Below are 51,585 nucleotides of genomic sequence, written 5' to 3' on the forward strand. Positions count from 1 at the left end.
CACGAACCAAATGGCTTCGCGGATCGGTTTTACGATGTAAAACCTACTCACTCGTTGTTCAGTTTTCAAAGATCAAATTCTTGATTCACCGCTGATTCATCATCTTTCAGCAACTCTTATAATATATCACGTTTAATCATCAATTGCAACACTTTTTTTTGAAATTTTCTGAGTTACCCGTGTATATCAAGTTACGCACTATTTTAGCGGCAAGAATTAATATATCACATTACGCTACAAGAAAGCAAGCTTCAAGAAATAATTTCTTCAATGTAAAGGTTGGTAAGCTGTACAAGGTTTATAATCTCTCCATCAATATTGACCATAGGGCGAGTGGGATGATCCCTGTCTGCAAATACAATTTCTCCTGACCGTTGATCATTCAGCCGAATTTTTGTCCCTATTCCAAGCTGAGTGGCTTTGCTAATGAAGGTTTGCACGATAGCCGGATCCAGCTTGCCGAATGCCTCGCTTTTGATCTCTTCCAGCACCAAATAGGGGGACTGCGCCTTACGATATGCCTTTTGCAATGTCATCGCATGGAAAATATCGGCCACGCTCACAATTCTGGCGTAAATATGCGTTTCCTGCCCCCTGATCTTCATCGGATAGCCGGACCCGTCTACTTTTTCGTGATGCTGAAGAGCAGCCAGACGCACACCTTCATTGATCCCTTTAACCTTTGTGAGCAATTCATACCCGTAAGTGGTATGCTTTCTCATTTCAGCAGCTTCCTCTGTTGTAAGAGCGGAAGGCTTGTGAAGTATATTGTGATCCACCCTTGCATTTCCAATGTCATGAAGCAGGCCTGCAAATGCTGCCGGTATCCAGTCTTTTTGCGGAAGCCCTGCCCATCGTGCAAGCAAATAGGAGGTGAGCGAGCACATGACCGCATTGTGGTACATATAATCCTCATCAGACATGGATCGTGGAGTGAACGTGATCACATTATATTTGTGTATGTAGTTAAACATCTCCTTTAAGCGAGTACGCAGCTCCAATACCGGCAGCTCTGCAACGAGAATTAGATGGAAGGCCTGCTTAACAAGCAGCAAAGTCTTATCGTATGCCTCATGAAATTTCCCCCATTCATTCTCTTCAGCCATAAAAGCAAATGGTGCAACGGTTATGTTCTTGACCTGCTGCTTCGCTGTTTGCATAATACTTTCCAGCGATTTATAGCCTTGGGCAATCTGGTCCACTTCAATTTCTATTTCTTTGATCAAAAATGCATGCAAAATCTCCAAATCGCGAGGAAGCAGAATCTGCCCCTTAGGAAGCAGAACACTCCCAAGCTCCGTATGAACATCACTTTTCAGTTTAAATCCGGGGACCACATCTTTAATGGATAGCATTGTCATTGTTGTCCAGAACCTCTCTATCGACTTTTAACGTGAACACCACTATTTAACAGCTTGAGTCAATTATATTACTTTTATCATAGCTCTGCACATCACTTCGTCTTTTTCTCATGGCTTAAGACCTATGGAATGATATGCTAAATCAAAAAAGGGATTCCCTTACGGAACCCCTTCCACTATCCACTTCTATTGCTGCTCTTCTGCTGAATCGTCACTGCTACTTTCAATCGGATCCTGAGCATCTGCTTCATTCTCCAATAGTTCATCCATCAGCTCTTCCGATTCTTCGCTCTTGTTGACGCGGCATACCGTTGCAACGGCATCCTCTTCACGAATATTGATCAGCTTAACACCCTGTGTATTCCGTCCCATGGTGGATATGCCCTCCATACTGGTACGGATGAGCGTGCCGCTGGCCGTGATGATCATAAGGTCTTCTTCCGTCTTAACAACCTTGAGTCCCACAACCGGTCCATTTTTCTCCGTGATGTTAATCGTTTTAATCCCTTTGCCGCCACGACTTTGAACACGGTATTCCGCAGCAGGTGTCCGCTTACCGTAGCCTCTAGTCGTTACGATCAGGATATCCAGCTTTTGATCCACGATATCCATACCAATGACCGTATCTTCTTCATCAAGGGTAATCCCCTTGACACCTGTAGCACTTCTTCCCATAGAACGAACATCGCTTTCCGGGAAGCGGATGGACATGCCGTTGGCGGTACCGATAACCATTTCCTGTTCTCCATCCGTCAGCTTCACTTCAATCAGCGTATCATCTTCACGAAGGTTGATTGCAATAAGCCCGCCTTTGCGAATATTTACATAATCAACAAGCGGCGTCTTCTTGATGAGACCTTGGCGTGTCGCGAAGAAGAGATACTTTCCATCCTCAAACTCCTCGACCGGAATGACCGCATTAACCGATTCACCCTGTTCAATCTGGATCAGATTGATGATCGGTGTTCCGCGTGCCGTCCGGCTCAGATCCGGAATCTCGTAAGCCTTAATCCGGTAAACCTTGCCTTTATCGGTAAAGAACATCAAATGATGGTGGGAGTTCGTTACAAACAGATGCTCTACAAAATCCTCCGTTTTGGTATCCATCCCCACAACGCCCCGACCGCCGCGTTTCTGGTTGCGATATGTCGTAACCGGCAGTCGCTTGATATAACCGGTGTGAGTAATGGTGATGACCACATCTTCACGCGGGATCAGATCCTCATCGAGGATGCTCTCTTCACCGACTGTAATCTCGGTACGGCGTTTATCAACGAAGCGTTCCTTTAGTTCATTCAGTTCTTCACTAATAATATTCAGGACAAGATGCTCATTTGCCAGAATTTCACGGTATTCCTGGATTTTCTGCAGCAGCTCGTTATACTCATTCTCGATCTTCTCGCGTTCCAAGCCTGTAAGGCGCTGCAGACGCATATCCAGAATCGCCTGTGCTTGCTCCTGACTGAGTGAGAAACGCTCAATCAATCCTTCACGCGCCGCATCGGTCGTTGGAGAGGAACGGATAAGGGCGATGACTTCATCCAGATTATCAAGTGCAATCCGTAGTCCTTCCAGGATATGGGCTCTGGCTTCTGCTTTTTTCAGATCAAATTCCGTCCGGCGACGAATCACTTCGATCTGATGCTGCAAATAATGATAAAGAACATCCCGCAAAGTCAGAATCTTCGGCTCATTGTTGACAATAGCCAGCATATTGATGCCGAACGTCGACTGCATCGCGGTGTGCTTGAACAGGTTATTCAATACCACATTAGGATTGACATCCCGGCGCAGCTCGATGACAACCCGCATACCGTTACGGTCGGACTCGTCGCGAAGATCTGTAATTCCTTCAATCCGCTTATCACGGACAAGCTCAGCAATTTTCTCGACCAAGCGTGCCTTATTTACCTGAAAAGGTAGTTCGTCCACAATAATCCGCGCTTTGCTGCCGATCTCCTCAATGGTGGTCTTCGCACGCATCGTAACAGAACCTCTGCCTGTCTGATAGGCCTGCCGGATCCCCGAACGTCCCAGGATATAACCTGCTGTCGGGAAATCGGGTCCTTGGATATAATCCATCAATTCCATGGATGTGATATCCGGGTTCTTGATCATGGCCTGAACCCCGTCAACGACTTCTCCCAGATTGTGCGGAGGAATATTCGTAGCCATACCAACCGCAATCCCGCCTACACCATTCACCAGCAGGTTGGGGAATCTGGCCGGCAATACAACCGGTTCACTCTCTTCGCCATCATAGTTAGGCATGAAATCGACCGTTTCTTTATTCAGGTCGCGCAGCATTTCCATTGCGATTTTGGAAAGGCGGGCTTCCGTATAACGCATCGCTGCCGCCATATCGCCGTCAATGGAGCCAAAGTTACCGTGCCCCTCAACCAGCATGTAGCGAAGGGAGAAGTCCTGTGCCATACGCACCATAGTCTCATATACCGGCGAGTCACCATGGGGATGATACTTACCGATCACTTCACCGACAATTCTTGCTGACTTTTTAAAAGGTTTATCCGGAGACATACCAAGCTCGGACATCGCATACAGGATACGACGGTGAACCGGCTTTAATCCGTCCCGCACATCCGGCAGGGCACGGCTGACAATAATACTCATCGCGTAATCCATAAACGATTCACGCATTTCAGTACCGATGTCCCTGTTCACGATCTGCGGGTTATTTTTTTCCGCCATGCTGGACCTCCTCTTTCTTATACCACTCTGCACTAATCTATTGTGAAAAGCCTGCAAGGCTCAAAACGCCGTCCAAACGCTATACTACATCCTTATAATTATAATATTTTCACAATCAGATCACAATTAAACGTATGTTAAAAACTCAACCTTCGCAGCATGAAGTCGGCAAACAAACCAGATATAACTGGGTGAAAATACCTCACAAAACAATTCATACTAATATTAAAGTTGATTTTTTACTCTGCGAAAGTTGAGTTAAAAAGCGACCGCACAGGAAATTAAGAAAAACGTCTGGGGATTCGCCCTGCCTTTTCCCCCTACTCAACATACAAATAATATATACGGCTCATTCGCCCGCCATTTTCACAATTCCATCTGGAAATACCGGAGATTATCAGGGTATGAACACATGAAAAAAAACAGAAGTTGTTTTATTATGCAATAAACACAAAAAAACGCCGTATTTCTTTATTATATCACTGTTTTACTGGCTTGTCCTTTAGTTTGCCTGTTTTTGGAAATCCAATCTTTGTTGTCTGTTTTATGCTTCTGTAGTTTACATGAAAGGATGATGATCCTTGTCCATCCAACGGGTCTCCAGTAAATGGGCGAAAACAATCGCCATGCTGCGCAATCCCAAACTAATCCCTTATATTCCTGATACCAGATTATACAGCCGTGAGAGCCTGGAGGAAATGCTGAAAGCTTATAAGGTTGTTTATGTTAAGCCTGACTCAGGTACTTACGGATTGGGCGTGATGAGAGCTGAGGTTCCTCTGGAAATCGTCTTTCCCCCGGGAAATCTTTCTTCCATTCCTGACGGTCCTTACAGTCTCCGCTTTGGAACCAGCCGCAGCATTTACCAAACGCTGGGGGATCTGCATGAAGCGATCATGTCACAAATCGCCCGCCGCACGTATATTATTCAGCGTGGAATCCAATTGCTGAACTATCAGGGCCGGCCATTTGATCTACGCATCCTGACTCAAAAAAATTTGCAGGACCAATGGGAAACTACCGGCTTTATAGGGCGCGTGGCGGCCGCAGGAAAGGTGATTACAAATTATCATAGCGGCGGCAGCATAGCCGAGTTCCAAACGCTGCTGTCCGGCCACTCTGAACGTCAGGAGACCGCACGGCTGGAACGAAAGCTTGCATGGCTGGGAGAGAGGGCCGGCCGGCAGTTGGAAAGAAGCTTCCCCCGCCTAAAGGAGATCGGTTTGGATATCGCTGTAGACGAAAAGTTGCGGCCCTGGATTCTGGAAATCAACACCCTTCCTTCTCTTTACGTATTCGGCAAGCTTTCCGACAAAAATATTTACAAGCGGATACGAAAGTATGCCATTGCCTACGGCCGTATTCCCTCAAGCGCAGCCTCTGTCCCCACGAAAAAGTCCTCAACCCGAACAAAGAACAGACCTGCAACAATTTTTAAGAAAAAATCCTCGTCATAGCTCTGTGAAAAAGGCGCCCGAAGGCGCCTTTTTCACAGCCAGGTACTCAACCCGGCGATTTTTTAAAATTAAATATCCAAATTTCTAACGTATTTGGCGTGCTCCTGAATAAAGTTACGGCGTGGTTCAACATTGTCGCCCATTAGCGTATCAAAGAGCGAATCTGCCAGCATAGCGTCTCCAATGGACACCTGAAGCATCGTCCGGCTTTCCGGATCCATCGTAGTCTCCCACAGCTGGGTCGCATTCATCTCGCCGAGACCCTTATAACGTTGTACGTTAAGCTTTACATTCTCGCCGAATTCACGAATAATCTCATCACGCTCAGCCTCGGAGTTGGCGTAACGCACCACTTTGTTCCGTTCAATTTTAAACAGTGGCGGCTGAGCGATATATACATAACCCGCATCAATGATCTGGCGCATATACCGGTAAAAGAACGTGAGCAGCAGTGTACGGATATGGGCTCCGTCGACATCGGCATCCGTCATGATAATAACCTTGTGATAACGCGCCTTGGAAATATCGAAATCTTCTCCAATTCCTGTTCCCATTGCTGTCACCATGGCGCGAATCTCTTCACTGGACAAAATCCGGTCAAGACGCGCCTTCTCCACGTTCAGGATTTTACCGCGAATCGGCAAAATCGCCTGGAAGTGCCGGTCACGGCCCTGTTTGGCCGATCCGCCGGCTGAGTCCCCTTCGACGATGTACAATTCGCTGATGGAAGCGTCCTTGGAGGAGCAATCGGCCAGCTTACCCGGCAGGGAGCTGATCTCCAGCGCGCTTTTGCGGCGGGTCAATTCACGGGCCTTGCGGGCGGCTTCCCGCGCACGGGCGGCCTGCATCGCTTTATCCACAATGCGGCGGGACACGGAAGGATTTTCATCCAGAAACTCCTGCAGCTTCTCTGCAAAGAGGGATTCCACAATCCCGCGCACCTCGCTGTTGCCGAGCTTCGTTTTCGTCTGCCCTTCAAATTGCGGCTCCGGAATTTTGACGGAAATGATCGCCGTCAGACCTTCACGCACATCGTCACCGGTCAGGTTCGCATTGTTGTCTTTAATCATCCCCGCCTTGCGGGCATAGTCGTTGATAATCCGCGTCAAGGCGCTCTTGAAGCCGGATTCATGCGTCCCGCCCTCATGTGTGTTGATATTGTTGGCAAACGAATAGATATTCTCTGTATAGCTGTCATTGTACTGCAGCGCCACTTCCACCTGAATAGCGTCCCGTGATCCTTCTACATAGATCGGGTTTTCATGCAGCGCTTCCCTCTTTTCATTGAGGAACTCAACATATTGGCTGATTCCGCCCTCGTAATGAAAAGAAGCGCTATCTCCGGTTCTTTCATCCTTCAGGCTAATAGAAATTCCCTTGTTCAGGAAAGCCAGCTCGCGAATCCGGGTAAGCAGCGTATCATAGTCATAAACCGTGGTTTCTGTGAAAATTTCGTGGTCCGGGAAAAAACGGGTTTCGGTCCCGGTTTCCTCCGTCTCACCGATCACTCTTACATCATACTGAGGCGCGCCCCGGTGGTACTCCTGCTGATAAATATGTCCGTCCCGTTTAACGGTGACGAGCACCTTGCTGGAAAGGGCGTTAACAACGGATACACCTACCCCGTGCAGACCGCCTGATACTTTATAGCCCCCGCCCCCGAATTTGCCTCCGGCGTGCAGGACGGTCATTACAACCTCCAGGGCGGATTTTTTCATTTTGGCATGTTCACTGACTGGAATGCCCCGCCCGTTATCGATGACGGTAACGCTGTTATCTTCATGAACGATCACCTGAATAGTATCGCAGTATCCGGCCAAAGCTTCATCGATGCTATTGTCCACTACTTCCCACACCAGATGATGGAGCCCTTTAACGCTGGTCGAACCGATATACATGCCGGGCCGTTTGCGTACAGCCTCCAGCCCTTCAAGTACCTGAATCTCGCCCGCATCATAAGTTGGTTGATTCATAGACATGCCTTTCACCTACTTCTATAGATTCAATAGCTAACAATTGCGTTAAATGCAAGTTACGGAAATATATATGCTCAAGCAAGGTCGATAAATACATTTGCCCTTTTTTTCAGCGTGTTGGAAGAAATCGGGGAATAATAGACCGTGCTTTTGGTGACAACAATGGATTTGGCTTCTTCCTCGCTGATCATTTCAATATGCTTCTGCTTCTGGGCATGATTAACGTATTGTTTGGAGATTTTGGAGGATTTCTCAATAGAAATGTCAAAAATGGCAACAAGCTCGGAGGACCGTATAATTTTATCTCCGCCAAGATGAATATACATATACCGTTGTTCACTCCTTAAAATTCCACATGTCCGGCATGAACATGATAGATGCTGGCTTCCTTCAGCCGTCCGGTATTCAGACTTTCAATCCCGGTTGCGGTTATAAAAGTCTGGACTTTGCTCTGGAAGGTTTCTATGAGCTGTGTCTGCCTGTATGGATCCAGTTCGGAGAGAACGTCATCGAGCAGCAGTACAGGGTACTCGCCAATCTCCTCATGAATCAGTTCAATTTCGGCCAGCTTTAGAGATAGAGCCGTCGTTCGCTGTTGCCCCTGTGAACCGTAAGTATGCACTTCTTTCCCGTTAATGGCAAACGCCAAATCATCACGGTGAGGACCGGCAAGCGTCATGCCACGCCTGATTTCCTGATCTCTCATTTGTGATAACTTTAACATAAATCGGTCTAATAAAACAGCTTCATCTTCTTCCTCCGGCTCGCCGAAGGAAGAAACATAGCCTAATTTGAGCCCTTCACCGCCTCCGGTAATGCCCTGGTGGATCGCTTCAGCCCATTTTTGCAATTTCTTTATGAATTGTTTCCTTTTTTTCACAATCTTAACACCATGCTCAACCAGCTGCTCATTCCAGATATCCAGCATGACCTGAATCGATACAGGATCCTTGCCCCAAGCCTGCTTAAGCAGGTTGTTGCGCTGAAGCAGCACTTTTTGATACTGCTGCAAATGATAAAGATAACCAGGCGCTACCTGACCGATCTCCATGTCAAGAAACCGGCGGCGGACCCCCGGCGTTCCTTTTACGATTTCAAGATCCTCCGGCGCAAACATGACAACATTCAACGAACCTACAAAATCGCTGAGCTTCCGCTGCTCCAGACCGTTGATTTTTGCTCTTTTGCCCTGCGGGGATATGGCCAGTTCAAGCCTGACATCTCCATACTTCTTGCTGACAGAGGACGATAAATAGGCAGAGGAGCCGTCAAAAGAGATCAGCTCCTTGTCCTTTGCCGTACGATGGCTTTTGGTGAGTGCCAGTACGTAGATCGCTTCAACCAGATTGGTCTTGCCCTGCGCGTTCTGTCCAATCAGCAGATTCACTGGTCCGAACGAATTCAGTTCCAGCTGTGAGTAATTGCGGTAATGCTGCAAGTGGATGTTGTTCACAAACACGCTTGGTCCCCCTCATTCTATGACCTGGCGGAGGATTCTGCAGCCCTGCGGAGGCCGTCAGGAGCCGGCTGTCACCTCAAAGCTGCCTTCTCCATCTACCTCAACGGTATCCCCCGGATACAGCTTGCGGCCGCGGCGTTCTTCGCTCTCACCGTTGACGCGGACGGCTCCCTCCTGCAGCAGGGCTTTGGCCATGCCGCCTGTCGGTACACAATCGGCCAATTTCAGAAATTGATCGAGTTTAATAAATTCACTTTGGATGGATATCCGTTTCACGGTATATCGTTCCTTTCTTTTTTGACAGGCAAATTATCCACATGTGAATAATTTGCCCGTGATGTCAGCTCAGCCCGCTGCTGTTGATAATTTTAACCTATTGTCGGTTAAGGATATATGGGATTAGTTGGTGGTGCGGTAAGGCAGAATGATGTACAGCGCATTGCTGTCGTCTACCGGCTTCAAAATAATAGGACTCATAATGCCGGTAAAAGCAATCATGAGCTGCTCGCTATCCACGATTTTGAGCACATCCAGCATGTATTTGGAGTTGAAGGAAATTTTGAGCGGCTCGCCTTCAAATTTGGATACACCCAGCTCCTCGCGTACTTTCCCGAGCTCCGATGAGCTGGAGGAAATTTCAAGCCCCCCGTTTTCCATAGACTGCATTTTTACAATATTTGTTTTCTCCTCACGGGAGAGAAGATATGCCCGGTCAATGGACTCGCTCAAACTTTTTGTATCCACCACCAGTTCTGTTTTGTAAGAGGTCGGAATAATTCTAGAAGTATCAGGATATGTTCCGTCCAAAATGCGCGAGTAGAACAGGACGCGATCGATTTTGAACAGCACCTGGTTATCCGCTACCACGATATCAACCAGCGTATTCTGGTCAGGTATGATTTTGCTGAGTTCATTCAGCGTTTTACCCGCAATGACGACGTTGCTGAAGCGAAGCCCTTCGGCTGTTTCCAGATGTGCGCTGCGTGTAGCCAGCCGGTGGCGGTCCGTAGCGACAAACTTCAGCTCATTATCCGCAAGATTCCACAGCACGCCTGTAAGAATCGGAGTGGTCTCGTGGGTGGAAATGGAGAATACCGTCTGTTTGATCATATTTTTGAGCAGATCGCCAGGGATGGACAGCACCTGGTTCTCCTCAATGCTCGGCAAAACCGGAAACTCTTCCGGGTCCAGGCCGACCATCTGAATTTCAGTGGCTCCGGAGGAGATGAATGTCTGGAACTGGTCGCGTACCTCCATCTGCACCTCTTGCGAAGGGAGCTTTTTAATAATTTCCACAAAAAACTTGGCCGGCAGCACAACACTTCCCGGTTGATCCACCTGCACGATGGTTCGCTCCCCATCTTCGATCGGGATAAAGGATTGAATGGAGATGTCGGTATCGCTGGCGGTCAGCGTCAGTCCCTGATAGTTAACGTCCAGTTTGATGCCGCTCAGGATCGGGATCGTTGTCCGGCTGGAGATCGCTTTGGATACATGTTGAATGGCTTCGTTCAAAAATTGCTTTAAAATACTGATTTTCATAAGGTCCTCCTACAAGGGAATTGGCAAAAAGAAGGCTGCCTGCTGCGTGATCCGTGGTTGTTCTTTTATTCGGCGAAGCCGGTTCTTTTATGATGTATTCTTAATAAAAAATAGTAGTAATAGTAATAGGCGGCCTGAATATGTGGATAAGTAGGTATAAAGGCAACAAATGAAGCCTATCCACATGTGTATAGATTGTGCATAGGCTTTGAACTTGTTCACGATGTATTTTTGATTTTCTCTGTAATATTGTTAATAACTTTATACAGCTCCTGGTCGGCTTGAATCGATTTGGAGATTTTCTCATGCGCATGAATCACGGTCGTATGGTCGCGTCCGCCAAAAGCTTCTCCGATCTTGGGCAGCGAGTAGTCCGTCAGCTCACGTGACAGATACATAGCGATTTGCCGCGGAAAAGCGACCGCTTTGGTGCGCTTGCGTGCTTTAAAGTCTTCGAGCCGCAAATTATAATACTCGCCGACATGCTGCTGAATATCCTGGATCGTAATCATTTTCGGACGGCTGGAAGGAATAATGTCCTTGAGCGCTTCCGCAGCCAGATGGGTCGTTACATCCTGATTCGTAAGGGAAGAGTAAGCAACGACGCGGATCAACGCACCCTCGAGCTCGCGGATATTCGTGTCGATCTGGTTGGCGATATAAACCATCGCTTCATTCGGGATGTCCAGCTTCTCGGCCTTCGCCTTTTTACGCAAAATGGCAATCCGGGTTTCCAAATCCGGCGGTTGAATGTCCGTGATCAAGCCCCACTCGAAGCGGGAACGCAGACGCTCCTCCAGTGTCGGAATTTCCTTGGGAGGACGGTCGCTTGAAATAATGATCTGCTTGCGTTCTTCATGCAGCGCATTGAAGGTATGGAAAAATTCCTCTTGTGTTGATTCCTTGCCAGCCAGGAACTGAATATCGTCAATGAGCAAAATATCAATGTTCCGGTATTTGTTGCGGAAGCTTTCACCACGGTTATCCCGGATGGCATTGATAAATTCATTAGTAAATTTCTCGGAGGACAAGTACACGACCTTGCTGGCCGGGCTATGTTCCAGAATGTAATGGCCGATGGCATGCATCAGATGCGTCTTGCCCAGACCTACGCCGCCGTACAGGAACAGCGGATTATAGGCTTTGGCCGGCGCTTCGGCGACGGCCAGGGAAGCCGCATGGGCAAATCGGTTGCCGGATCCGATGACAAAGGTATCAAACGTATATTTCGGATTCAGCATATGAGAGACTGCTTCTTCCCGGACGACAGGCTGCTGCTGCGGGAGATGTTGGGGATCAGGTTCGGCAGGCTTGTTCTCCTCAATCACAAACTTGACGTCCACCTGATTCCCGAGCAGTTCATAGACGGTGGAGGCGACCAGCTTTGTATAGCGGCTCTCCAGCCATTCAACGGCAAAGGTTGTCGGTGCGGAAATCACAATGGAGTGATCATTCAGCTTCATGACCTTGGTCGCCTTAAACCAGGTATCAAAGCTTGGTTTGCTCAGTTTGGCTTGTATAATGGATAAAATTTGCTGCCATAATTCGGAAGTATGGCTCTCCACAGACTGTCACTCCTTTTAAATCCTCCAAATGTGGCTTAAGCCATAAGCACATAAAAAGCCCATCCGCTTCGGCGACAAAAACGGCACAAAACGAGGGGAAACGCAGCACAAATCATCCCGAAATCAGCACAAGTCGGAAGTTTTGCCTGTCCAGTGCAGGCATGACGGGCTTGGTGTTCGGGAGATGATTGAGCGATCCGATCCGTTCCTCTTCATTTTGCAGACCGGGTAAGGGATTTTAAATGTCGAAATGAAATGAAAATTGTAGAATATATCCCCAGAATCCAGAATGCACACAATCATATAAATATGGATAACTCAAAATTGTTCACAATTTTATCCACAGGCTGTTGATAAGATGGAGGGATAAATCACATATTCACAATCAAAAGTAATATAATCATAGCAAAAGAATCCCTCTATTTCAATGTATCCTTCGATTTTATCCACAAATTCAAGCTGTTGTGTATAATTTTTATTCACAACACAAGATATTGTTTATAAATTGTTCAGTTTTCGACATCAACCCTGTTTTTGACCAACCACTTATTCACAGGTTATGACGAAGCGACTCGCATTGAAAATGTTTATAAACATATGTGTATAACTATGACTGTCTGTCAAAGCTGTGGAAAACTTTTTTCTGTTAAAACGACTTTATTCCCAAAAGCATCTATTTGAGGATTGCTAAAAGTGAAAATTTCACATTGTTCGTTAAAGGAGGAGCAGGACGATAGCCTGAAAGAAGGTTGACATTCCATACTGTACATGATTAAATGTATAAAGGTGTTTTTTGTGGAGCTATGATGTTATTCCATATAAAACGTATTCCTTGTAAGGAGGTGCAATACATTGAGACCGACTTTCAAACCGAACGTCAGCAAACGTAAAAAAGTCCACGGCTTCCGCAAAAGAATGAGCACGAAGAACGGACGTAAAGTGCTGGCAGCGCGCCGTCAAAAAGGCAGAAAAGTATTGAGTGCATAATACGGGTGCATGGAGACCACTGCGGTGGTCTTTTTTTCATACATGTGTCTTTTTCATGAAGCTTGCACATGTCTGAAACTAGTTACTATATATATGAAGCTTTTTTTCAAAAAGGTTATATCCTGCATTCAGGGATATACTGAGAAGTATGGGTTTTGCGTCCGGGAAAGGTCAAAAAAGTGAGGAGCAAGGAGAAGCGCCGTGCAGAGAAAATTGCGTCTTCGTAACCGGGCGGACTTTTCGCGCGTATACCGCCATGGGAAATCTTTCGCCAATCATCAGCTTGTGGTGTATTGGTCCCGCCGAAAAGATGTGGATCAGTTCCGCGCAGGCATATCTGTCAGCAAGAAGATCGGTAATGCCGTTGTGCGCAACAGGATGCGCAGATTGCTTAAAGAAATCATCAGGCATCATGAACATGAAATTATGGAGCATGTCGACCTTATTTTTATTGTCCGTAAAGGCGCGGTAACGATGTCTTACAAAGAATTGGAGAAAAGCGTTCTGCATGTGATTCGCAAAGCGTCGCTGCTAAAGCCTGGGCATAGATAATAAGTTTCTTTGTATGGGCGGATATGATATCATTTATTTTGGAATGTAATGGTTAAGAGAGGGGTTATGAAGTGTCGCGTTTGAAGACAAAACAGGGTAGATGGCTTCTCCTGATAGCAGTAATTGGACTAGTTCTCCTGCTGGCCGGATGTGGTGCGGCCAATAATTCGTACACCACGGCCGATTTGGCCAACAGTAACTCATTCTGGCAGCGGAATGTGGTTTATTGGTTTTCTTATGCGCTGGACACGTTTGCCAAATGGTTCAACGGTGAATACGGCCTGGGCGTTCTCGTCCTGGTGATTATCGTTCGAACATTAATTTTGCCTTTGACACTCAAGCAGGTCAAGAGCTCGAAGGCGATGCAGGCCATTCAGCCTAAGCTTCAGGAAATACAGAAAAAATACAAAGATACACCGGAAAAAGTTCAGCAGGAAACGATGAAGCTATTCCAGGAGAACAAGGTCAATCCGATGGCCGGTTGTCTTCCACTTGTGGTGCAAATGCCAATCTTTATCGCGCTTTATAATGCTATTTATTATAATTCCGAGCTGCGGGAGCACACATTCCTGTGGCTGCAGCTGGGTGAACCCGACCGCTTCTGGATTCTTCCGATTTTGGCGGCGATCACAACGTTTGTACAGACCTGGATGATGATGAAACTGAATCCGACGCCGCAGCAGGGACCGATGCAGTTCCTCCTGTGGGTATATCCGGTTCTGATCTTCATCATGTCTTACCAGTTCCCGTCGGCACTGCCGCTGTACTGGTTTTACAGCAACATTTACACGATCGTTCAGAACTACTTCTTATACCGAAACAATGGTAAAATCGCGGCCATGGCTAATGTAAAGGCTGCCGAAGTTGCCAAATCGAGTTCCAAGGGCAATAAAAAAAGCGGAAAGAAGGGAGCCAAAAAATCGAGATGACGAAGGTCATAGCAACAGGAAAAACCATTGAAGATGCTGTAGAACAAGGGCTGTCCCAATTGGGGACAAGCCGGAAACATGTTCACGTTACCGTTTTGGAGCAGCCGTCAAAAGGATTCCTGGGCTTCATTGGGGCCAGGAAAGCGAAGGTAGAATTGACGATCCTTCCCGAGCCGGCTGTTGATGAGGCTAAAGTGGCAGCGTCATTTCATTTGCAGGATTCCCCGGTACAGCCCGCAGAAAAAGAGCATCTTGTAAAACAGTCTTCCGCTACGGTAGCAGAAGAGCCTGCAAGCAAAATTGATCCTTATGAAGAAGCAGTGCGGTTTGTACGCGAGACGGCTGCGGGAATGGGACTTGAGGTAGAGGTTGAGCTGCGCCGCGGCAAGGATGAGAGCATGATGGACATTTCCGGATCGGATCTGGGCATGCTCATCGGGCGCCGCGGCCAAACTCTTGACGCGCTTCAATACTTAACGAATATTGTGGCCAACCGTCATGCAGACGGCTACGTTAAGATCATTCTGGATGCTGAAAATTTCCGGCTGCGCCGTCAAAAGACACTTGAAAATCTGGCGGAACGACTGGCTGCCCAGGTGACCCGCACGGGCAAGGAAGTGATCTTGGAGCCCATGCCTCCCAATGAGCGCAAGACCATTCATGCGGCATTGCAGCGTCACTCCGAAGTAAGAACCTTCAGTAAGGGAGACGAGCCTAACCGGCGCGTCATTATTGCCAAGAAGTAAAGGATTGCAATGGCTTTCTGCATCACGCAGAGGCCATTGCTTTTTTTCAAGATATGTATGACGTGAATTTCCTAATGATTTTCTCTGAGAAAGAGGTGAAAGCTGTATGCTTGGCGATACAATTGCAGCCATTTCCACGGCTGTAGGAGAGAGCGGCATTGCTGTGATTCGTGTCAGCGGTCCGGACGCTGTAGTGGAAGTGGAACGTATATTCAAAAGTAAAACCCCGTTGAGAGAAGTGACGTCGCACACGGTGCATTACGGCCATATTCTGAATCCGGAGAATGACGAGAAGGTGGAAGAGGTACTTGTGACCGTCATGCTTGCACCGCGCTCCTTCACGATGGAGGATGTAGTGGAGATCAGCTCCCACGGGGGCATTGTTGCGGTTAAACGGGTGATGGATCTGCTGCTGCTGCAGAACATTCGGCTTGCCGAGCCAGGAGAATTCACAAAACGTGCTTTTCTGAACGGGCGAATTGATCTCAGCCAGGCGGAAGGGGTTATTGACCTGATCCGGTCCAAATCGGATAAGGCGTTCTCGATTGCATTGAAGCAGGTAGACGGCATGCTGTCTTCTAAAATCCGCAAGCTCCGTCATACGCTGGTAGAGACGCTGGCGCATATCGAGGTGAATATTGATTACCCCGAGCACGATGTAGAATCGATGACCTCCCAGTTCATTAAGGAAAAAAGCAGTGAGGTGATGGCTGAAATCGACCGGCTGCTGCAGACGGCGGAGCAGGGGAAAATATTGCGCGAAGGCATTACAACGGCGATTGTCGGCCGGCCGAATGTCGGCAAGTCGTCGCTGCTTAATACGCTGGTCCAAGGGGAGAAGGCGATTGTAACGGACATTCCGGGGACCACACGTGATGTGATTGAGGAATATGTGACGATCCGCAATATCCCGCTGCGGCTGCTGGATACTGCCGGCATTCGGGAGACTATGGACGTGGTGGAACAGATCGGGGTGGAGCGCTCCAAGAACGCGGTAAGTGAAGCAGACCTGATTTTGATGGTGATCAACGCCGGTGAGCCCTTGCATCAGGACGAGCTGGAATTAATGGAACAAATCCGCGGTAGACAAGCGATTGTCATTATGAATAAAATGGACTTACCTTCTCAGGTGGGGCGGGACATTTTGCAGCGTTATTTCCCTGAAGAGCTTATCATTCCAATGTCGGTAAAGGAAGAGCAGGGGCTTGAATTGCTGGAGGAGGGTATATCCAAACTGTTCTTCAGCGGCAAGCTGGAATCTGCCGATATGACTTATGTAAGCAATGTCAGGCATATTGCGCTGCTCAAAAAAGCGAAGCAGTCGCTGAAGGATGCCTATGAGGCGGCCGATCAATTTGTACCGATTGATATGATTCAGATTGATGTGCGACTGGCGTGGGAGCAATTAGGTGAAATTGTGGGCGATACGGCTCATGATGCGCTGATTGACCAAATATTCTCTCAGTTTTGTCTGGGTAAGTAAGTTTTACGGAAGCGAGAAGGGCCTGGTGGTCTGTTCATATATGTTTTCATTAATTACCGGTCATTTCCGGGAATCTAAAGGAGGAGAAAGAAATGGGATACCATGGCGGCAGCTATGATGTAATTGTCGTAGGTGCCGGACACGCTGGAGTCGAAGCGGCACTTGCGGCAGCCCGAATGGGTGTGAAGACGCTTATGATTACAATTAACCTGGATATGGTAGCGTTTATGCCGTGCAACCCGTCGATCGGGGGACCGGCCAAAGGCCATGTTGTACGTGAGATCGATGCGCTTGGCGGAGAAATGGGACGCAATATTGATAAAACTTTTATTCAAATGCGGATGTTGAATACTGGAAAGGGTCCGGCGGTGCATGCGCTGCGTGCACAAGCGGATAAGTTTTCTTACCAGCATACGATGAAGGAAACGTTGGAGCTGGAACCTAACCTGACAATGCGTCAAGGTATGGTGGAAGAGCTGATCGTTGAAGATGGACAGTGCGTCGGTGTCATTACGAAAACAGGTACGGAATACCGGGCGAATGCTGTAGTGCTGACCACAGGTACCTACCTGCGCGGCAAAATTATTATGGGTGAGTTGATGTATGAAAGTGGCCCGAACAACCAGCAGCCTTCCGTACGTTTGGCGGAGAATCTGCGTGAACTTGGGTTTGAGCTGGTTCGATTCAAAACAGGCACACCGCCGCGTGTGCATAAAGACAGTATTGATTTCAGCAAAACCGAGATTCAACCGGGTGATGACAAGCCGAAGTTTTTCTCGTATGAAACGAAGTCTTCTGATAATGAGCAGCTTCCTTGCTGGCTCACTTATACATCGGAGGTAACACATCAAATTATCAATGACAACCTGCATCGTGCACCGATGTTCTCCGGTGTCATTGAAGGAACAGGTCCGCGCTACTGTCCATCGATTGAAGATAAAGTTGTCCGTTTCGCGGATAAATCGAAGCATCAAATTTTCCTGGAGCCTGAAGGAAAGAATACATCGGAGTATTATGTCCAGGGTCTTTCCACAAGCTTGCCTGAGGACGTGCAGCTGTCCGTACTCCGTTCTATTCCAGGGATGGAAAATGTGCAGATGATGCGAAATGGTTATGCTATTGAGTATGACGCCATCGTGCCAACCCAACTGCGTCCTTCGCTGGAAACGAAGCGCCTCCCGGGCCTGTTCACGGCTGGACAGATCAACGGCACCTCCGGCTACGAAGAAGCGGCAGGGCAGGGGATAATGGCTGGTATTAACGCTGCCCGTAAAGTACAAGGCAAAGAACCGGTGATTCTGGACCGTTCCCAAGGCTACATCGGCGTATTGATCGATGACCTGGTAACTAAAGGGACGAATGAACCTTACCGCCTGTTGACATCACGTGCGGAGTACCGCTTGTTGCTTCGTCATGACAATGCGGATCTGCGTCTGACACCAATCGGCTATGAAATCGGATTGATCACCGACGAACGTTACCAAAGCTTCCTGGATAAGAAAAACAAAGTGGAGCAGGAAGTTGAACGTCTCGCTTCCGTAAAGGTTCGTCCGGCAGAAGTGAATGCCATGCTGGAAGCTGCTGGATCGGCGCCGATTCAGGATGGAAGCAATCTGCTGAACATGCTGCGCCGTCCGGAAATTGGTTATGCGCAAATCGAGCAAATTTCACCTTCCTCATTGGAACTGGATGAAGAAATGAAGGAGCAGGTAGAAATTCAGATCAAGTATGCCGGTTATATCGAGAAACAGCTTCAGCATGTAGAACGTCTGCAAAAGATGGAAAAGAAAAAACTGCCTGACGATATTGATTATAACGAAATCCAAGGTCTTGCCATGGAAGCCAAACAGAAGTTGCACACAATTCGTCCCGTTTCCATCGGGCAGGCTTCCCGGATTTCCGGCGTAACCCCTGCAGATATTTCTATTCTGCTTGTCTATTTGGAGCATTATAACCGGGTGAAGGCGGCAAGAGCATAATGACGGACGTTATTCAGCAGCAATTTCAGGAGAGGCTTGCAGGCCATGGAATTCACCTTGATGACCGTCAGCTCGAACAATTCGAGATTTATTTCCGTGAACTGGTCGATTGGAATGAAAAGATGAACCTCACCGGGATTACGGAACGTGAAGCGGTATATACAAAGCATTTTTATGACTCTATATCATTGGCTTTTTACGCAGATATGGATCAGGTTTCAAACCTGGCTGATATCGGTTCCGGTGCCGGTTTTCCGGGAATACCTTTGAAAATATGTTTTCCGCATCTGCGGCTGACCATTATCGATTCCCTGCAAAAGCGGATCAATTTTTTGCAGCATCTTTGTGAATCGGCGGGGCTTCAGCAAGTTGAATTGATTCACGGAAGAGCGGAGGAGGTAGGCCGTAAGCCAGGCTATCGTGACAGCTATGATTTGGTCACCGCCAGAGCGGTTGCAAAGCTTGCTGTGCTGAATGAATTCTGTCTTCCTTTTACTCGCAAGGGAGGAACCTTTACCGCCATGAAAGGGATCGATCCAACAGAGGAACTGGAGGAGGCAGCTTTCAGCCTGAAGGAACTTAATGGCAAGGTGAGAGAGGTTCAAGCTTTTCAATTGCCTATCGAGGAATCAGCCAGACATATTATCCTGATTGATAAAACGGGTGATACTCCCCGAAAATATCCAAGAAAACCGGGAACACCATTGAAAATGCCGTTAATCAAAATCTAGAATGAAGAGGGAGTGTTTCACGTGAAACATTCCCTCTTTTTTGGTTTTTAATGCAATTTCTTTTGTAAAGAGAGATTCCCTTTCTTGTATGATTACAGAAGTTTAAGAACAGGGAAGGAGATCATTGTTTTAAGTAGAGATACGCACGTAGCAGCTTCGTTCTCGGAGCGCCTCACAACACATAAAAAGTTTGCCCTAATTGACGGTTATTTTGGGATACTTCCCTTTCATATAGGATAATAGTTTCAAAAGAAAAAAGCGTGCAATGGAACAGATAGGATTATAGGCAAAAAAGTGATAGAATAGAAGTAACCGTTTTTGTATTTTACGCCGCCTGAAATTGGCAGCAGCGGGTAAGTGGAGATGGCCAACAATTGGCAGGCACAGAGATATGTCCATTTTGAAATTAGGTGGTATTATACGGAATGAAAGAACAAATTTCAAAGCTGTTTGGTTTCGCTGAGCGTGCAAGTGGGGACGAGGTCAAGAATATCCCGATCCATGATATTGTAAGCAGCCCTTACCAGCCCAGAACGATCTTTGATGACGACAAGATTGATGAGTTATGCCAGACGATCAAAACACATGGCGTAATTCAACCGATTGTTGTGCGGTCCCGAGACGGCCGTTATGAAATTATCGCGGGTGAACGGCGCTGGCGTGCGGTAACGAAGCTTGGCATGGATAGCATCCCGGCCATTGTCCGGGAATTTAATGATTCGCAAGCTGCTTCCATTGCGTTAATCGAAAATTTGCAGCGAGAAGGGCTGACAGCGATTGAAGAGGCTGTAGCGTATCAGAAATTGATTGACCTGCATCAACTGACTCAGGAAAGTCTTGCACAGCGCCTCGGGAAAAGCCAATCCACCATTGCCAACAAAATTCGTTTGTTGAATCTGCCGGAAGCTGCCAAGACAGCGCTGATGGAGCGCAAGATTACCGAAAGGCATGCCCGGGCTTTGCTTTCATTGGATAATGAGGAACTGCAGCAGAAGGTGCTTTCCGAGATCATAGCCAAAGAACTGAATGTGAAGCAGACGGAGGCGAGAATTGCTTATTATAAAGAAGCTTCCAAAATCAAAAAATCAAAACGTATTTCGTTTACCAAGGATGTTCGTCTGGCACTGAATACGATCAGGCAGTCTATCGATATGGTATCCGGCTCCGGACTGGATATTAAGACAAAAGAATCCGACAATGAAGACCACTACGAAATCGTTATCCATATACCAAAACGCAAATGAGTAATTGAACCGTAGAAGCGGCAGCGATTGCCGCTTTTTCTATCTACAACTTGTCTGCGTACAGATGAACAAATTATGACTACAAGAGATCCCCTATTAAATTATGAGGTGAACGAATTGTCCAAAATTATAGCTGTAGCCAATCAAAAGGGCGGAGTAGGGAAAACGACCACTTCCGTTAATTTGGGCGCCGGACTTGCTTCCCTCGGCAAACGGGTACTGCTCGTGGATATTGACCCGCAGGGCAACACAACCAGCGGAGTAGGCATCAATAAAGCAGATGTCCCTAACTGTATATATGATGTGCTCATTAATGAGGTTGATCCCAATGAAGCAATAACGTCTACACAGGTGGAAGGGTTGGATATCATCCCAGCCACCATTCAGTTAGCTGGTGCCGAGATTGAACTGGTGCCCACGATTTCCCGTGAGCTTCGACTGAAGAAGTCTCTTCAGCTCGTAAAGAATAAATACGATTATATCCTGATTGATTGCCCGCCGTCTTTGGGCATTCTGACTCTCAACTCTTTGACAGCCGCTGATTCGGTCATCATTCCTATACAGTGCGAATATTATGCCTTGGAAGGTTTAAGCCAGTTGTTAAACACAGTAAGACTTGTTCAGAAGCATTTGAACACTTCGCTGCAGATCGAAGGTGTGCTTTTAACGATGTTCGATGCACGTACGAATCTTGGCATCCAAGTTATCGAGGAGGTCAAGAAGTATTTTCAAAATAAAGTTTACCAAACGATTATTCCACGTAATGTTCGTTTGAGTGAAGCGCCTTCGCACGGCCAATCCATCATTACCTATGACCCCCGTTCACGTGGAGCGGAAGTATATATTGAATTGGCAAAGGAAGTGGTTTCCTATGAGTAAAAGACTTGGAAAAGGCCTTGATGCCCTGATTCCATCTCTTACGGTCAGTGATGACGATAAAATAGTGGATATCCCGCTAACTCAGCTGCGTGCCAATCCCTACCAGCCGCGCAAAACGTTTGAAGAGGATGCGATTAAAGAACTGGCTGAGTCAATCCGTCAGCATGGTGTAATTCAGCCGATTATCGTAAGAAGTGTTCTGAAAGGATACGAGATTATTGCCGGTGAACGCCGTTTTAGAGCTTCCCAATATTGCGGTAATACCACGGTCCCAGCCGTAGTTCGAAACTTCTCTGACCAGCAGGTCATGGAAATTGCTCTTATCGAAAACCTTCAGAGAGAGAACCTGAACGCAATGGAAGTGGCGGTGGCATACCAGGGGTTAATGGAGCAGTTCTCACTTACGCAGGAAGAATTATCCATGAAAGTTGGGAAGTCGCGCTCCCACATTGCCAATTTCCTCAGATTGCTTTCCCTTCCTGATGAAGTTAAAGACTATGTTTCACGTGGAACGTTGTCTATGGGACATGCGCGGGCGATTGTCGGATTGAAAGATGAACAGGTTCTCAAGCAGCTGGCGATGCAGTGTATTGATCAGCACTGGAGTGTCAGAGAACTGGAGCAGGCTGTCCAAAACCTGGATCGTAAGAAGGATGACGACAAGAGCAAGCTTAAGAAGAAAAAGAAAGACCCGTATATTGAAAATGTAGAAGAGAACTTGCGTGAGCGCTTTAAAACGACCGTGAAGATTAAACATAATAAAGACAAAGGGAAGATTGAACTGAATTATTACAGTCAACAGGATCTCGAAAGATTGCTGGAGCTCTTGCAGTGATTTCCTTAAATAAAAATACAGGGTGTAAAAAAAGAAGCAAAAAAATGACATATCGACCTCCAGTGAAAAAATGGCAGGGATATGTCATTCTTATGTCCAAATCAGGCATTAAACAAAATTTTCGAATTACCTGCTGAAATAGGTTGGAATATGGGTGTATTACAGTGACATGCAATAATACTTCCGCTGTCGGTAAGATAATCCAAAACTTAGGCCTCGTTACGAGACACAAAAAAAGCCGAATGCGAAAAGCAGGACAATTAAATAAGGCAGAGGGGTAGAAGCGGCAAATGGCTGAATTAAACGGTCTAATTATGGAACAAATATCCTTGTTTATTACGGGAATCGCATTCTTTATATTTATCCTGCTGATTATAGTTATGGTGCAAGGAGCAAAGCTGCGGAAAATGCGCCGTAAATATGAGGTTATGATGTCAGGCAGCGGTGTAGATGATTTGGAGACCCTGTTAATTGATTTGAAAGTGCAAATGGATTCTATTGAGGACGAACAGCAGAAAAGCCGGTCCATGATGGAGGCTATTCGACACCAGATGAATGGAATGAAAGCCAATATTGGATTGACCCGCTACAATGCTTTTAACGAAAGGGGAGGAGAGCTGAGCTTCTCGCTGGCTTTGCTGGATCAAACAAGCGATGGTATGGTGCTTACAGGCATTTATAACAGGGACGGTTCCTATGTTTATGCCAAGCCGGTGCAAAGCGGCACGTCCTCCTATATGCTGTCTGATGAAGAAAAAGAAGCTATTTCTCTTGCGCAGCAAGCGGCGCAGAACGGTAATGCCACTCTGTAATCGCTGAATAGAGACCTTTGGAAATAATATCCGAGAGCTTCATAACCAAACTTAGCCTGGTATTCTGCAAAACAAAATATTCCATGAAGCCGCCTACGTTCACAATGCCAGTCAAATGGATATTGCCGACAGGCGGCAATTCTTTATTAACGCCAGCACCAGGCCGCAGCGGCCCTTCCGCTACCTGAATACAGCCAACGCTGGAGCTTTGCCCCAGACAGGCATCAATGCCAATAATAAAAGGGTCATCATGAAGACGATGAATCTTGTCTAAGGTTTCCTGCAAATTCACGGCATGCACAGGTTCGTCAAGTGTACCGTACAAATGAAAGAGCGGGCTTTTCCTTTGGGCAAGACTTGTCCCAACCAGTGGCCCCAAGGCATCTCCAGTGGACCGGTCCGTCCCGACACATACGATGACCAGATTTTTCAAACTGTGAGCCTGGTGAAGGTGAAATAATAAACGATGGATAATGGCAGATTGGATTCCAGGATCGGTGTGTGATATTTTAAGACTGGATGGCTCCGTTTTGGAGACGGTACTGGACGAAGGATTCATGATATCTTCCTTTCCTGCATCGATATAGTAGTAACTAGTATATGGAATACTCCTTGCTTTTATACTTGGCACAGTAGAGAGAATAAGCTTTAAATAAATGAAGGTTGAGAGCTATCAGGAGAGGATGAAGAACCGTATGCTGCAGCAGATACTGAACAGCAATGGGACAGATACTGCAGATGAGGCGGTAGTGCAGGCTGTTCAATGGAAGGATCAGATTTGGGCCTGGTTGACGGATGTCAGTATGTGGACAAATCTCTTATATGTCTGCTTGAAAATAGCCGTCATTTATTTTATTGCTCGGGTCGGGATGCGTATCATCTATAAATTGATCGATAAGGTGATGGAACGGCGTGAGGGAGCAAGAATCCGTTTGAATACACGGAGGATGACTACGATTGGCGAACTGCTGAAAAATGTGGTGGCTGTAGTGTCCAATTTTATTCTGATTTTGCTCGTTTTATCACAAATAGGCATCGAGCTCGCTCCTCTAATCGCTGGTGCAGGTGTCATCGGACTAGCGGTCGGCTTCGGTGCGCAAAGTCTGGTCAAAGATGTGATCACCGGTTTTTTCATCATATTCGAGGATCAGTTTGCAGTAGGTGACGTTATTCAGACAGGTACTTACAAAGGAACGGTGGAGGTTATCGGCCTGCGGACGACAAGGCTGGTAAGCTGGCAGGGAGAGGTGTATATTATCCCCAACGGGCTGATTACTACGGTAACCAACTTCTCTATAACCAATTCATTAGCCGTGGTGGATATCCCGATCAAGACGGAGAAAAGCCTCAAAGAGGCGATACAATTGGTGAAAAATGCCGTAGAGGGCATTCAGGAGCGAAATTATAAAGTGACATCACCTCCGGACGTGCTGGGTGTTCAATCCATGACGACGGCTGAGTATGTAGTCAGAGTGGTTGCGGAATGCCGTCCGAATACAAATGCCGTAGTGCAGCGGGAAATTCAGACAGAGGTTAGAAAAGCCCTCGAAGAGGAAGAAGCGGTAAAGCTGACTATTGAGGAAATGGCAGTCACAGAAGAGGCGAAGGAGGAGCGGAAAAATGGAGCGTAAAGTATTCCAGTTGGGGGATATCGTCCAGATGAAGAAGCCTCATCCTTGCGGGAGTAATGAAATGGAGATCATCCGGATGGGTATGGATATCCGCATCAAATGTGTAGGATGCAAGCACAGCGTGTTAATCCCGCGCGCAAAGTTTGAAAAAAATATGAAAAAAGTGCTGTGCTCTGCAACGAAGGAGACCGACCCAACGGAATCCATGTAAAATTCGGCAGCCCCGCTTTTTTTGGTTGCAATGTTATACATTCTGTGGTAAAATAAGTATTGCTGCGGAAAGGTACCCAAGAGGCCCAAGGGGGCTGACTCGAAATCAGCTAGGCGTCGCAAGGCGTGCGTGGGTTCGAATCCCACTCTTTCCGCCATTACTTACTACAATATCGAATAATGAAACCTTCCGGCTTAACCGGAAGGTTTTTTTGCATCCTTAGCAGGGAAATGGAATGTTTTTCTTGCGATTGAGGATGCTTCAGCTTCGCTTTCACTACCTTAAAAGCCCTGTATAAATATCAGTTAAAATGGATTGGACGGATAATTGTACCGGGAAGATTTCTTGATTGCTGTAATGATACATAAAATTCCTGTAATGAGATGCAGCAGCCAACCAATCACCGGGATCCAGGCAAGCAGGGAGGCAATAATTCCAAACCAAGATCCGTAAGCGGGCTCCTGATTACGCACGGATAAAATAGCGGTAATCAGATGCAGCACAAACATAAATCCAAGCGTGCTGTAACCCGAGAAAATAACGATAGAGCCACCAATGACCGGTATGGCCAATCCAAGCTCCAGAATGCCGGAAATCCACTTCAGAACACGGGAAATACTCATTGGATAACCCCCGTTATCAAGTATGTATAGTTCGGTTGATTTAGTCTATCCGAACCAAGTAAACCTTCTAGATTCTACCATGAGCAGCAATGAACATCAAGAAGGAGGACCCAAAGGCCCTCCTCCTGTCCGGCGGTGCATAAATGGATTTTGATCTTTCCCTAACATCCTGAAACCCAGCGCATTGTCTGGCAATACCGTGCTAAAAGCACTTTCTGTTGCTTCTAATGCCTGGAGTCGATCCTCCAACAGTCATGTCCGGCTACGTTGTCCAACGGAACCACACCTCTCTGCTGCACCGCCTGATGATATTATGAGCAGGGAGGCAGCCCATTATACATGATAATTTAATGTACCCGCGCTTTAGTTTTCTTTTTCCATTTGCGGTCTTTATTCGTCGTTTCGGGGAATGGTTCTCCCTTATGGAGCTTCACCTGCTGCGGATTTGTGATTTCCGTATGGAAGCTGGCTTCCCCAACCTCCATATATACTCCATTGTTTGGCGCTTTGTCCCCTGGTTCAAATTCGGTTTTTTCACCCATATGGCGGACCTCCTTGTATCACTTGAAATTTGGATTCTGAAAGCTCCACACGTATTTTGCCCGTACTGGATGATAACATGTGTTTTAGAGTTGCAATGAAAATGTTCATCTGGTATACTATTTTGGTGCGAGTTTAGGCTCGTTCCTTGCTCTCAACCAAGATTGAGGGCCTTATGTCCATAAGGAGGTGTATGAAATGCGCAAATACGAAGTGATGTACATTGTTCGCCCTGACATTGATCAGGAAGCCCTTCAGGCTGCAGTCGAGAAGTACCAAGGTATCATCTCCAATGGCGGTGGTGAAATTACAAACCACGACATTACGAAACGCCGTCTTGCGTATGAGATTCAGAAGTTTCGTGACGGTTCCTTCGTTCTGGTTAACTTTACGGCAGAGCCTGCTGTAGTTGCCGAGCTGGAGCGTCAAATGAAAATTTCTGACGAAGTCATTCGTTATCTCATTACGAACGACGTTGCTTAATAAGCGTCTGGTGATGTAGTTGCACAACGTTCAAAGGAGGGGATTAGATTGTTGAACCGTGTCATTCTGATTGGTCGCTTAACCAAAGATCCTGAACTGCGCTATACACCATCCGGTGTGGCAGTAACCCAGTTTACGCTGGCTGTGGACCGTCCGTTTACAAGTCAAGGCGGGGAACGGGAAGCGGATTTCATTCCGGTCGTTACCTGGCGCCAGCTTGCGGAAACCTGCGCCAATTATCTTCGCAAAGGCCGTCTGACGGCTGTTGAAGGACGCATTCAGGTACGGAACTATGAGAACAACGAAGGTAAACGGGTATACGTTACTGAAGTGGTCGCTGATAATGTCCGTTTCCTGGAGTCGAACCGTGAAGGCGGCAACAGCAGCGGTGGCGGAGCTATGCGTGAGGAGCCTTCTTACGGAGGCGGCGGACGCGGGAATGGGAACGGGAATTATACGCGGAACAATCAAGATCCTTTTTCCGATGACGGTAAGCCGATTGATATTTCGGATGATGATTTGCCATTTTAATACGAAAGGACTGACACAGAATGGGCTTCAGACAAAGAGAAGGCGGAGACGATAACAAAAGACCGGCTCGTCGCGGTCGCAACAAGCGTCGTAAAGTATGCTATTTCACTGTGAACAAAATTACTCACATTGACTATAAAGATACGGATCTGCTGAAAAAATTTATCAGCGAGCGCGGTAAAATCCTGCCTCGTCGTGTGACTGGAACAAGCGCGAAATACCAGCGTATGCTGACTATCGCAGTCAAACGTTCCCGTCAAATCGCTCTGCTTCCGTACACTACGGAGTAATAGCATATCAGCAGCAACAAAAGGCGTCCTCTGTGAGAGGGCGCCTTTTTGCTGAATAAAAGAGATTTTCTCCGATTCACTCTACAGACATGCTTGACAGAAGTTACATGACATTGTAAGTTATTACTAATCCAATTCTATCCAAATTCCATTCACAGCTGTAACTTCGCATGAATCCCACTATAATGACCCTTCAATATGATCCATTGATTCAGGCATATGATTACATGTAAGTTTAAATTTTTAACCTTTGATGTGATATACATGTTAATCAAATACTTTTAATGGTCCTGAATGATGGCGCAACATTCCATTTTTTTATAAACAATGTTGGCTTTAACTTTCAAAAAATATATTGACGTAAAGTAAATTGACACTGTAAGATGAATCATAATTAAAGGATAAGGTTAGCTGCTTGTTGTAATTGACCAACGGTTTATAGGTCAACAGTTTCTTTGCATCAAGAGTAGAGGAGGTGCAGCGCACAGTATCCAGGTTTCACCTGCAACAATCACCAAGAATTCATATGAGATTAGCTTATGCTTGTATTTCCCCGCTTCTGCTTAGGGGGCATTTTTTCATCTATTGTGGTTAAGTCCAGAGCTTGTGTTTCACCTTCTTTGTCTGCAAGTTTGCAGGCCCAAATTATCATGTAAGTAGTTCATGCTTACTGAAGGGGGAAATTACCGCATGCTAAACATGAGAAAATGGTTTTATATGGTCTTGATGATTGCTCTGATCGGCTCGATGCTGACAGCCTGCGCATTGGGGGGCGGGGGTGAGGCCCAGACTACGGACTCAGCTGAACCGGCGACAGAGGCTACAAAGACAAACGAAACAGCCGAGCCTGCAAGTGAAGGGGTCATTGAAGCAGCGGACATGTCACTGAATCCGGATTTGGCAAAGCAGCGTGCGGATACGGTCGTTGTAGGTATGACAGCTCCGAAGGGGGTATTTAATCCGCTATTCCGCCAAACCGTATATGACGATTATGTAGCAAGAACAGTATTTGATACGTTACTGATTGTAGAGAAGGACGGTACATACACAGAGAATCTTGCGGAAAGCGTTGATGTTTCCAAGGACGGTCTCAAATATACATTTCATCTGAAGCCGGGGGTCACCTATAGTGACGGTACACCCGTAACAGCTAAAGATTTTGCCTTCGTGATGAAGATACTGCATGACCCGGCGTACGATGGGGAGATCGATGCGCTGGCCTTTAACATCGCAGGCGGCCGGGATTATTTTGAAGGAGATGCCAAGGACATATCGGGCGTTAAAGTCATTGACGACAATACCATCGAGATTACTGTAACAGAGGCAACGGCATATACAAGGGATTTCCTTGGGGATTTGCCGATGATGCCTGAAAGCTATTACGGCAAGAATTACACCAAAGGCAAACTGGACGGAATCAAGGCACTGCACAACAAGCCCCTCGGCTCCGGACAATATGTGCTGAAAAGCTTTTCGCCAGGTCAGGAAGTCGTGCTTGAGGCAAACCCGAACTACTTTAAGGGTGCACCAAAAGTGAAAACGGTCATCTTCAAAACGACAACGGAAGGAACCAGCTTATCCATGCTGCAAACGGGCGAAACGGATATGGATAACATAACCGTCACCGAGGACAATGTGGAGGAGTTGACTTCACTCGGATTTTTGAATGTGCATATTATGCCGACCAACGGCTACGGATATATTGCTTTTAACCACAAGGAGAAAAAATTCCAGGATCCGAAGGTTCGTCAGGCGTTGACTATCGGCCTTAACCGGGAGGAGATTGTGCAGGGGATCTATGGGCCATACGCCAACGTGCTGAATATCCCGCAATCCACGGAGTCTTGGGCGTACACGGAAGAAGGGGTCGAAACTTATTCATTTGATATGGAAAAGGCCAAACAGTTGTTGGATGAAGCCGGATGGAAGGCTGGCGCGGATGGAATCCGCGAAAAAGACGGCGAGAAGTTCAAGATTAATTTCTCCGCTACCGCCGACAACCCGGTGATAGACGCACTGTTGCCGATCATGACGAACAATTATAAGGAACTGGGCATTGATCTCACGTCTGAGACGCTGGACTTTAACGCTATCATGGACAAAAAGGATACAGGTAACTTCGACATGTTCTTTGCGGCCTGGAGCTTGGAACCAGATCCGGATACGACTGTCTATATTACGGATGGTGCGCAGAATGATATCGGTTATTCCAACGCCAAGGTGGATGAACTGACACTGGCTGCCAAGAAGGAACTGGATCAGGAAAAGCGTAAAGATCTGTACAAACAGCTTTATCAGGAGCTAAACAAGGATTTGCCGGTCATCTTCATGTACCAGCGCAGGGATATGTGGCCGATCAATGGGCGACTGTCGGGGTTTGATATTTCTCCTTTCAAAGACTTTGAATATAGCTTATATAGTATGCAAATTGCCCAATAGCCGGAAAGATCCAAATATGCTCAGCTCACACCGGGCTGGGCATATCACTTATGAGCCGGGAGGAGTCTTGCCATGAAGCAGTATATCTTACGCAGGCTGCTGCAGATGATCCCTACCCTGATTGGTATCTCCATCATCGTGTTCGCGATCTCCGCCATGGTGCCGGGAGATTATATTACGGGTAAAGACAATCCGAACATGACGGCCGAGAAGGAGGCCCAGCTCCGGCATATTTACGGCCTGGATCAGCCGGAATATAAACGGTATTTCATATGGGCGGGCAATATGCTGCAGGGCAATATGGGGGAATCGCTGCAGCACAAGCAGCCGGTTACCCAGGTGATCAGCAATTATGTATGGAACTCCGTGATCATCGCCTTTTTCAGCCTCATCTTCAGCTGGATCATCGCCGTATTTGCAGGTGTGTTTTCCGCCAAGTTTCAATATTCGCTGTTTGATAAGCTTGTGACGCTTTTTATTTTCTTATGCATGTCTTTGCCGTCCTTTTTCATAGGTCTCTTGCTGATCAAAATTTTTGCGCTTGATCTTGGCCTTTTCCCGGTCGGGGGAATGACCACGGCGGGGCAAAGTCATGCAGGCAGCTGGACATACGTGCTGGATGTGGCGAAGCATATGTTTTTGCCGGTGCTCGTCTTAACGATGCTCAGCACGGGCAGCCTGACCCGCTATTTCCGCACCAGCATGCTTGAGGTCATCCGTCAGGATTACATACGGACCGCACGGGCCAAAGGCTTGAAGGAACGGGCCGTTATCTTCAAGCATGCTTTGCGCAACGCGCTGATTCCGGCCATTACACTGCTGGGCTTCGAGCTGCCGGCGCTGTTCGGAGGGGCCATCATTCTGGAGAAGGTATTCGTCTGGCCGGGTGTCGGGCAGGTCTATCTGGAATCGATCACGATGCGGGATTATCCGTTCATGCTGGGCTTCACTATTTTTTTGGCCATTCTGACGCTGCTGGGCAACCTGTTGTCTGATGTTCTGTACGGGGTGGCGGATCCGCGCATCCGCTTAAAGTAAAGCTTTGGTGGAATATATGGCTCAAGCTCATCTCTGACGATAGGAGGGATTCGGTTGTCCAGTGAAACGGTGTCCGTTGAAATGAATCAGAAGACTCCCGTGCGCCGTGAAGAGTCTCCATGGAGAATGGCGATGCGTCGCTTCATACGCAACCGGCTGGCTCTCATGGGGCTGGTGATCCTTGTCATCATGGTGTTGATCAGCTTTATCGGCCCCCGGCTGTCCCCTTACAACGTGAATGATTACAGCCTCGCTCACAAGAACGAGGCGCCGAGCGCTGACCACTGGCTTGGCACGGATAAGCTGGGCAGAGACATCCTGCTGCGGACGATGCTGGCAGGCCAGATTTCATTGACTGTGGGACTGGTCGCAACAGCGATTTCTGTGGTGATTGGGGCGACGCTGGGCTCATTGGCCGGATTTTACCGGAGAAGTGTAGATACATTGATCATGCGTGTCGCCGATATATTTATGTCGCTCCCGCAACTGCCGCTGCTTATTATTCTGGGGGCGGTATTGTCGGATTTGAAGATTAACCCGGTGAACCGGATCTATTTTCTGATGCTGATCATCGGGGCATTGAGTTGGACCACGCTGTCCCGGCTCGTCCGGGGACAGATTTTGACACTTCGTGAGCAGGAGTTCATGCAGGCTACTGAAGCGTTGGGACTTCGCGACCGCCGTAAAATTTTCCGACATCTTCTGCCCAATACGATTCCGACGATTATCGTCACGGCTACCCTGGGTGTCGCGGGTGCGATTATTACCGAATCCGCGCTGAGCTTTCTCGGTATCGGTGTCGTTCCGCCTACGCCTTCATGGGGCAATATGATTTCGGCTGCCAACAATCTGATCGATTTCCGCAAACGTCCATGGCTCTGGATTCCGCCAGGCATGTGTATATTGGTTACCGTCGTAGCGATCAATCTGATCGGTGACGGGCTGCGTGACGCGCTGGACCCCAAAATGAAAAGATAGGCTGTGGCTGAGGTTATTCCCGGGAAGGAGACGATGCTTATGGAGAATGCATTGGTTGAATTTCGTCATTTGAAAACTCATTTTCATACCTCGAACGGAGTCGTCAAGGCCGTCAATGACGTCAGCTTTAAAATCAGGGAAGGCGAGACGCTGTGTGTTGTGGGTGAATCCGGCTGCGGCAAGAGCGTTACGGCCATGACAATGATGCGTCTGATCGACTCCCCGCATAACTCTGAGGGGGAAATCTGGTTTGAGGGACAGAATCTGCTGTCACTCAATATGAAGCAGATGCAGAGAATTCGCGGCAATGAGATCTCCATTATTTTTCAGGAGCCCATGTCCTCGTTGAATCCCGTGTTAACGATTGGCGAACAGATCATGGAGCCGCTCTTGATGCATACGCTGATGAGCAACAGGGAAGCGAAGGAACGCGCGATTGAACTGATCAGGCTGGTGGGGATTTCCCGCCCGGAAGTTATTTTTAAATCCTATCCGCATGAGCTGAGCGGTGGCATGCGGCAGCGCATTATGATTGCGATAGCTCTGAGCTGCAACCCTAAGCTGCTGATCGCGGATGAGCCGACCACGGCGCTGGACGTGACCATTCAGGCGCAGATTCTGGATTTGATGCGTGACCTGAAGGCCAAAATGAAAACCTCGATTATGCTGATTACGCATGATCTGGGGGTTGTGGCTGAAATGGCCGATTATGTCGTGGTGATGTATGCCGGAAATGTGATTGAGGAAGCTTCGGTGTTCGATCTATTCAAGAGTCCGAAGCACCCATATACACAGGGGCTGCTGAAAGCCAAGCCTGTGATCAACCAAAGACAAGAGAGGCTTTATTCGATACCAGGCCAGGTGCCTAACCCGCTTGATCTGGAAAACAACTGCCATTTTCACGAGCGCTGTGAATTTTGCATGCAAACATGCAGGGAGAAAGCTCCCCCGCTTCGTACCGACAGGCAGGGCCACAAGGTGGCCTGCTGGCTGTACGGGGAGGAAGGGGGGAGACCGTCATGAGCGAAGCGCTGATCGAGGTAAACCGGCTCAAGAAATACTATCCGATCACCGGCGGCATCCTCCAGCGTAGGGTAGGGGATGTCAAGGCGGTTGACGATGTATCGTTTCGCATCCATAAAGGAGAATCTTTCGGCTTGGTCGGTGAATCCGGCTGCGGCAAGAGCACCATTGGGCGCACCATTTTGAGGCTGACGGACAAAACCGACGGCGAGGTGCTCTACCAGGGCGAGGACATTCATGCTTTGACCAAGGAGAAAATCCGCCGCCTGCGTCCGAAAATGCAGATCGTATTCCAGGACCCCTTCAGCTCCCTGAATCCCCGGATTAAGGTAGGTGAAGCCATCGGAGAGGCCCTGCTCGACCATGGGCTGATCAAGCGCGCCGAGCTGCGGGAGCGGGTGCATGAGACGCTGCGCATCTGCGGGCTGTCAGCCTATCATTATGACAGGTTCCCGCACGAATTTTCGGGCGGGCAACGGCAGCGGATCGGCATCGCCCGCGCCTTGATTATGAATCCGGACTTTATCGTGGCGGATGAGCCGGTATCGGCGCTGGATGTGTCCATTCAGGCGCAAATTATCAATTTGCTCAGTGATCTGCAGCAGGACCGGCAATTGACCTATCTGTTCATTTCCCATGATCTTAGCGTGGTGCAGCACCTGTGCACACACATTGGCGTCATGTATCTCGGCTCCATGGTGGAAATGGCCGGCAAGGAGGAGCTTTTCAGCAACCCGCTGCATCCGTATACCAAGGCGCTGCTGTCGGCCGTACCGATCCCGGACCCAACGGTACGGAGGCAGCGGATCGTGCTGCAGGGGGACATCCCCAGTCCGGCCCACCCGCCTTCAGGTTGCAAATTTCACACACGCTGCCCGCTCGCGGCGGATCAATGCAGACAGGAGGTGCCGGCCTACAGAGATGTAGGAGGAGAACATTTTGTAGCATGCCATTTTGTATAAGAGGTAGTTCAATGAAAGGGGATCATTGCAAGGTGACAGAGAAAATACTGGAAATTAATCAACTAACGACCGGCTTTAAAGCGGAAAAAGGATGGATCAATGCCACGGACAGGGTCAGCCTGACCTTGGAAAAGGGGAAGACCCTCTGCCTTGTTGGGGAATCCGGCAGCGGAAAAAGCGTCACCTCTCATTCCGTCATGCGGCTGATTGATTATGCAGGCGGCAAGCTGCTGGAGGGCAGCATTCTGTTTCACGGCGAGAATCTGGCCGAGAAAAGCCAGGAGGAAATGAGACATATTCGCGGCAACCGGATTGCCATGATTTTTCAGGACCCGATGTCTTCGCTGAATCCGGTGTTTACCGTAGGGGAGCAAATCGCGGAAAGCCTTAAGCTGCATCAAAAGAAGAGCGAGAAGCAGGCCTGGAAGGAAGCTGTCGATCTGCTGCGCATGGTTGGCATTCCTGCGCCTGAAGTTCGCGCCAAGCAGTACCCGCATGAGCTGTCCGGCGGTATGTGCCAGCGGGTCGTCATTGCCATTGCCCTGGCCTGCCGTCCGGAGCTGCTGATCGCCGACGAGCCAACGACCGCGCTGGATGTAACGGTACAAGCCCAGATTCTCGATCTGCTCCGCAAGCTGCAGGAGGAAATCGGCATGTCCATTTTGCTGATTACGCATGACATGGGCGTGGCAGCGGAGATGGCGGACCGGATTGCCGTCATGTATGCCGGAGCTATCGTGGAGGAGGGCTCGGTTGAGGAGATTTTCGAACATCCCGGTCACCCGTATACCTTGGGGCTGCTGAAGTCCATTCCAGGGCTGGAAGGGGAGCGCGGAAATGAACTGTTCACGATTCAGGGCAGCATCCCCTCGCTCGGTCAACTCCCGTCCGGCTGCCGCTTTCATCCTCGCTGTCCGCATGCGATGGACATTTGCAGGGAGAAGGAACCTCCGTCCTTCCAGATCGGCAAGGATCAGAGGGCAGTATGCTGGCTGTTTGACGGTCAGGAGCAGGGCAGTGAACTGGAGAAACGGAGTGAGCATGTATGAGCACCGAATTTTTAATTGAAGTGGATCATTTGAAAAAATACTACCCGATTCAAAGCGGGCTGTTCAATCGGGTAACTGGTCATGTGAAGGCGGTCGACGATGTGTCTCTGGCGATCCGCAAAGGGGAAACCTTCGGTTTGGTTGGAGAATCCGGCTGCGGAAAGTCCACCCTTGGCCGTGTCATTCTGCGCTTGCAGGAGGCTACGGAGGGGGAAGTGCGCTTCCAGGGGACGGATATCCATAAGCTGCCTGAAGGCAAGCTGCGGGAGCTGCGGGAGGAAATGCAGATTGTGTTCCAGGACCCGTTTGCCTCGCTGAATCCCCGTTTTACAGTACGGGAAATTATCGGTGAACCGCTGCTGGTGCACCGCCGCATGTCGGCCAAGGAGATCGACGAGCGTGTTATTGAGCTGATGGAACTGGTTGGCCTGGACGCCTCGCGGCGTAACCGGTATCCGCATGAATTTTCCGGTGGCCAGCGCCAACGGGTAGGCATCGCCCGGGCGATTGCCTTGAACCCGAAATTTATCGTTGCGGATGAAGCGGTATCCGCATTGGATGTGTCTGTACAATCCCAGGTACTCAATCTGATGATGAAGCTGCAGCGGGAGCTGGGCTTGACCTTCCTGTTCATTGCCCATGGACTGAATGTCGTCCGTCATATTTCAGACCGTGTAGGTGTGATGTACCTGGGCAAACTGGTAGAGGTGTCGACCACGGAAGAGCTGTTCGCCCAGCCTCTTCATCCTTATACGGCGGCTTTGATGTCGTCCATCCCGCGGCCCGATCCGAAGATGAAGCGGGACCGTATCGTGCTGACGGGCGACGTGCCATCTCCTGCCAATCCTCCTTCGGGCTGCCGGTTCCATACCCGTTGCCCACTGGCGCAGGAGACATGCAGCCAGCAGGAGCCGAAGCTGACAGAGGTGCTGCCGGGGCGGCAGGTAGCCTGTCATTTCCCGCTGGGTGTCGCGGCTGAAATGAATTAAAAAATTTATTAGATTTTTTTTCAGAAATTGCAGACAAAATGGCCTTTTCCATCGTCTAATAGATATGGGGGTTGGACGATGATGAAAATGCGATGGTTCCGCTGGGTGTTTATCCCGGCGTTAATAGTAACTATATTTTTGGCGGCCTACCCGATCGTGCTGATCGGCAAGCCTGATGTGCGTGCGGAAGCCGTAGTTTTGCTGGACCTGCGAACAGGCAAAGTGCTGATGGACGTGAACGGCGGGAAGCCCCTTCCATCCGCAAGCATGGCCAAGCTCATGACAGAACTGCTGGTGCTGGAGGATGTTGCTGCGGGAAAGGTGAATTGGAGCGATGAAGTCACCATCAGCCGTTATGCGAGCACGGTAGGCGGTGTGAATCTGTCCCTGCGTCATGGGGAATTTATGACCGTCAGCGAGCTGTTCCAGAGCATGGTAATCTACTCGGCGAATGACGCGGCCGTGTCACTCGCTGAGCATTTGTCCGGCTCGGAGGCCGCTTTTGTACAGCGGATGAATGAGAAGGCGGCGAAGATTGGGCTCTCTAATGGTACATACTTTGCCAATGCTTCCGGAGCGGAACAGCAGGAGCTTGGTCTGAATCACCCGGCAAATATCCATGGAAATACACGGATGACAGCCGCAGATACGGCGAAGCTGACTTCCTATCTGCTTTCCTCCCATCCCGAAATTCTGAGCACATCCAGTCTCACCCAGATGGAGCTGAAAGGCAAAGGGCTGTATCTCAGCAACACGAACTGGATGCTTTCTTCGTTGGACGGGCCTTACTCATATACAGGTACGGACGGATTAAAGACTGGATATACGGCTGAAGCGGGATACTGCTTTACCGGCACAGCGGAGAAGAACGGGAAACGGCTGATCGCGGTCGTCATGGGTGCGTCAAGCCGGGAGGAGCGATTTGAGGAGACGCGCAAATTGTTTGATTACGGTTTTGACTTCGAGCCGTCGCTTAAGGATCGCCTCTTGAGCTGGAGTTATTTGGCTCCTGAATTATCCGAACTGTGAGATTTTTTTAAAATTGCAATCAGGTTTTGCCCCTGGGCAAAACCTTTTTTTGTAGGGTCCGGCGTGAATAATGCATTATTGTGCATATATATTGGAATATACTAAAAGAAAAGGGCATTCCCTTTTTCCATCAACGAGATTACAATAGGGAGGGCTTGATCCCGTCAAAAGACCTATGTTTTTGACAGAAGGCTGCATAAAAACTTATGCTGGTAACAGAGCCCCATGTGCTTCAATGTCATGAATAACGCTTAACAAATGAGAAAAAGCAAGCAAATAACTATCGGGCTTGCTGCTGATAGGGTGGATCATACGAGCAGTTCTATTTTATATGTGAAGAAGGAATCATACGATGGAGAAAAGATCTGCGGAAAAGAGAAGAAAAAGGAGGAAGAAGAGGGGAAACGGTTGGCTGATCGGTCTCCTGGTTCTTGTCCTGCTGGCCGGAGGCGCATATTTGTTCCGTAAACCGCTGACGGCGCTTGCCTTTGATTGGTTCATTTCCCCGACGCTGGAGAGCAAGCTTCAGCAGTCCTATCAGCCGCGAGGCGGGGGCAATTTGCCGGCCCCTGAGCCGGTATCGTATCAAGATAAGCCGTTTTCCGTGCTGTTGCTAGGCTCTGACAAGCGTCCGTACGAGAAGACCAGGGGACGCTCGGACACGATCATGTTTGCGGCGGTCAGGCCGAAGGAATCGCGGGTGCTTCTTGTATCGGTTCCCCGTGACACGTATGTGCAGGTCATTGGCAGGGATGCAGACCATGATGGGCAGGACGACTTTGATAAAATTACGCATGCCTATGCGTACGGTGGGGAGGAAATGTCCATCGATACGGTAGAGAATTTCCTGGACAATAAAATTGATTATTATGCAACCATCAATTTCCAGGCCATACAGGATGTCGTGAATGCCGTCGGAGGCGTGTCTCTGCCTATTGAAGAGGATATGGAGAACAAGAATCCGAATCATGTGCAGTTCAAGATCGAAGGCGGCAAGTCCGTATATAATGGAGAAGAAGCGATGTATTATGTCCGTTACCGCGAGGATAGTGATTTTAACCGGACGAAACGCCAGCAAATTTTCCTGAACGCGCTGGCCCAAAAAGTACTGACCATTAACGGGATCACTCAAATACCGGAGCTGCTGGACATCATGGGACAGAATTTCCAGACAGACATGCAGCCAAGGTTTATTGTGGATTTGGGCAGACAGGTATTGACACAGGCCAAACCTCAAATCTCCAGTTTCACCATTATGGGAGAAGGGTTAAAGATGAATGGCACTTATTATGATAAAGCAAACGAGGAAGACCTGGAGTACGCCAAATCGCTCATTGAAAACTGGATGGACCCCAATACAACGTCTGCGACGTTAAAGCTTCCGGACCGCCAGGAAATTGAGTGAAACGAAACAGCGTATTAGCAGTCCATTCATCAGCAGCCGGTCCGCCGACTGCTGATTTTGTTCCTCGTGGAACAGTGGACGGGGGTCCGGGGAATCTGAAGGAGGATATTGAGCTCTTATGAATATTGCATTTTTTCTGCTGCCCAAACAGGAGGTAGCCTATGTTTCATCCGATTCTACGCTGCGGCAAACGCTGGAGCGCATGGAGTATCACCGCTTTACAGCTGTCCCGATTCTGGATAAAGACGGAAAGTATTTCGGAACGGTGACGGAAGGGGATCTGCTCTGGCACATGAAAAATTCAAAAGGGCTGATCACTTTTGAGAACGCTTCAAAGTTTCTGCTTAAGGATGTGCCGTTGCGGGCAAAGATCAAGCCTGTTTCGATTGAAGCGAATATGGAAGATCTGATCAATCTTGCCAAGGTACAAAACTTTGTTCCTGTAGTGGATGACATGGAACGTTTTATAGGCATCGTAAGACGCAGTCAAATCATCGAGTATTGTGAAAAATTTGTATCAAGGGAATCCATGAATTCGGGCGGATAAAAGGAATATCGCTGGAGGAAAGTCTGCTGGCCTAGGGTTCCAAGGGCGAGGCGGGCTTTTCTTCTGCGTGCCGGGGTGTTCCTTCGTAATGAACTTGGGTTATGCTATAATGGAGAATAATGCTCTTTCAGAAGGATGTGGCTCTTCACTATATGTCTAAAGAACTGGATGTAGCCAAACGCGCAAAGGTTATAGAATGGCTGAAGACGGAAGTACTCGATCAGGTGTCGCGCTTGTTCAGGGCAATTTGGGAAGGAAGCACTTCCCGCATCGGAGACAGTCTGGCAAGTCTGATCATGAGCACTTATATTCTGGGCAGGCGGATGGGTATCACGTACAGCGACCTGGATCAGCAGCTGCTCGACAAACTGAGAAAGCACAGACAGGAGGGCCACCAGCTTGAAGACTGGTATCAGGATATTTCCGCACTCGAAGAACATATGCGTAAGAGGTGAACACATTTGAAATCAAGCGTGGCTGCGGTGGTATGGAGCATCATCTATCTGCTGCTGCTATTATCATTGCTCACTCCATTGAGGGTTCTTACCCCGTTTTTCCTGATCGTGCCCGGTGCCGTATTGTTCGCGTCCCAGCCCTTCAGGCAGTTTGTAATGTGTGTCATACCGGTGGCGCTGATTCTTGCCATAATCAGTCCGCTGTTTTTGATTCCTATGGCATACTTTTTGATTCCGGCGATAATCATGGGCAGAACTTACAAGAAAAGCGCACCCGCCTTCCATACCCTCATGATCGGCACCGGTGTCATTATCGCCGAATTTTTGCTGTTGTTGCTGATGGGAACCTTATTTTTTCAGTTCGATCTGTCCCAATATATCCGGCAAATCGTAACGGAAATGGTGGCCCCGCTGCAGGATATGGCCAACAACAACCCGCTTACCCAAATGACATGGGATGACGCGGCAACGAAGAATATCGCCGATGTAACGGTGCTTATGATTCCGTACGCCCTGATTGTCACCTCGTTTACGATGGCTGTCATTACGCATGCGTTGACAAGGCCGATCCTGAGCTCCATGGGGATGGCGGTGCCAAAAATGAAGCCTGCCCGCGAATGGAGACTGCCGCGTGCGCTAATTTGGTATTATCTGCTGGCCGTCATCATAGAATGGATTGCCAACGGATCGGATGGCGGCTGGGCGACTACGATTGCTGCCAATCTTATTCCGCTGATCAATATTTGTTTCCTGATCCAGACCATCGGATTCATCTTTTTTTTCGTGCATGCCCGCAAATGGAATCCGGTGCTTTCCTTCGTGTTCGCAGGGATCGTGCTGCTTATTCATCCGCTGCGCATCATCGGCATTATCGACTTAGCCTTTCCATTGCGTGAAGCCATTACAAGATCGAAGAGGTAGGGTGAAGAGTCATGCCTAAATTTCTTCAGCAACGCTGGCACGGCTATCATACTGTATGGGCGTTTCTGTTGTTGCTGCTGCTGGTCATTTCGCTGACATGGTACAACTGGAAGCTTGGCGTAATCGGTCTGCTGCTGTCTTTTGTCATGGGGGGTGTGCTGCTGCGGGCCGAGATGCGGTTCAGAAACGATCTGTCGGAGTACATTACCGGTCTTTCTTTCCGTGTAAAAAGGGTCGAGGGAGAAGTGATCAACACACTGCCGTTCGGGATCATTCTCTACAGCGAGGACCGTTCGGTGGAGTGGACTAACAAGTTTGCCGCAGATCTGTTCGTGGAGCAGTCCTTGATCGGGGAGCCGCTGCAGGAACTGTTTCCGCAGCTGGTCGGCGTCCTGCAGGCCAGGAAGGACAAGGACAGCAAGGAAGCGGTGAAGGAGCATCAGGTCGAACTGCAGCATGACAGCAGGTTTTACCGCTTCCTCGTCATTCCGGATGAAAGGCTTGTCTACCTCTATGAAATTACGGAGCTGGCTGTACTGAGGGATAAATACGAGAACGAGCGTCTCGCCATCGGGATCGTACTTCTAGATAATCTGGATGAGGCATCCCAAAGCATGGATGACCAGCAGCGGACGGCACTGATTGCCAAGGTATCCAGCGAGATTACGTCCTGGGCGAAGCAGTACGGCGTTTATCTGCGCCGGCTCTCCTCGGAGCGCTATCTTATGATGCTCAGCTACAAGTCACTGGCCGAACTGGAGCAGAGCCGCTTCGTGATTTTGGACACCGTGCGTGAAATGACGGCGGATCTTAAGGTGCCGATGACGCTGAGCATCGGCCTTGCCTTCGGAGCGGAGACGATCAGTGAGCTGGGCGAGCTGGCGCAATCCAGTCTGGATATGGCGCTTGGACGCGGCGGAGATCAGGCGGCCGTGAAAGCGGGACAGCGGCTGTCCTTTTATGGAGGCAAATCCAATGCTGTTGAGAAGCGGACGAGGGTAAGAGCGCGGGTCATCGCCCATGCCCTGCGTGATCTGATGCAGGAAAGCGACCGGGTGATTATTATGGGGCATAAGAACCCCGATATGGACGCTATCGGCGCTGCCATCGGCGTGTGGAAGGCGGCCTCGTTGTTCAACGTGGACACACATATCGTACTGGATAGGTCGAATCCGTCGATCACCCGCCTGATGGACCAGGTGAACAAGGAGGAGGTGCTGGCAGGCGCATTCATTTCGCCGGAGCAGGCGATGCAGATGATGAGCGAGCACAGCCTTCTGGTCGTGGTGGATACGCACAAAGCGTCGATGACCATGGAGCCGCGGCTCGTCAAGCAAGCAAGCCGCGTGGTCGTTGTCGACCATCACCGCCGCGGGGAAGAATTTATTAATGACGCGGTATTGATCTATCTGGAGCCTTACGCCTCCTCGGCATGCGAGCTGGTCACGGAGCTGCTGCAGTATATTCATGACAAAGTGCAATTTACGCCCCTTGAAGCAACGGCGCTGCTTGCCGGTATTACCGTGGATACCAAGCACTTCTCCCTGCATACCGGATCACGGACCTTTGAGGCGGCGGGCTTCCTCCGAAGAAGCGGTGCGGATACGGTGATGATTCAACGGCTGCTTAAAGAAGATCTGGATGAATATATTGCTAAGGCAGAAATCATCAAGCATGCTAAAATGTTGTATGGGCACATTGCGCTGGCGGTGACCGAGCCCGGCCGGAAAATTCCGCAGCTGCTCATTGCTCAGGTCGCGGACACGCTGCTCAATATGACGGACGTATTGGCGTCCTTCGTCGTCAGCGAACGTCCGGACGGCTTGATGGGAATTAGTGCCCGTTCTCTCGGGCGCATGAATGTACAGGTAGTTATGGAAAGGCTGGGAGGCGGAGGCCACCTGACGAATGCGGCGGTCCAGCTGGATTGTTCACTGGAGGAAGCGGAGCGCAGGCTGACCGAAGTACTGGCTGAAATAGAAGGGGAAGAGGGGTTATTCGAATGAAGGTTATCTTTCTGAAAGACGTAAAGGGTCAAGGCAAAAAAGGACAGATTAAGGAAGTATCGGATGGTTATGCAACGAATTTTCTGCTGCCCCGCAATCTGGTGCGTCCAGCAACCGAAGGCAACATGAAGGTAATGGAGAACCAACATGCGGCGGAAGAAAGACGCAAGCAGGAGGAGAAGGCGGAAGCCCAGGAGCTTGGCAAAAAGCTGGAGGCTATGACTGTGCAACTGAAGGCGAAGGCCGGCGAAGGCGGCCGTTTGTTCGGGGCCATCACCTCCAAGCAGATTGCGGATGTGCTGGCGTCCAGCGGCGTAAAGCTGGATAAGCGGAAAATTGAACTGGAGGAGCCGATCCGGACGCTCGGCGTGACCCAAATGATGGTCAAGCTTCACCCGGAAGTGAAGGCGACTCTTAATGTTCAGGTGACTGAAGAGTAATATGGGCGGCGAATTTTATGACCGGATTCCTCCGCAGAATCTGGAGGCCGAACAGGCGGTAATCGGTTCAATTCTGCTGCAGGCCGAAGCGCTCATTACGGCGATGGAGCGGGTTCAGACGGATGATTTTTACGATAAATCCCACCAGCTGATTTTTGAAGCGATGATCGAGCTTGGTGAAGCGGGTCAGCCGATTGATCTGATCACGCTGACCTCCAAGCTGCAGGACAAGGGTCAATTGGAGGACATCGGGGGCGTAAGCTATCTTTCCAGGCTGGCCCACGGTGTGCCTACTGCCGCCAATGTGGATTATTACGCCCAGATTATCGAAGAGAAGGCGATGCTGCGCCGTTTGATCCGGGCAGCTACGCAGATTGTAAGCGAAGGATACGCTGGCGGCGAAGACGTGCCGGGCATGCTCAGCGACGCCGAGCGGCGCATCCTGGAAATCTCCAACAGCCGTTCGGGCAGCGGTTTTATTGCCATACGCGATGTCGTGATGGAAGTGTTCGATAAGGTGGAAAAGCTGCATCAGAACAAGGGCACCACGACAGGTATACCGTCGGGCTTCGTGGATCTCGATAAAATGACCGCAGGGTTTCAGCGCAGTGACCTGATCATCGTAGCGGCACGCCCTTCCGTGGGCAAGACCGCCTTCGCCTTGAACATTGCGCAGAACGTCGCCGTACGCGCCAAGGAGACCGTGGCCATCTTCAGTCTGGAGATGTCAGCAGCTCAACTCGTACAGCGTATGATCTGCGCGGAGGCGAATCTGGACGCAAACGTCATGCGGACCGGGGAATTCAAAGGGGATGAGGATTGGGCCAAGCTGACGATGGGCATTGCGGCCCTGGCGGAATCGGAGATCTATATTGACGATACGCCGGGGGTAACGGTCGCGGATATCCGCGCCAAATGCCGCCGTCTGAAAACGGAGAAGGGCCTGGGCATGATTGTTATCGACTACCTGCAGCTCATTCATGGGCGCGGCAAAGCCGGCGAGAACCGCCAGCAGGAGGTCTCGGAAATTTCCCGTACGCTGAAGCAGATTGCGCGTGAGCTGGAAGTGCCGGTCATTGCCCTGTCCCAGCTCAGCCGGGGCGTGGAGCAACGGCAGGACAAGCGTCCGATGATGAGTGACCTGCGGGAATCGGGCTCGATTGAGCAGGATGCCGACATCGTGGCCTTCCTGTACCGGGATGATTATTACAATCAGGAGACCGAGAAGAAGAATATTATTGAAATCATTATCGCCAAACAGCGTAATGGTCCGGTAGGTACGGTGGAGCTCGTATTTCTCAAAAATTATAATAAATTTGCCAACTACGAGCGTGCGCATGCCGATGCGTTTGCAGGTTAGACCGTCTGCCGCTCTATCAGATACGCATGTATTCTGAAGGGCATCCCAAAGCCAAAGAACAATGGCTGCAGGATGCCTTTTTTTGTATCTGGATAAGTAGTGACAGACAAGCTTCGATTGTTGTTACAGTTATTTTTTGCGGCAAAGTTGCTTGACGGTGAAGGGTAGGGTTGTTACAATACACGTTGTAAACATTTAATTCCGATGTGATTAGTTGTATATAGTTTGTTTATCTGAGTTTTATTTTCTGGAGGTAAGTAATGACACTTAACATGCTTATAACCGGTCTGCTGTGCGGCGCTTTGCTGGGATTTGTGATGCAGCGAGGGCGCTTCTGCCTGACAGGCGGCTTCAGAGACATGTATATCGCGAAAGACAACCGCATGTTCTACGCATTGCTGATTGCCATTGCGGTGCAAAGCATTGGGGTTTATGCGCTTCTTCAGGTGGGGCTCCTGCAGTTTAAAGCAGGCGCCTTCCCGATCGTCGCTACCATTGTGGGCTCCTTTGTCTTCGGCATCGGAATTATTCTTGCCGGCGGCTGTGCGACCGGCACCTGGTACCGTGCGGGGGAGGGGTTGCTCGGAAGCTGGATCGCATTGTTCGGCTATATGGTGATGGCGGCCATCATGAAGAGCGGTCCGCTGAAACCGCTGAACGATGGACTACGTGATGCGGGAACAGCATCCAACTCCATAGCGGGCACGCTTGGCATATCCGTCTGGATTTTAATTGCCCTCCTGGCTCTCGTCACCATTTGGGTAGCCGTCCGTGAGCTGCGGAAGCCGAAGGTGAAAATCCCGGCGCTGCGCCCCAAACGCTCCGGCCTCAGCCATGTGCTGTTCGAGAAACGTTGGCATCCGTTTGTAACGGCGGTGCTGGTCGGCTTGATTGCGATTCTGGCCTGGCCGCTCAGTGAAGCCACTGGCCGCATGAGCGGTCTGGGTATTACAACCCCGTCGGCGAACATTATTCAGTATCTGGTAACCGGTGATCAGTCGATCATCAACTGGGGTGTATTTCTGGTGTTGGGTATTTTTCTCGGTTCTTTTATTGCCGCCAAAGCGAGCCGTGAGTTCCGCTTTCGGGCACCGGATGCCAGAACAGCCGTAACAAGCCTGTGCGGAGGATTGCTGATGGGCTTCGGCGCAAGTCTGGCCGGTGGCTGTTCCATCGGCAACGGGCTGGTCATGACGGCCATGATGACTTGGCAGGGCTGGATTTCGCTGGTCTTTATGATTCTCGGTACGTGGACGGCTTCATACTTCGTCTTTGTCCGTCCGAATGTCAAGAAAGCAGCACAAAAGGCAGCCGCTCAGCCTACAACGGCATAATTCCGGAAATTAGATCTGATCAATAGCCATACTCCATCAGATGAGAGGAGACATACGATATGAGACAGAAACTTGAAGTGCTCGGCATGGTTTGCCCGTTTCCGCTGATTGAAGCGAAGAATGCGGTGGAACAGTTGAACAGCGGAGATGAACTGGTCATCGACTTTGACTGCACGCAGGCGACGGAAAGCATTCCGCGCTGGGCGGCGGAGGCTGGACATGAAGTAACCAACTACGAGCAGCTCGATGAAGCGCAATGGACGATCACGATTCAGAAGAAATGAACTACAGCGTCAAGCCGTTGTCCCGCATTTGGCGGGGGGACGGTTTTTTTCTGGTGAAAAAAGGCTGATTTACGAACAATTCAATTTTCATGTTATATATTGTTCGCTTTTCATTTGACTTTAAAAATGGAGACTGTTACACTTAGATTGCTGCTTTAAAGCGGCAGGATCATGCACGCCCGGGATGTTCCGCAGTCCAGGAACAACTTGCCGGACGTTTTTCCTGTTGTCCAAATCCTGTCCGCTGCACCGGAGTGAGGTGTTGCCCGGGTGGGGAAGCAGTCCAAAATCAGAGTGTCTGTGGCACTTCACGGAGGAATGAAACTATGTCAACTGTAGTCGTTGTGGGAACACAATGGGGAGACGAAGGAAAGGGCAAAATCACGGACTTTCTGGCAGAAAGCGCTGATGTAGTGGCCCGGTACCAAGGGGGCAACAATGCCGGACATACCATTCTGATCGAAGGCAAAAAGTATAAGCTCAGCCTGATCCCATCCGGTGTATTTTATGCGGAAAAAGCTTGTGTTATTGGCAACGGCATGGTCATTAATCCTGCAGCTTTAATTGAAGAAATCAATTACATTCATGATAATGGATTTTCCACGAAAAATTTGGTCATCAGCGATCGTGCTCATGTCATCATGCCTTATCACATGACACTGGATTCGTTGGAGGAAGACCGCAAGGGACCGAACAAGATCGGAACGACCCGCAAGGGTATCGGTCCTGCTTACATGGATAAGGCGGCACGCAACGGTATCCGGATTTCCGATCTGCTGGATGCGGAAGAATTCGAGCAGAAGCTGCGCCACTTGATGAAGGAAAAGAATCAGGTCATCACACAGGTATACGGCGCTGAGCCTCTGGATGTGGAAGAAATCCTGAAGCAATACCTGGATTATGCGGAAATCATTCGTCCATACGTTACAGATACTTCGGTGGTGCTTAATGATGCGATTGATGCGGACCGGAGGGTGCTGTTCGAAGGTGCGCAAGGGGTTATGCTGGATATCGACCAAGGAACTTATCCGTTCGTGACATCCTCCAATCCGTCGGCAGGCGGTGTATGTATCGGTTCAGGCGTCGGCCCGTCCAAGATCAAAGAGGTCATTGGTGTGGCGAAGTCCTACACGACACGTGTAGGCGACGGCCCCTTCCCGACAGAGCTGAACAATGAGATTGGCGACTTTATCCGTGAAAAAGGTCATGAGTACGGAACGGTGACCGGGCGTCCACGCCGTGTCGGCTGGTTCGACAGCGTGGTGGTCCGCCACGCCCGCCGTGTGAGCGGTATTACGGGGCTGTCCCTGAACTCGCTGGACGTTCTGACTGGCCTGGAGACGGTCAAAATCTGCACAGGCTACAAATATCGTGGGGAGATCATTACACACTATCCGGCGAGCCTGAAAATGCTGGCTGAGTGCGAAGCTGTCTATGAAGAGCTGCCGGGCTGGAGCGAGGATATCAGCGGTGTGAAGACGCTTGATGAGCTGCCTGAGAATACACGCAATTATGTGAAGCGCGTATCCGAGCTCACAGACATCCCGATTGCCATCTTCTCCGTCGGCCGCAACCGCGAGCAGACGAACCAGGTGCTGCCTATCTACGTATAATAGAGCAAAATTTTCAGCGTGCTGACCGCGTATTTACTAATATGCGGCCGGCACGCTTTTTCGTCATCTCATGAAACCTGTACATTTATCTCTTCTGCATGCCGTTCAGGGTTAAGGCGCTTCTTTTTCGTCCATACTGGAAGAAAAGGGTAATGAAAGCTGCTGTGTGGTGCCAAGAGGAGGAGAACGAACATGAGATGGCTCGGATGGCTGGTGAAGACAGGCCTGACCGTCGTCCTGATCAGCGGGTTGACGATGCTGACTACGGGGATGGTCGTGACTGCGTATGTGAAATCGCTGCTGGAATCTTTTAATATACAGCTTGAGAACGAACCGGCCATAGGGTTGAATGGATTCGGCGGAAGCCTGTTTGGGGGCAAGCAACCGGATACCGGCACAACGGAATCTGCTGGCTTGGGCGGCTCGGGAGAAACGGGCAGCACGCCAGTACAAGAGGATGAACCGGTGGAGCCGAGCTCTGAAGAGGTGCCGGACGATGCGTTGCCGGTTATGGGGAGCAGTCAGGATGAGGCTGCTCCACAGGAGGATGCCGGTGAACCTGGTGGGGCGGAGACTGACAGGGAGGACCTGGTCATGACCTCGGGTGAAATTGCGGAGAAGAAGAACAGCTTGCCGGAAGCGGAGAAACAGGAGATCTTTACCATGCTGATGAACAAGCTGCCAGCTGAGGATATGCAGCGGATTTCCGCTGCGATGGAAGACGGGCTGACGGAAACAGAGCTGCAGGAGATCGAACAGGTGATTGCCAAACGGATGACCACGGAAGAGTACACCAAATTAATGAAATTGCTTAAGGAATAAGATCAAAAAACCAAAAGTGAGTTAAATGGAATAAACCGTTGTCAAGCCGCGCCCCGCGCGGCTTTTTTCGCTGTTTAGTAAAGTTGAAATCCCGGTAAAAGCTGTGTTAAAGTATACAGGTATTATGAAAAGGTTAAAATTTTGAAACCTTTTTCGCATATATGCAGTTTTAAAAGTCATACGATATACGAATAAATAACATGACCTTATCCTTACTACAACTATTCAACTGCAAGCTATAGAAAGATTTGAAAGGGAGAGAACCATGAAGGGTTTCAAGGGAACACGCTTGAATGGCAAGAAGCCCGGAAGCGGCGTATCCGGTGAACAGACCACCGGTAATGAAGAGAAGGGAGACAAGAAGAAGCTCACTTTTGACATCAGGCAGTGGAACCACGGCCTGCACGGGCCCCGCAAATGGGCTGCTGCGGCGGCCGGTGGCATCATTATCGTGGGCGGGATCATATTTGCGGGCAATCAATATGTTGCTGCCAACACGGTCCCTTACTACAAGGTGTATATCAAGGGCACCGAAGTAGGAGCTCTCCAGAGCGAAGAGCAACTGCAGAAGCTGTATAAAAACAAAGAGCAAGAGTATGCCGAGAAATATCCGGATGTAGAAATGGTGCTGAATACAGAAGGCGTCTCGACCAAGGTCGAGAAAGCCTACAAGGCGGATATCGACAGCAATGTGACGCTGAACAAGCTGGACGACATGCTGACTGCATATGCCAAGGGCGTTGAACTGGTCGTGGATGGGGAAGCCATCGGTATTGTTAAGGATACTGAATCAGCTAAGGCTGTATTGAAACAGGTCCAGAAGCAATACGTACCGGACAGTGATGGAAGGACGGGGATTCAATCTGGCGCGAGGAAGACTTCGACAGGGACGGCTGCCGCAGCGCCAAAGACCTGGCTGACCTCTGTCGGCATCAATGAGGACATCGATTTTGAGCCGGTGAAGGCGGATCCGAACAAGGTGCTCACGGAGGAGGAAGCGCTCAACGCCTTGATGAAGGAACGGGAAGAACCGGTGACGTATTCAGTAAGAGAAGGGGATACACTCTCTACCATTGCCAGCAAGTTCGAAATGACGGCATGGGAGATCAAGCAAAAGAATCCCGGAACGAAGGAGAAGTACCTGCAAATCGGCGATGAGCTTAAAATTACGGCGCCAAAGCCACCGGTAACGGTCAAAACGGTGGAGAAGGTGGTTGAGCAGATCAAGATTCAGCCGGAGCGGATCGTTCGTGAGAGCGACGAGTTGAAAGCCGGAACCTCCAAGGTGGTTCGTCCCGGACAGGCCGGATTGAAGCAGATGGATTACCGGATCACGAAAGAAAACGGGGAAGTCGTGAAGGAAGAGTGGCTCGGCCAGCAGGTGCTGAAGGCTTCCATACCGGAAGTGGTGCTGCGCGGGACCAAGGTAATTGGCCAGGGCTCGGGCGATTTTGCATGGCCGGTATCCGGAGCTTCTCTGACGAGCAGCTATGGCTCGCGCTGGGGCAGAATGCATGAAGGCATCGACATGGTGGGCAGCAGCGATGTCAAGGCAGCGGATGAAGGCAGGGTTGTATTTGAGGGACAGCAGAATGGATATGGCAATGTGATTATTATCGACCATGGCAACGGATATCAGACGTTGTACGGTCATCTGAGCAGCATCGGCGTCTCCGTCGGCCAGACTGTAAGCAAGGGCGACTCCATCGGCGTGATGGGCAACACCGGGCGTTCAACCGGAACGCATCTTCATTTTGAAATTCGTAAAAACAATACAGCGCAAAATCCGCTCACTTATCTGAGATAGAACGAGAGTCACACCTGATTTTTTAAAAAGACATAGGATTTTGCCAAACTAGATGCATCTTCGGCTTTCTTCATTGTGTGCTTTACAATGAGTGAGCAGAGGTGCATTTTGTTTTTTTAAAGAACCATAAGTGATCTCGTCTAAAGAAGAATTGCTGTGTTGGATTCTTGGATGGGGGGCAGATGTGGTAGTCACTGAACCTGAATCATTCAAAAACCGAGTAAGAGAAGAAATCGAAAAAATGAAAGAACGCTACTGACATACTGTTGGCAACAGGGGGCTTGTATAATCAAGACATACCAAATGGAAGTGAGGTTATTTACATGTCTTTATAATGAAACGAATGGTGCACTAAAGATTTGCAAATGCTAATAATATAAACAGCCCCATATACAAAGGAGGACATTATTATGTCAGCAATTGGACCCGACTTCATTTCACTTCAAGTGAGCAATCTTGAAAGCTCTGCGGAATTCTATCAAAACTATCTCGGACTGGTCCGCTCACAGGCAGGACCACCTCATGCTGTGGTCTTTGAAACAAAGCCTATTGCATTTGCTCTTCGTGACCTAATGCCAGGAATAGAACTCGGTTCAGGTACTCAGCCTGGACTTGGTGTCGCTCTGTGGCTTCATGCCCCTGATACGCAAGAAATCCACGACAAGCTTATTGCAGCAGGCGTAAAGATTACATCCGCACCAATAGATGGACCATTCGGGCGAACCTTTACATTTGCCGACCCAGACGGTTACCTAGTTACCCTTCACAGTAAAGCCTAATACGCAATTTGTATCCAGCTTAATAATAGTGATAATTTCCTCTGTCACAGGGGGCTAAGTGATTATTGCAACATGAAGATCGTGTTCCTAAAAGTGATATACTCCCCATACGGTAGACAGGTGAAATAATAAACCCCTGTTACTGTAGAGGCCACTGAAAAAGTCCCTAAAGTCCAAAAAGAGACAACTTCTCATTTTTATGAGGAGGTTGTCTCTTTTTTTCGGTATAATCTGTATATAAAATCGAAGGCTGGTGGTCCCGATGCTTCCAAAGCAACACAATTTGGTCTTGAGTCCGTATATCGAACTTTACAATATACTCATTCCTAAAGATAACCTGCTGCGGAGAATAAACGAACTGGTGGATTTCACTTTTGTCTATGAGGAACTGAAGGAAAGCTATTGCCACAACAACGGACGGACAGCGCAAGACCCCATCCGGATGTTTAAATATCTGCTGCTCAAAACCATCTTTGACCTGTCTGACGTGGATCTGGTGGAGCGCTCGAAAACCGATTTAGCTTTCAAGTTTTTTCTGGACTTGGCTCCGGAGGAAAGTGTCATCGATCCCAGTCTGCTGACCAAGTTCCGCAAGTTGCGGCTCAAAGACATGAAGCTGCTGGACCTGCTGATTGGAAAAACGGTGGAAATCGCCATCGAAAAAGGCATCATCCGCAGCAAATCGGTGATTGTGGACGCCACTCACACCAAAGCACGCTATATGCAAAAGACACCGCAAGAGGTATTGCA

Annotated in this window: 50 protein-coding genes, 1 tRNA gene and 1 pseudogene; 41 read left to right on the forward strand and 11 right to left on the reverse strand. The window is 49.1% G+C overall.

Annotation, left to right across the window (positions count from 1 at the left end; translation table 11 throughout):
* Positions 1 to 251: 251 nt before the first annotated feature.
* Both ACE41H_RS22065 and gyrA read right to left on the reverse strand, forming a co-directional pair.
* Complete coding sequence (locus ACE41H_RS22065) at positions 252 to 1,361, reverse strand: HD-GYP domain-containing protein (RefSeq protein ID WP_375357720.1); 1,110 nt, start codon at positions 1,359 to 1,361, stop codon at positions 252 to 254.
* Positions 1,362 to 1,547: 186 nt separating this feature from the next.
* Positions 1,548 to 4,070, reverse strand: coding sequence for a DNA gyrase subunit A (gyrA, locus tag ACE41H_RS22070; protein ID WP_375357721.1), 2,523 nt, complete (start codon positions 4,068 to 4,070; stop codon positions 1,548 to 1,550).
* A 581-nt stretch (positions 4,071 to 4,651) separates the two neighbouring features.
* Here gyrA and ACE41H_RS22075 point away from each other — a divergent pair.
* A complete protein-coding gene (locus ACE41H_RS22075; RefSeq protein WP_375357722.1) occupies positions 4,652 to 5,527 on the forward strand; it encodes a YheC/YheD family protein in 876 nt (291 codons plus the stop codon).
* Positions 5,528 to 5,595: 68 nt separating this feature from the next.
* Here ACE41H_RS22075 and gyrB read toward each other — a convergent pair whose 3' ends face one another.
* The 6 genes from gyrB to dnaA all read right to left on the reverse strand — a co-directional run bounded on the left by gyrB (position 5,596) and on the right by dnaA (position 12,069).
* Positions 5,596 to 7,506 (reverse strand): DNA topoisomerase (ATP-hydrolyzing) subunit B, encoded by a 1,911-nt coding sequence (gyrB, locus tag ACE41H_RS22080; protein WP_375357723.1) that lies wholly within the window; start codon positions 7,504 to 7,506, stop codon positions 5,596 to 5,598.
* A gap of 71 nt (positions 7,507 to 7,577) precedes the next feature.
* On the reverse strand, positions 7,578 to 7,829 hold the full coding sequence (gene remB, locus ACE41H_RS22085; protein ID WP_375357724.1) for an extracellular matrix regulator RemB: 252 nt from the start codon (positions 7,827 to 7,829) through the stop codon (positions 7,578 to 7,580).
* A gap of 17 nt (positions 7,830 to 7,846) precedes the next feature.
* Positions 7,847 to 8,962, reverse strand: a complete 1,116-nt coding sequence (gene recF / locus ACE41H_RS22090) for a DNA replication/repair protein RecF (protein WP_375357725.1) — start codon at positions 8,960 to 8,962, stop codon at positions 7,847 to 7,849.
* 57 nt (positions 8,963 to 9,019) lie between these two features.
* Entirely contained in the window at positions 9,020 to 9,238 is a 219-nt protein-coding gene (gene yaaA, locus ACE41H_RS22095) for a S4 domain-containing protein YaaA (protein ID WP_375357726.1), read from the reverse strand.
* A gap of 123 nt (positions 9,239 to 9,361) precedes the next feature.
* A complete protein-coding gene (gene dnaN / locus ACE41H_RS22100; RefSeq protein WP_375357727.1) occupies positions 9,362 to 10,504 on the reverse strand; it encodes a DNA polymerase III subunit beta in 1,143 nt (380 codons plus the stop codon).
* Positions 10,505 to 10,722: 218 nt separating this feature from the next.
* The gene (gene dnaA / locus ACE41H_RS22105) at positions 10,723 to 12,069 is read right to left on the reverse strand and encodes a chromosomal replication initiator protein DnaA (protein ID WP_375357728.1); all 1,347 of its coding nucleotides are present in this window, start codon (positions 12,067 to 12,069) and stop codon (positions 10,723 to 10,725) included.
* An 852-nt stretch (positions 12,070 to 12,921) separates the two neighbouring features.
* Here dnaA and rpmH point away from each other — a divergent pair.
* The 11 genes from rpmH (at position 12,922) to ACE41H_RS22160 (ending at position 23,246) form a co-directional block, all read left to right on the forward strand.
* Positions 12,922 to 13,056: a 50S ribosomal protein L34 gene (gene rpmH / locus ACE41H_RS22110; RefSeq protein ID WP_068778604.1), complete on the forward strand. Its 135-nt coding sequence runs from the start codon at positions 12,922 to 12,924 to the stop codon at positions 13,054 to 13,056.
* 201 nt (positions 13,057 to 13,257) lie between these two features.
* The gene (gene rnpA / locus ACE41H_RS22115) at positions 13,258 to 13,608 is read left to right on the forward strand and encodes a ribonuclease P protein component (RefSeq protein ID WP_375357729.1); all 351 of its coding nucleotides are present in this window, start codon (positions 13,258 to 13,260) and stop codon (positions 13,606 to 13,608) included.
* A gap of 71 nt (positions 13,609 to 13,679) precedes the next feature.
* A complete protein-coding gene (locus tag ACE41H_RS22120; RefSeq protein ID WP_375357730.1) occupies positions 13,680 to 14,537 on the forward strand; it encodes a YidC/Oxa1 family membrane protein insertase in 858 nt (285 codons plus the stop codon).
* On the forward strand, positions 14,534 to 15,283 hold the full coding sequence (gene jag, locus ACE41H_RS22125) for an RNA-binding cell elongation regulator Jag/EloR (RefSeq protein WP_375357731.1): 750 nt from the start codon (positions 14,534 to 14,536) through the stop codon (positions 15,281 to 15,283). Before ACE41H_RS22120 ends, jag begins: the two co-directional genes overlap by 4 nt.
* A 106-nt stretch (positions 15,284 to 15,389) precedes the next feature.
* Positions 15,390 to 16,766, forward strand: coding sequence for a tRNA uridine-5-carboxymethylaminomethyl(34) synthesis GTPase MnmE (gene mnmE / locus ACE41H_RS22130; protein WP_375357732.1), 1,377 nt, complete (start codon positions 15,390 to 15,392; stop codon positions 16,764 to 16,766).
* 92 nt (positions 16,767 to 16,858) lie between these two features.
* The gene (gene mnmG, locus ACE41H_RS22135; protein ID WP_375357734.1) at positions 16,859 to 18,745 is read left to right on the forward strand and encodes a tRNA uridine-5-carboxymethylaminomethyl(34) synthesis enzyme MnmG; all 1,887 of its coding nucleotides are present in this window, start codon (positions 16,859 to 16,861) and stop codon (positions 18,743 to 18,745) included.
* Positions 18,745 to 19,476, forward strand: coding sequence for a 16S rRNA (guanine(527)-N(7))-methyltransferase RsmG (gene rsmG / locus ACE41H_RS22140; protein WP_375357735.1), 732 nt, complete (start codon positions 18,745 to 18,747; stop codon positions 19,474 to 19,476). Before mnmG ends, rsmG begins: the two co-directional genes overlap by 1 nt.
* Before the next feature lie 425 nt (positions 19,477 to 19,901).
* Entirely contained in the window at positions 19,902 to 20,720 is an 819-nt protein-coding gene (gene noc, locus ACE41H_RS22145) for a nucleoid occlusion protein (RefSeq protein ID WP_375357736.1), read from the forward strand.
* Positions 20,721 to 20,837: 117 nt separating this feature from the next.
* Positions 20,838 to 21,599 carry a ParA family protein gene (locus ACE41H_RS22150; protein ID WP_375357737.1) on the forward strand — a complete coding sequence of 254 codons (762 nt, stop codon included), beginning with the start codon at positions 20,838 to 20,840 and terminating at the stop codon, positions 21,597 to 21,599.
* Entirely contained in the window at positions 21,592 to 22,434 is an 843-nt protein-coding gene (locus ACE41H_RS22155; protein ID WP_375357738.1) for a ParB/RepB/Spo0J family partition protein, read from the forward strand. Before ACE41H_RS22150 ends, ACE41H_RS22155 begins: the two co-directional genes overlap by 8 nt.
* Before the next feature lie 290 nt (positions 22,435 to 22,724).
* Positions 22,725 to 23,246 carry a DUF4446 family protein gene (locus tag ACE41H_RS22160; protein WP_375357739.1) on the forward strand — a complete coding sequence of 174 codons (522 nt, stop codon included), beginning with the start codon at positions 22,725 to 22,727 and terminating at the stop codon, positions 23,244 to 23,246.
* On the opposite strand, the gene yyaC is transcribed toward ACE41H_RS22160, so the two are convergent.
* On the reverse strand, positions 23,197 to 23,805 hold the full coding sequence (yyaC, locus tag ACE41H_RS22165; protein WP_375357740.1) for a spore protease YyaC: 609 nt from the start codon (positions 23,803 to 23,805) through the stop codon (positions 23,197 to 23,199). The two genes, ACE41H_RS22160 and yyaC, sit on opposite strands and share 50 nt — an antisense overlap.
* A gap of 124 nt (positions 23,806 to 23,929) precedes the next feature.
* Between yyaC and ACE41H_RS22170 the strand changes: the two genes are divergently transcribed.
* The 3 genes from ACE41H_RS22170 (at position 23,930) to ACE41H_RS22180 (ending at position 25,245) form a co-directional block, all read left to right on the forward strand.
* Positions 23,930 to 24,877 carry a mechanosensitive ion channel family protein gene (locus tag ACE41H_RS22170; RefSeq protein WP_375357741.1) on the forward strand — a complete coding sequence of 316 codons (948 nt, stop codon included), beginning with the start codon at positions 23,930 to 23,932 and terminating at the stop codon, positions 24,875 to 24,877.
* Positions 24,867 to 25,088, forward strand: coding sequence for a DUF951 domain-containing protein (locus tag ACE41H_RS22175; RefSeq protein WP_375357742.1), 222 nt, complete (start codon positions 24,867 to 24,869; stop codon positions 25,086 to 25,088). The genes ACE41H_RS22170 and ACE41H_RS22175 overlap by 11 nt, the downstream gene beginning before the upstream one ends.
* A gap of 66 nt (positions 25,089 to 25,154) precedes the next feature.
* Positions 25,155 to 25,245, forward strand: a tRNA-Ser gene (locus ACE41H_RS22180).
* A 148-nt stretch (positions 25,246 to 25,393) separates the two neighbouring features.
* On the opposite strand, the gene ACE41H_RS22185 is transcribed toward ACE41H_RS22180, so the two are convergent.
* Both ACE41H_RS22185 and ACE41H_RS22190 read right to left on the reverse strand, forming a co-directional pair.
* A complete protein-coding gene (locus tag ACE41H_RS22185) occupies positions 25,394 to 25,711 on the reverse strand; it encodes a hypothetical protein (RefSeq protein WP_375357743.1) in 318 nt (105 codons plus the stop codon).
* Positions 25,712 to 26,058: 347 nt separating this feature from the next.
* A complete protein-coding gene (locus ACE41H_RS22190; RefSeq protein WP_375357744.1) occupies positions 26,059 to 26,253 on the reverse strand; it encodes a YjzC family protein in 195 nt (64 codons plus the stop codon).
* 196 nt (positions 26,254 to 26,449) lie between these two features.
* Here ACE41H_RS22190 and rpsF point away from each other — a divergent pair, with 196 nt between their 5' ends.
* From rpsF to ACE41H_RS22320, 26 genes and pseudogenes are all read left to right on the forward strand, one after another.
* Complete coding sequence (gene rpsF, locus ACE41H_RS22195) at positions 26,450 to 26,734, forward strand: 30S ribosomal protein S6 (protein ID WP_375357745.1); 285 nt, start codon at positions 26,450 to 26,452, stop codon at positions 26,732 to 26,734.
* A gap of 48 nt (positions 26,735 to 26,782) precedes the next feature.
* Entirely contained in the window at positions 26,783 to 27,265 is a 483-nt protein-coding gene (gene ssb / locus ACE41H_RS22200; protein ID WP_375357746.1) for a single-stranded DNA-binding protein, read from the forward strand.
* 20 nt (positions 27,266 to 27,285) lie between these two features.
* Positions 27,286 to 27,555 (forward strand): 30S ribosomal protein S18, encoded by a 270-nt coding sequence (gene rpsR, locus ACE41H_RS22205; protein WP_355323004.1) that lies wholly within the window; start codon positions 27,286 to 27,288, stop codon positions 27,553 to 27,555.
* A gap of 690 nt (positions 27,556 to 28,245) precedes the next feature.
* Entirely contained in the window at positions 28,246 to 29,994 is a 1,749-nt protein-coding gene (locus ACE41H_RS22210) for an ABC transporter substrate-binding protein (RefSeq protein WP_375357747.1), read from the forward strand.
* 72 nt (positions 29,995 to 30,066) lie between these two features.
* Positions 30,067 to 31,032 carry an ABC transporter permease gene (locus tag ACE41H_RS22215; protein ID WP_375357748.1) on the forward strand — a complete coding sequence of 322 codons (966 nt, stop codon included), beginning with the start codon at positions 30,067 to 30,069 and terminating at the stop codon, positions 31,030 to 31,032.
* 54 nt (positions 31,033 to 31,086) lie between these two features.
* The gene (gene opp4C, locus ACE41H_RS22220; RefSeq protein WP_375357749.1) at positions 31,087 to 32,010 is read left to right on the forward strand and encodes an oligopeptide ABC transporter permease; all 924 of its coding nucleotides are present in this window, start codon (positions 31,087 to 31,089) and stop codon (positions 32,008 to 32,010) included.
* Positions 32,011 to 32,049: 39 nt separating this feature from the next.
* Positions 32,050 to 33,033 (forward strand): ABC transporter ATP-binding protein, encoded by a 984-nt coding sequence (locus ACE41H_RS22225; protein ID WP_375357750.1) that lies wholly within the window; start codon positions 32,050 to 32,052, stop codon positions 33,031 to 33,033.
* Positions 33,030 to 33,995, forward strand: coding sequence for an ABC transporter ATP-binding protein (locus ACE41H_RS22230; protein WP_375357751.1), 966 nt, complete (start codon positions 33,030 to 33,032; stop codon positions 33,993 to 33,995). Before ACE41H_RS22225 ends, ACE41H_RS22230 begins: the two co-directional genes overlap by 4 nt.
* A 32-nt stretch (positions 33,996 to 34,027) precedes the next feature.
* Positions 34,028 to 35,044 (forward strand): ABC transporter ATP-binding protein, encoded by a 1,017-nt coding sequence (locus ACE41H_RS22235; protein WP_375357767.1) that lies wholly within the window; start codon positions 34,028 to 34,030, stop codon positions 35,042 to 35,044.
* Entirely contained in the window at positions 35,041 to 36,033 is a 993-nt protein-coding gene (locus ACE41H_RS22240; RefSeq protein WP_375357752.1) for an ABC transporter ATP-binding protein, read from the forward strand. Before ACE41H_RS22235 ends, ACE41H_RS22240 begins: the two co-directional genes overlap by 4 nt.
* Positions 36,034 to 36,111: 78 nt before the next feature.
* Positions 36,112 to 37,062: a D-alanyl-D-alanine carboxypeptidase family protein gene (locus ACE41H_RS22245; RefSeq protein ID WP_375357753.1), complete on the forward strand. Its 951-nt coding sequence runs from the start codon at positions 36,112 to 36,114 to the stop codon at positions 37,060 to 37,062.
* A gap of 352 nt (positions 37,063 to 37,414) precedes the next feature.
* Positions 37,415 to 38,467: an LCP family protein gene (locus tag ACE41H_RS22250; protein ID WP_375357754.1), complete on the forward strand. Its 1,053-nt coding sequence runs from the start codon at positions 37,415 to 37,417 to the stop codon at positions 38,465 to 38,467.
* Positions 38,468 to 38,585: 118 nt separating this feature from the next.
* Entirely contained in the window at positions 38,586 to 39,014 is a 429-nt protein-coding gene (locus tag ACE41H_RS22255; protein WP_375357755.1) for a CBS domain-containing protein, read from the forward strand.
* Between the two features lie 152 nt (positions 39,015 to 39,166).
* A complete protein-coding gene (locus tag ACE41H_RS22260) occupies positions 39,167 to 39,469 on the forward strand; it encodes a MazG-like family protein (RefSeq protein ID WP_375357756.1) in 303 nt (100 codons plus the stop codon).
* 6 nt (positions 39,470 to 39,475) lie between these two features.
* Positions 39,476 to 40,390 (forward strand): DUF2232 domain-containing protein, encoded by a 915-nt coding sequence (locus ACE41H_RS22265; protein ID WP_375357757.1) that lies wholly within the window; start codon positions 39,476 to 39,478, stop codon positions 40,388 to 40,390.
* An 11-nt stretch (positions 40,391 to 40,401) separates the two neighbouring features.
* Positions 40,402 to 42,396, forward strand: coding sequence for a DHH family phosphoesterase (locus ACE41H_RS22270; protein ID WP_375357758.1), 1,995 nt, complete (start codon positions 40,402 to 40,404; stop codon positions 42,394 to 42,396).
* Positions 42,393 to 42,836: a 50S ribosomal protein L9 gene (gene rplI, locus ACE41H_RS22275; protein WP_375357759.1), complete on the forward strand. Its 444-nt coding sequence runs from the start codon at positions 42,393 to 42,395 to the stop codon at positions 42,834 to 42,836. The genes ACE41H_RS22270 and rplI overlap by 4 nt, the downstream gene beginning before the upstream one ends.
* A gap of 1 nt (position 42,837) precedes the next feature.
* Positions 42,838 to 44,196, forward strand: coding sequence for a replicative DNA helicase (dnaB, locus tag ACE41H_RS22280; protein ID WP_375357760.1), 1,359 nt, complete (start codon positions 42,838 to 42,840; stop codon positions 44,194 to 44,196).
* A gap of 272 nt (positions 44,197 to 44,468) precedes the next feature.
* Complete coding sequence (locus ACE41H_RS22285) at positions 44,469 to 45,530, forward strand: YeeE/YedE thiosulfate transporter family protein (RefSeq protein WP_375357768.1); 1,062 nt, start codon at positions 44,469 to 44,471, stop codon at positions 45,528 to 45,530.
* 59 nt (positions 45,531 to 45,589) lie between these two features.
* Positions 45,590 to 45,814, forward strand: a complete 225-nt coding sequence (locus tag ACE41H_RS22290) for a sulfurtransferase TusA family protein (protein WP_375357761.1) — start codon at positions 45,590 to 45,592, stop codon at positions 45,812 to 45,814.
* 326 nt (positions 45,815 to 46,140) lie between these two features.
* Entirely contained in the window at positions 46,141 to 47,427 is a 1,287-nt protein-coding gene (locus tag ACE41H_RS22295) for an adenylosuccinate synthase (protein ID WP_375357762.1), read from the forward strand.
* A 192-nt stretch (positions 47,428 to 47,619) separates the two neighbouring features.
* Positions 47,620 to 48,249: an ICP22 family protein gene (locus ACE41H_RS22300; RefSeq protein ID WP_375357763.1), complete on the forward strand. Its 630-nt coding sequence runs from the start codon at positions 47,620 to 47,622 to the stop codon at positions 48,247 to 48,249.
* A gap of 265 nt (positions 48,250 to 48,514) precedes the next feature.
* Entirely contained in the window at positions 48,515 to 50,056 is a 1,542-nt protein-coding gene (locus ACE41H_RS22305) for a peptidoglycan DD-metalloendopeptidase family protein (protein WP_375357764.1), read from the forward strand.
* A gap of 133 nt (positions 50,057 to 50,189) precedes the next feature.
* A pseudogene (locus ACE41H_RS22310) lies at positions 50,190 to 50,315 on the forward strand (WCX domain-containing protein); the annotation flags it as partial.
* Positions 50,316 to 50,466: 151 nt separating this feature from the next.
* Positions 50,467 to 50,835 (forward strand): VOC family protein, encoded by a 369-nt coding sequence (locus ACE41H_RS22315; protein WP_375357765.1) that lies wholly within the window; start codon positions 50,467 to 50,469, stop codon positions 50,833 to 50,835.
* Between the two features lie 262 nt (positions 50,836 to 51,097).
* Positions 51,098 to 51,585, forward strand: a 488-nt coding sequence (locus tag ACE41H_RS22320) for a transposase (RefSeq protein ID WP_375357766.1), incomplete at its 3' end; no start/stop codon positions are given.

Source organism: Paenibacillus enshidis (assembly GCF_042136365.1).
Lineage (GTDB): Bacteria > Bacillota > Bacilli > Paenibacillales > Paenibacillaceae > Paenibacillus > Paenibacillus enshidis.

Bases quoted from the DNA above. Each gene is read 5' to 3' on its own strand.
- ACE41H_RS22175 (WP_375357742.1), top strand. From the start codon at position 24,867: ATGGAGCGTAAAGTATTCCAGTTGGGGGATATCGTCCAGATGAAGAAG.
- ACE41H_RS22160 (WP_375357739.1), top strand. From the start codon at position 22,725: ATGGCTGAATTAAACGGTCTAATTATGGAACAAATATCCTTGTTTATT.
- ACE41H_RS22290 (WP_375357761.1), top strand. From the start codon at position 45,590: ATGAGACAGAAACTTGAAGTGCTCGGCATGGTTTGCCCGTTTCCGCTG.
- remB (WP_375357724.1), bottom strand. From the start codon at position 7,829: ATGTATATTCATCTTGGCGGAGATAAAATTATACGGTCCTCCGAGCTT.
- mnmG (WP_375357734.1), top strand. From the start codon at position 16,859: ATGGGATACCATGGCGGCAGCTATGATGTAATTGTCGTAGGTGCCGGA.
- rplI (WP_375357759.1), top strand. From the start codon at position 42,393: ATGAAGGTTATCTTTCTGAAAGACGTAAAGGGTCAAGGCAAAAAAGGA.
- rsmG (WP_375357735.1), top strand. From the start codon at position 18,745: ATGACGGACGTTATTCAGCAGCAATTTCAGGAGAGGCTTGCAGGCCAT.
- ACE41H_RS22300 (WP_375357763.1), top strand. From the start codon at position 47,620: ATGAGATGGCTCGGATGGCTGGTGAAGACAGGCCTGACCGTCGTCCTG.
- ACE41H_RS22185 (WP_375357743.1), bottom strand. From the start codon at position 25,711: ATGAGTATTTCCCGTGTTCTGAAGTGGATTTCCGGCATTCTGGAGCTT.
- yyaC (WP_375357740.1), bottom strand. From the start codon at position 23,805: ATGAATCCTTCGTCCAGTACCGTCTCCAAAACGGAGCCATCCAGTCTT.
- ACE41H_RS22255 (WP_375357755.1), top strand. From the start codon at position 38,586: ATGAATATTGCATTTTTTCTGCTGCCCAAACAGGAGGTAGCCTATGTT.
- ACE41H_RS22190 (WP_375357744.1), bottom strand. From the start codon at position 26,253: ATGGGTGAAAAAACCGAATTTGAACCAGGGGACAAAGCGCCAAACAAT.
- ACE41H_RS22295 (WP_375357762.1), top strand. From the start codon at position 46,141: ATGTCAACTGTAGTCGTTGTGGGAACACAATGGGGAGACGAAGGAAAG.
- ACE41H_RS22215 (WP_375357748.1), top strand. From the start codon at position 30,067: ATGAAGCAGTATATCTTACGCAGGCTGCTGCAGATGATCCCTACCCTG.
- dnaB (WP_375357760.1), top strand. From the start codon at position 42,838: ATGGGCGGCGAATTTTATGACCGGATTCCTCCGCAGAATCTGGAGGCC.
- gyrA (WP_375357721.1), bottom strand. From the start codon at position 4,070: ATGGCGGAAAAAAATAACCCGCAGATCGTGAACAGGGACATCGGTACT.
- mnmE (WP_375357732.1), top strand. From the start codon at position 15,390: ATGCTTGGCGATACAATTGCAGCCATTTCCACGGCTGTAGGAGAGAGC.
- ACE41H_RS22225 (WP_375357750.1), top strand. From the start codon at position 32,050: ATGGAGAATGCATTGGTTGAATTTCGTCATTTGAAAACTCATTTTCAT.
- rpsF (WP_375357745.1), top strand. From the start codon at position 26,450: ATGCGCAAATACGAAGTGATGTACATTGTTCGCCCTGACATTGATCAG.
- dnaN (WP_375357727.1), bottom strand. From the start codon at position 10,504: ATGAAAATCAGTATTTTAAAGCAATTTTTGAACGAAGCCATTCAACAT.
- ACE41H_RS22170 (WP_375357741.1), top strand. From the start codon at position 23,930: ATGAAGAACCGTATGCTGCAGCAGATACTGAACAGCAATGGGACAGAT.
- ACE41H_RS22250 (WP_375357754.1), top strand. From the start codon at position 37,415: ATGGAGAAAAGATCTGCGGAAAAGAGAAGAAAAAGGAGGAAGAAGAGG.
- ACE41H_RS22315 (WP_375357765.1), top strand. From the start codon at position 50,467: ATGTCAGCAATTGGACCCGACTTCATTTCACTTCAAGTGAGCAATCTT.
- ACE41H_RS22305 (WP_375357764.1), top strand. From the start codon at position 48,515: ATGAAGGGTTTCAAGGGAACACGCTTGAATGGCAAGAAGCCCGGAAGC.
- noc (WP_375357736.1), top strand. From the start codon at position 19,902: ATGAAAGAACAAATTTCAAAGCTGTTTGGTTTCGCTGAGCGTGCAAGT.
- ACE41H_RS22270 (WP_375357758.1), top strand. From the start codon at position 40,402: ATGCCTAAATTTCTTCAGCAACGCTGGCACGGCTATCATACTGTATGG.
- gyrB (WP_375357723.1), bottom strand. From the start codon at position 7,506: ATGTCTATGAATCAACCAACTTATGATGCGGGCGAGATTCAGGTACTT.
- ACE41H_RS22065 (WP_375357720.1), bottom strand. From the start codon at position 1,361: ATGACAATGCTATCCATTAAAGATGTGGTCCCCGGATTTAAACTGAAA.
- ACE41H_RS22155 (WP_375357738.1), top strand. From the start codon at position 21,592: ATGAGTAAAAGACTTGGAAAAGGCCTTGATGCCCTGATTCCATCTCTT.
- rpsR (WP_355323004.1), top strand. From the start codon at position 27,286: ATGGGCTTCAGACAAAGAGAAGGCGGAGACGATAACAAAAGACCGGCT.
- ACE41H_RS22285 (WP_375357768.1), top strand. From the start codon at position 44,469: ATGCTTATAACCGGTCTGCTGTGCGGCGCTTTGCTGGGATTTGTGATG.
- jag (WP_375357731.1), top strand. From the start codon at position 14,534: ATGACGAAGGTCATAGCAACAGGAAAAACCATTGAAGATGCTGTAGAA.
- ACE41H_RS22245 (WP_375357753.1), top strand. From the start codon at position 36,112: ATGATGAAAATGCGATGGTTCCGCTGGGTGTTTATCCCGGCGTTAATA.
- ACE41H_RS22230 (WP_375357751.1), top strand. From the start codon at position 33,030: ATGAGCGAAGCGCTGATCGAGGTAAACCGGCTCAAGAAATACTATCCG.
- ACE41H_RS22240 (WP_375357752.1), top strand. From the start codon at position 35,041: ATGAGCACCGAATTTTTAATTGAAGTGGATCATTTGAAAAAATACTAC.
- ACE41H_RS22260 (WP_375357756.1), top strand. From the start codon at position 39,167: ATGTCTAAAGAACTGGATGTAGCCAAACGCGCAAAGGTTATAGAATGG.
- ACE41H_RS22210 (WP_375357747.1), top strand. From the start codon at position 28,246: ATGCTAAACATGAGAAAATGGTTTTATATGGTCTTGATGATTGCTCTG.